Genomic DNA, 42,523 nt, shown 5'->3' on the forward strand with positions numbered 1-42,523 from the left:
TCGGTGGGCGTGATCCCGGGCGGCGGCGGTACGCAGCTGCTGCCGCGCCGGGTGGGTGCGGCGCGCGCGGCCGAGCTGGTCTTCACGGCGCGCCGGGTGGAGGCGGCCGAGGCGCGCGAGCTCGGGCTCGTCGACGTGCTCGCGGAGGACGCCCGTACGGCCGCGCTGGAGCTGGCCGGGCGGATGGCGGCGAACTCGCCGGTCGGCCTGCGCGCCTCGAAGCGCGCGCTGCGGCTCGGGCAGGGCCTGGACCTGAGGGCGGGCCTGGAGGTCGAGGACGCGGCGTGGCGCGCGGTGGCCTTCTCGGGTGACCGGGCGGAGGGCGTGGCGGCGTTCAACGAGAAGCGGAAGCCGCAGTGGCCGGGGGTCTGAGCCTCGACGCTGCTGAGAATCAGCTGAGAATATGCCGATTCCACCAGGATTGTTACGTTCCGTGATGCTCCACGCGTAAAAAGGGGCGAAACATCCCTAAACTGGACGAATGGGAGAGGACGTTCGGCTGCGGGCCGTAGTGGCGCTGGCGCAGGCGATGGCGGCGGCGCACACCCCGCGCGAGTTCTGGCGGGCCGCGGCGCTGGGCGCCCGCGACGGGCTCGGCGGGACGTTCGCCGCACTCTCGGTCTGGGAGCGCGACCTCGGTCGGCTCAAGGTCCTGGTGAACGCGGGCGAGCGGGCCGTGGGGGAGGAGGAGTTCCCCGACGCGGAGACGTACCCGGTGCACCAGTTCCCCGAGATCACCGAGTTCCTGCACGCGCAGTGGGCCGGTGGCGGTGAGCCCGACGCCTGGGTGGAGACCGCGGACGACCGCGTCCCGACCGGCCGCGTCGCCGGGCTGCGGAGGCGGGGGCGCGGCTGCTGCGTGGTCGCGCCCGTGGTGCTGCACGGCCGGGCCTGGGGCGAGCTGTACGTGGCCCGGCCGGCCGGGGCGCCGGTCTTCGACCGCGACGACGCGGACTTCGCGGCGGTGCTCGCGGCCGTGGTGGCGGCGGGCATCGCCCAGGCGGAGCGCCTGGAGGAGGTGCGGAAGCTGGCCTTCACCGACCCGCTGACCGGCCTCGCGAACCGCCGCGCGGTGGACACCCGGCTCGACGAGGCGATCGAGCGCTACCGGGTCGACGGCTCCGTGGTGAGTCTCGTGGTCTGCGACCTGAACGGCCTCAAGCGGGTCAACGACACCCACGGCCACGCGGTCGGCGACCGCCTGCTGGAACGGTTCGGCTCGGTGCTCTCGCGGTGCGGGGCGATGCTCCCGGGCGCCCTCGCGGCCCGCCTCGGCGGCGACGAGTTCTGCCTCCTCTCGGTCGGCCCGACGGCGGACGAGGTGGTGGCGGTCGCGGACGAACTCTGCGTACGGGCCGGGGAGCTGGAACTCGGCGAGGGCGTCGCGTGCGGGGTGGCGTCGACGGGCGACCCGATCGGCCCCCTCAAGTCCGCGCGCCGGCTCTTCCGCCTTGCGGACGCGGCCCAGTACCAGGCGAAGGCGGCTCGCTCGGCGAAGCCGGTGGTCGCGGGCCGCGACGGCGCGGTCATCCGCCTGGCCGACGCCCCACCCGGCGCCAGAGACCGCCGCCGCTTCCGCGACGCACCTCCGGTGTAGGGCGCGGCCTCGGCAGGGCTGCCGACGGAATGAGCGGGTCGTCGTCATCTAGTGACAGGTTGGTCTTCAGTCCGTAGGGTGCTGAATATGGATATGCACTCTGTCGTCCTCGGCACGTCCGGCACCACCTTCCAGGACGTCATCGACGTCGCCCGTCGTGGCGCGCGTGTCGAGTTGTCGCCCGAGGCCGTGCAGGCGCTCGCCGAGTCGCGTGCCGTCGTCGACGCGCTCGCCGCCAAGCCCGAGCCCGTGTACGGCGTCTCGACCGGGTTCGGGGCCCTCGCCACCCGGCACATCAGCCCCGAGCTGCGGGCGCAGCTCCAGCGCAACATCGTCCGCTCGCACGCCGCCGGCATGGGGCCGCGCGTCGAGCGGGAGGTCGTGCGGGCCCTGATGTTCCTGCGGCTCAAGACCGTCGCCTCCGGGCGCACCGGCGTGCGGCCCGAGGTCGCGCAGACCATGGCCGACATCCTCAACGCGGGCATCACGCCCGTGGTGCACGAGTACGGCTCGCTCGGGTGCTCCGGCGACCTCGCGCCGCTCTCGCACTGCGCCCTGACCCTGATGGGCGAGGGGGACGCGGAGGGGCCCGACGGGGTCGTGAAGCCCGCCGGTGAGCTGCTCGCCGCCGCGGGCATCCAGGCCGTCGAGCTGCGCGAGAAGGAAGGGCTCGCGCTGCTCAACGGGACCGACGGCATGCTCGGCATGCTGATCATGGCCCTCGCCGATCTCGACAACCTGTACAAGACGGCCGACGTCACCGCCGCGCTCTCCCTGGAGGCGCTGCTCGGCACCGAGAAGGTGCTCGAACCCGAGCTGCACGCCATCCGCCCCCACCCGGGCCAGGGCGCCTCCGCCGCCAACATGCTCGCCGTCCTCAAGGGCTCCGGCCTCACCGGCCACTTCCAGGAGGAGGAGGCCCCGCGCGTCCAGGACGCGTACTCCGTGCGCTGCGCCCCGCAGGTCGCCGGCGCCGGACGCGACACCATGGCGCACGCCCGTACCGTCGCCGAGCGCGAGCTCGCCTCCGCCGTCGACAACCCCGTGGTCCTCGCGGACGGGCAGGTGCGGTCCAACGGCAACTTCCACGGCGCCCCCGTCGCGTACGTCCTCGACTTCCTCGCGATCGCCGCCGCCGACCTCGGCTCCATCGCCGAGCGCCGCACCGACCGGCTGCTCGACAAGAACCGCAGCCACGGTCTGCCGCCGTTCCTCGCCGACGACGCCGGCGTCGACTCGGGCCTGATGATCGCCCAGTACACCCAGGCCGCCCTGGTCAGCGAGTTGAAGCGGCTGGCCGTACCGGCCTCCGCCGACTCCATCCCGTCCTCCGCGATGCAGGAGGACCACGTCTCCATGGGCTGGTCCGCCGCCCGCAAGCTGCGCACCGCGATCGGCAACCTGAACCGGGTCCTCGCCGTCGAGCTGTACGCCGCCACCCGGGGCATCGAGCTGCGCCGCGGTCTGACCCCCGCCCCCGCCTCGCAGGCCGCCATCGAGGCCCTGCGCGCCGCCGGGGTCGAGGGGCCGGGCCCCGACCGCTTCCTCGCCCCCGACCTGGAGGCCGCCGACGCCTTCGTGCGGGCGGGGAAGCTCGTCGCCGCCGTGGAGCCCGTCACCGGGCCGCTCGCGTAGCGGACGCGCCCGCACGGCGAAGGGCCGCCGCCCCGGGAACGGGGTGGCGGCCCTTTGTGTGCCTCAGGAAGCGTCTGCTGCAGGAAGCGTCTGCCCAGGCGCGTACGCGCCTCAGTGCGCGCGGCCCCCGCGTCTCATCGCCAGCGCCACGAAACCGGCGCCCACCGCGAGGAAGCCCGTCCCGCCGATCACGTACGGCGTCGTGTCCGGGCCGCCCGTCTCCGCCAGCCGCGGACCGTCGGCCGCGCTCTCCTGCCCGGTCGCGGCGGTGCCGCGGCCCTCGTCGGTCGCGTTCGCGGACGGGACGAACCAGAGAGCGAAGAGCAGCGCCCCGGCCGTCGTGGCGGTCAGCAGCGGACGTCGTGCGACGGACACAGAGATTCGATCCCCTTGCGGAAAAAGCGAATTGGCGGGTTCCGCTGATGCTATTGAACACAGCGGGTCGGATGAAAGTCGAGCGCCCCCGCGGCCTACGCTCCGTCGTATGAGCACTTCCGAGACATCACGTTATGTACGGCTTCGGGTGGAAGTCGTCCTGGAGATCACCGACTCCGAGGAGCTGACCGGCGCGGCCGTCGGCCGGATCGACACCGACGAGTTCATGCCGGAGGAGGAGCGGGTGCACGCCCGGTCCGCCGTACGCGAGGACAACGCCGAGGCGCTGGCCTATCTCATCGAGCCGTTCGACCTGGTCAGCGAGGTCCCCGGGATCGAGCTCGTGCAGGCCTCGTGGAGCAGCGAGGAGGTCGACCACGACCCCGACGCCCAGGAGTGGGACCTCGACGAGGAAGATGAGGTGGACGAGGACGAGGAAGACACGGAACGGGTCTGACGGGGGCGCCACAGCGCTTCCAAGCCCCGGTGCGGCCTTCCGTACCGGGGCTTCGGCCTGTGACCGGGGCTTCGCCCTCTACGGGAACCGAACGCTCCGCGCGTACGTGTTGATCAGTGGCGTTGCCCACAAACATGCCGCGTGCGGAACCGGGCAGGGTCTCATGGATGTTCAGACGAGTGTGGGCAGGGATTCGGCGACGATGGAGAAGCGTGTGATGACGGACAGCAAGCGCCGCAGGAGCCTGGCGGCGGCTGCCGCGGTGCTCAGCGGCGTATTGGTGCTCTCGGCGTGCAGCGACGGGGACAAGAGCGGCGCGGCCGACCCCTCCAAGTCGGAGCAGTCACAGGCTCAGGTCGACGAGGCCGCGGCGCAGAAGACGTCGAAGGCCCAGATATCCATCTCGCCGAAGAACGGCGCCACCAACGCCTCGATCAACAACGACGCCAAGGTCTCCGTCACCGACGGCACGCTGACCGAGGTCACGCTCACCACCGCCGAGGGCACCGCCGTCAAGGGCGAGATCGCCGCCGACGGCAAGAGCTGGCAGCCCACCGGCGCCCTCAAGCGCGCCACCGTCTACAAGCTCTCGGCGACCGCCAAGGACGCGGACGGCCTGGAGGCGCACGAGAACTCCTCCTTCACCACCGTCTCGCAGGCCAACAGCTTCATCGGCAACTTCACCCCCGAGGACGGCTCCACCGTCGGCGTGGGCATGCCGGTCTCGATCAACTTCAACAAGGCCATCACCGACAAGGCCGCCGTCCAGGGCGGCATCAAGGTGACCTCCAGCAGCGGCCAGGAGGTCGTCGGGCACTGGTTCAACTCCCAGCGCCTCGACTTCCGCCCCGACGACTACTGGACCGAGGGCTCGACCGTCACGCTGAAGCTGAACCTCGACGGCGTCGAGGGCGCCAAGGGCGTCTTCGGTGTCCAGCAGAAGACCGTCACCTTCAAGATCGGCCGCAACCAGGTCTCGACCGTCGACGTCGCCACCAAGACCATGACGGTCAAGCAGGACGGCAAGACGGTCAAGACCATCCCGATCTCCGCCGGCTCCCCGGAGAACCCGACCTACAACGGTCAGATGGTGATCTCCGAGAAGTTCAAGGAGACCCGGATGAACGGCGCCACCGTCGGCTTCACCGACGACGACGGCAAGGGCGAGTACGACATCAAGGACGTCCCGCACGCCATGCGCCTGTCCACCTCGGGCACGTTCATCCATGGCAACTACTGGGGTCCGGACTCGATCTTCGGCTCCGCCAACACCAGCCACGGCTGCGTGGGCCTGAACGACGTCAAGGGCGCCGGCGACCCGAACCAGATGGCCGCCTGGCTCTACGACAACTCCATCGTCGGCGACGTCGTCATCGTCAAGAACTCCAAGGACAAGACGATCGCCCCGGACAACGGCCTCAACGGCTGGAACATGAGCTGGTCGGCCTGGAAGGCCGGCTCGGCGGTCTGACCTCCGGGTACGTGAACGACGACGGCGGCCCCCTCCCTCGCGGAGGGGGCCGCCGCCGTTTCCGTCACCGTACGGCTGCCGTCACCGCACGGCGTCCTGCGACTCCACGCCCCACTGCGCGAGCAGCCGCAGCGCGTCCGCCGACGCGGTCCCCGGCTCCGCCTGGTACGTCACGAGCACCAGGTCCGGGTCCGCCCCCGCCACCTTCAGGCTCTCGTACCCCAGCGTCATCTCGCCCACCAGCGGATGGTGCAGCCGCTTGGTGCCGTGCCCCTTGTCCGCGACCGTGTGCGCCGCCCACAGGGTGCGGAACTCCTCGCTGCGCACCGACAGTTCGCCCACCAGCGCCAGCAGCGCCGGATCGTCCGGGTAGCAGCCCGCGTACAGCCGCAGCACGCTCACCACTTCGGTCGCCTTGCACTCCCAGTCCTGGTACAGGTCACGTGCGTTGGGCCCGAGGAAGACCAACCGGGCCATGTTGCGCTCGGCCGGCTCCATCGCCGCGAAGTCGCCGAGCAGCGCCCGCGCCATCCGGTTCCAGGCCAGGATGTCCAGCCTGCGCCCCACGAGGAACGCCGGGACGCCGTCCATCGAGTCGAGCAGGTGCTGCAGGCCGGGACGCACCTGCTGGGGGCGGGCGATCGCGGCCCGGTGCTGCTTCTTCTTGGCCGTCGGCTTCGCCAGGTGCGTCAGATGGGCGCGCTCGGAGTCGGTCAGGCGCAGCGCCCGCGCGATCGAGTCGAGCACCTCCATGGACACGTTGCGTCCGTTGCCCTGCTCGAGGCGGGTGTAGTACGCCACGGAGACCCCGGCCAGCTGCGCCAGCTCCTCCCGGCGCAGCCCCGGTACGCGGCGGTGCCGGCCGAAGTCCGGCAGGCCCACGTCCTCCGGCTTCAGCCGGGCCCGGCGCGAGCGCAGGAATTCGCTGAGTTCGGCACTGAGGTCCATGCTGCGATCCGTGCGGCCATCCATGCTGCGATCCATGCTGCGATCCATGCTGCGATCCATGCTGCGATCCATGCTGCGATCCATGCGTCCCGATTATCCCAGGCCGGACGCCCGTACGGCCGGCTGTTCCTGTCCCTGCCAGTGGTAGGCACGCTGGTCGTAGGCAGAGCAGAGGGCTGGGTAGGTGCCGCGCGTTTCGGCACGGTGGGTGCCATGACCACGAACGCCACGACCTCCACGACCCCCACGCACCCCACCACCGTCGCCGCCTACGCCGCCCCCGCCGCGCACGCGCCGCTGGAGCGCACCACGGTGCCCCGCCGCGCCGTCGGCGCGCACGACGTCCTCATCGAGATCAAGTACGCGGGCATCTGCCACTCCGACATCCACCAGGCCCGTGACGGCTGGGGCGAGGGCATCTTCCCGATGGTCCCCGGCCACGAGATCGCCGGCGTCGTCACCGAGGTCGGCTCCGAGGTCACCCGGCACAAGGTCGGCGACCGGGTCGGCGTCGGCTGCTTCGTCGACTCCTGCCGGGAGTGCGAGTACTGCCTCAAGGGCCTGGAGCAGTACTGCGTGCAGGGCATGACCGGCACGTACAACGCCCTCGGCAAGGACGGTGAGCCGACCTACGGCGGCTACTCCACCCACATCGTCGTCGACGAGCAGTACACCCTGCGCATTCCGGACGGCATCGCGCTCGACGAGGCCGCCCCGCTGCTCTGCGCCGGCATCACCCTCTACTCGCCGCTCGCGCACTGGCAGGCGGGACCCGGCAAGAAGGTCGCGATCGTCGGACTGGGCGGCCTCGGCCACATGGGCGTCAAGATCGCCCACGCGCTCGGCGCCGAGGTGACCGTGCTCAGCCAGTCCCTGAAGAAGCAGGAGGACGGCCTCAAGCTGGGCGCCGACCACTACTACGCCACCAGCGACCCGGCGACCTTCACCGAGCTGGCCGGCACCTTCGACCTGATCGTCTCCACGGTCTCCGCCGCGCTCGACTTCGGCGCCTACCTCGGGTTGCTCAAGACCGACGGCGCCCTGGTGAACGTCGGAGCCCCCGAGGAGCCGATCGCGCTCAACCTGTTCCAGCTGATGCTCGGCCGCAAGACGCTCGCCGGATCGGCGATCGGCGGCATCGCCGAGACCCAGGAGATGCTGGACTTCTGCGCCGAGCACGGCCTGGGCGCCGAGATCGAGCTGATCCGCGCCGACCAGATCAACGAGGCGTACGAGCGGGTGCTCGCGAGCGACGTGCGGTACCGCTTCGTGATCGACACGTCGACGATCTGAGGCCCACGCGTGGCCCGCGTCGCCGGGGCATGACCTGCGAGGTAATCGACCCCGCGGGCCGTGCCCCGGCACGCTTGCGTCATGACCGCATACGCCCTCGCGAACCTCAGCCCGCAGACCGCCCTCCACGAGGACGTGCTCCTGTACATGGAGCGCGTCAAGGCCACGCTCGACCCCTTCGGCGGCCGGTTCCTCGTCCACGGCGCCCCCGACCGGGAGGTCAGGGAGGGAACCTGGCCCCAGAGCCTCGTCCTCGTCTCCTTCCCGTCGATGGACCACGCCCGCCGCTGGTACGACTCCGCCGCCTACCAGGAGCTGATCCCGCTGCGCGCCCGGCACATCCCGGGTGACCTGATGCTGATCGACGGTGTCGGCGACGACGCGTACGACCCGGCGGGCATGGCCGCGCTCCTGCGGACCGCGCAGGGATCAGGCGGCGCGGCCTGACCGCAGTTCGAGCCGGGTGCCGCCGAAGCCCGCCCGGAACCGGTGGTCGTGCGAGACCGCGACCACCGCGCCCTCGAAGGCGGCCAGAGCCGCCTCCAGCTCCTCCACCAGGGAGAGCGCCACATGGTTCGTCGGCTCGTCCAGGACCAGCAGGTCGGCGGGCCGGGTCACCAGGCGGGCCAGCTCCAGGCGGCGCCGCTGGCCCACCGAGAGCCGCGCCACGGGCACGGTCAGGTCCTCCTCCCGGAAGAGCCCGAGCGCGAGCAGCTCCGCCGCGTGCTCCTCGGGAAGGCCGGGTCGGCCGGCCGCGTACGCCGTGAGCAGCGGTTTCGGTGACGGTACGGGGGCCGGCTCCTGGGCCAGGTAGCCGACCCGGGCGGAGTGGACGACCACCGTGCCGCTGTCGGGCCGCAGGTCCCCGGCGAGGATCCGGAGCAGGGTCGTCTTCCCGGCCCCGTTGGGCCCGGAGACCAGTAGCCGGTCGCCCGTTGAGACCCGCAGCCCGTCCAGGCGCAGCCGGTCGCCGACCGCGATGCCGGCCAGCTCGGCGAGGACCTGACGCTCCTGTTCGGCGGGTGTGGCCGTGGTGAACCCCGCCCGGAAGCGCAGGGGCTCGGGCGGGGGCGGCACCGGAGAGGTACGGAGCTGTTCGAGCCGGGTCCTGGCCGCCCGTACCTGCCCGGACAGCTTGTTCTCCGAGGAGCGCCGGTGCTTGCCGAAGCCCTGCCGGGGGTCCTTGCCGGTGCCCGCGAGCCGCTGCCCGGCCGCCGCCACCAGCTCTTCCGTACGGGCCAGCTCCTCTCGCCACTCCTCGTGCTCCTGGGCCCAGCGGCGGCGGGCCGCCGCCTTCGCCGCGCGGTAGCCGGACCAGCCGTCCCCGTACCGGCTCACCGAGCGCGTGTCCCGGTCGACCTCCAGGACGGTCGTCGCCATGCCCTCCAGGAACGCCCGGTCGTGGGTGACCGCCACCACCGTGCCCCGGTGGGTGCGCAGGCGCTCCTCCAGCCAGCCAGCGGCGGTCCGGTCGAGGTGGTTCGTCGGTTCGTCGAGCAGGAGCAGTTCGGCGCCCGAGGCGAGGACGCAGGCGAGGGCGAGCCGGGACTGCTCGCCGCCGGAGAGCGTGCCGACGGGGCGCTCGTACGGGACGTGGCCGAGGCCGAGGCCGTGCAGCGCGGCGGCGACCCGGGCGTCCGCCTCGTAGCCCCCGCGCTCCTCGAAGCGGGCGGCCAGCTCGCCGTACGCGGCGAGCTCCTCTGCGGTCGCCGAGCCGAGCGACTCCTCGGCGGCCCGCATCTCGCGTTCAAGGGCGCGGAGTTCGGCGAGCGCCGCGTCGACGGTGGCGCGCACGGTGTGGTCGGGCCCGACGCCGAAGGTCTCGGCGAGGGTCTGGGCGAGGTGGCCGACGCCACCGGGGAAGCGGACGGTCACTCGCCCGCTGTCGGGGGTCTCCGCCCCGGCGAGCAGCCGCAGCAGCGTGGACTTGCCGGAGCCGTTCTCCCCGATGACGGCGGCCCGTTCACCGGGGCGCACGGTGAACGCGATCTGTTCGAGGACGGAGCGGGTCCCGTAGGACAGGGAGACGTCATGGACGGTCAACTGGGCGCGGTCGCGCATGGGTTCTTTCCCTGGGTGTGGGGTTCGTTCGGGCCGGGTGAGGGGACACCGGGACCACCGCCGCCGCGCCCGAGGGGCGCCGGATCAGCGGGTCGGACCGTGTCCGCGGCCGGAATCAGAGAAAGAAGTAGTACGAACCCATGCGATCGAGTGTAACCAGCGGGGCCCGGCGTCGGCCTGTCCTTTTCGCCGCCACCGAGCCCGCCCGCCGGGTCAGCCCGCTACTCGGCCTTCGCGACGCCGATCGGGCAGGAGACGCCCGTACCGCCGATGCCGCAGTAGCCGGCCGGGTTCTTGTCCAGGTACTGCTGGTGGTAGCCCTCCGCCGGGTAGAAGGCGCGGCCCTCGGCCGGCAGGAGTTCCGTGGTGATCGTGCCGTAGCCGGAGCCCGTCAGGACCTTCTGGTACGCGGCGCGGGAGGCCTCGGCGGCCTCCGCCTGGGCGGGGGAGTGGGTGTAGAGCGCCGAGCGGTACTGGGTGCCGACGTCGTTGCCCTGGCGGAAGCCCTGGGTCGGGTCGTGGGACTCCCAGAAGAGCTTGAGCAGCCGCTCGTACGACACCTTCGCGGGGTCGAAGACGACCCGGACGACCTCGGTGTGGCCCGTGAGGCCCGAGCAGACCTCCTCGTAGACCGGGTTCTGCGTCAGGCCGCCCTGGTAGCCGACCAGGGTCGTCCAGACGCCCTCGGTCTGCCAGAACTTGCGCTCCGCGCCCCAGAAGCAGCCGAGCGCGAAGTCGGCGACCTCAAGGCCCTCGGGGTAGGGGCCGAGCAGCGCGTTGCCCAGGACCGTGTGGCGCTCGGGCACCGCGTACTCGGGCTCGGGGCGGCCCTTCAGCGCCTGCTCGGGCGTGGGAAGGACGGGGGTGCGTGACAGGAACATGCGGCATCTCCTCGACGGTGGGCAGTACGCACAACGCCCGGGGGCCGGGAGGGATTCCCCTCCCGGCCCCCGGGCCCGCATGGCGCTCAGTCCGTGCCGTGCACCTGGCGGACCGTGTAGTCCCGCACGTTCAGGTACCGGTCCTTCGGGTCGCCGGAGTACGTCCACGGCGCGTGGCCGATCCAGCCGTCGATCAGCCGGAACTGCTCCTCCGCCTCCTGGTAGCGGTCCTGCCAGTACAGGAACCACGCCAGCAGGTGCCGGACCCGTACCGTCCGCGGATCGTCGGGGGCCGCCGCGGCCACGTCGGCCAGGGCCGCGTCCACCGCCGCCACGATCTTCGGCTCCTTCAGCCAGACGTCCGGGTCGATGTCGTTCTCGTGCTGCTCCTGCTCGAAGTACGCGTACAGCGGGAGCATCGACAGCAGCTGGCCCGGCGCGCCCTTGGCGGCGGCGGCCAGGGCGAACGCCTCCGCCTGCTCGTGCGAGCCCCGCCACTTGGCGCACCAGTACTGCAGGGCGCCGGTGTACGGGCCCAGCGAGGTCGTGGTCCGCTTGGTGATCTCGGCCCACAGCTCCTCGTACCGCTCGTGCGAGTAGCCCAGGCCCATCGCCATCGGCTGCTCGATCATGTACGGGAGGGGGTCGGCGGGGTCGGCGAGGCGGGCCGCCTCGTGCGCGGCCTCCTGCGCCTTGGCCAGCAGCTGGTGGAAGACCCGGAACTGCTCCCGCGTGGTGTGGCTGGCCCGCTTGTCGCCGCGCACGTTCCACGCGACGAGCACCGAGGCGTCCGCGTGGACCTGCGCGGCGACCGGGTCACCGGGCCGGGCGGCCTGCCACTCGAGGAGCCAGGCGTCGTCCTCGGCGGCGAGCTCGGCGAGCGCCCTGATCCGCTCCCAGCGCTCGTCCCAGTTCTGCCCGGCGGCCTCGATCCAGGTGGCTCCGGCCGCCCAGTCGCCCGCACCGACGGCGGCCACGGCGGCGGTACGGTCCGCCGCGGGCGGCGCGGCCAGCTCGGTGTTCAGGGCGTCGCCCGGTACGAAGCCCCGCGCGACGACCGCCCGCGCGGCCTCGGCCTGGTCCACCTCGGTCTGCGCCTCCAGCTCGGCCACCTCGGCCTCGAGACGCTTGGCCTTGCGGATGTAGTAGACGCCGCGCAGCACGTACACGGCGACGAACAGCAGCAGTGCGCCGAGCACCGACAGGAAGATGATCACGAGGCAAGCACCAGCTTTCGCAGCGGTTCGGTGTCGGGCCGGTCGGCGACGGCCGCGTCGAGGGCCAGGGTGAGCTGGTCCTCGAAGCCGCCGTCGGGGTAGCGGAGGTAGGCGGAGTCGGACCAGGACAGCGCCCAGCGGGTGGTGCCGCGGGTCGTCAGCTCGACGGAGACCAACTGGCTGAGGACCCGGCGGACCACCGGGCGGGCGAACTCGCGGGCCGCCCGGCCGGTCGCCGCGGTCGCCTCCTCGGACTTCGGGAAGCGGTCGGCGAGCCGCCACAGCACGGCCGGGTCCGCCTCGACGGCGTCCAGCAGCGCGGGCAGCGCCTTCTCCGCGGAGCCGCCGGTCTCGGCGGCCACGGCCTGCCGGAGGGACTCGGCGCCCTCGTCGATCATGCGGGCCATGCTCCGGTGGACGAGCTCTTCCCAGTCCACCCGGGTCAGCGCCAGCGCCTCCGGGGTGAGCATGAGCGGTTCCAGCGCGGCGAACGCGCCGGTCGGGTCGGAGAGCAGCTCCAGGGAGGGGCGGTCGGCGTCCGGCCCCTGCCGGTCCGTGCCGTCCTCCGGCAGCGCCTCGATCCGGGCGACCCGGTCGGCGAGCGGCGGGTGGGAGTCGTACGGGTCCTGCTCGGTGGGCAGTTCCCGGCGCAGCTCGTCGAACTCGTCGGCGCGGGCCGGCAGCAGGTGCCGGAAGCCGCCGAAGACCTCGCCCTCGCGGGGCAGGAGACCGGAGCCGGTGCCGATGACGGCGTAGCAGCGCAGGTAGAAGTCGTAGGCGGGGCCGAGCGCGTTGAGCTCGCGCAGCGCGGAGGCGTAGGAGTCCCGGCCGGCGATCCGCGCGGCGGCGAGGTCCGCGGCCAGTTCCTGACGGCGGCCGATGGAGCGGGTGGCGCGGAGGTAGAACTTCGCGTAGGCGGTGTAGATCTTCGCCATCGCCTTGTACGTGACGCCGGCGCCGGTGGTGTCGATCTCCTTGGCCTTCTTGCCCTTGGTGACGCGCTTGGCGGAGGCCTTCTCCTGCTTGGCGCGCTCCTTGGACTCCTTGCTCGCCGCGCGCTCCTCGAAGTGCCCGATGGTGCGGGTCAGCTGGAGGTGGCCGCGGCGGATGAGCGGGGTGAGGCGGGTGTCGGCGTTGCTGTAGTGGCCGAGCTCGTGGCCGACCACGCCGCGCAGTTGGCGCTCGTCCAGGCCGGCCATGAGCGGCAGGCCGAGCAGCAGGACGCGCCTGCCGCCGCGCAGGCCGAGGAGCGTGGCCTCCTCGTAGACGGCGGCGTTGACCTCGTCGACGAGCACGATCTCGTCCGGGGCGCGGGTGCCGACCTGCTGGGCGAGTTCACGGACGGTCCGCCAGAGCCGGGGCTCCTGCGCCTCCGTGACGCGGATGCCGACGGGCGGCTCGGGGGCGGGCGTACGGAGCATGAACATGCCGCGCACGATCGGCACGGCGAGGACCACCGACACGACCAGGATCTTCGCGGCGAGGGCGCCGGCGGTGAACTCGAACGCGAGGTAGTCCAGCAGGCCGAGGACGCCGAGCAGGACGACGCCGAGCAGGTAGAACCCGGCGAGCAGGACGAGCGCGCGGAAGGCGCGCAGATATGGGCCCATCAGGTTGGGACCCCCCCCAGGGATATGACGGGTGGTGAGTCCGCACGGTGGTGCGGCGACGGATGAGTATGCAGGGTGGCCGAAAAGCGGTGGTCGGCGGGGGTCTCGGGTGCGCGAACGGCCCGCTTCCCCGGACCGGACCGGAGCGGTACCGGAGCGGGGAAGCGGGCCGTTCGAAAGGGCCCTTCGTAGGGGCGCGGCGTCGACGTCAGGGACGCGGCGTCAACGTCACGGAGGCGGCGTCACCCGTTCAGGAACACGGCGTCACCTGCTCAGGGACGGAGCGTCGCCGGGCTGCCGCCGTTCGCCTCGTAGCCGGCCACCGCCAGGTTCCGGTACACGGTGTACTCCGCCGCCGGGTCCCCGTTCAGCGTCCACGGCAGCGCGCCCACGTGACCGTCCACGTGCACCAGCTGGTTCATCGCCTCCGCCCAGCGCTCCGCACGCACCAGGAAGAGCACGAGCAGGTGCCTGACGTGCGCCAGCATCGGGTCGTCCGGGCGCGCCGAGTGGACCGCGTACAGCGCGCCCTCCATCGCCTTGCGCACCACCTCGGTACGGAAGAAGTCCTGGACGAGCACGACGTCGGGCAGGTGCTCGTAGACCGCGAACAGCGGCAGCGCGGCCAGCAGCGAGCCCTGCGGGGCGCGCGCGGCGGAGGCCGTCGCGAACCGGTCGGCGTCCTCGCGCGAGCCGTGCCACTTCTCGCACCAGTAGTGCAGCGCCGCCAGGTGCGCGCCCATGTGCTGCGGGGCCCGGTCGATGATCTTCGCCCAGACCTGGTCGAACTCCTCGTGGCTGTAGCCGAGCCCACGGGCGACGGCGAGCTGCGTGATGTACGGGACGGGGTCGCCGGGGGCGAGCAGCGCCGCCTCCTCGCTCGCCTTCTTCGCCTCTTCGAGGATGATGCGGAACTCGTCCGTGCCGGTCGAGGAGGAGCGCCAGGCCTGCTGCACCAGGAACTCCGCGTGCACCTCGGCGCCGCCCGGGTCCTTGGGGCTGTCCGTCCGCCAGGCACGCAGCCAGGCCCCGCCGACGCCGGGCTTCTGCTGGAGCTCCAGGGAGGCCGCGCCCGCGAAGGCCTGGACGCGCTGCCAGCGCAGCTCGCCCTCCTTCTCCGTACCGGCGAGCAGCTGCGAGGCCGCCCGCCACTCCTGGGTCGCCTGCACCACGTCGAGCACGTCGAGCAGGTCCCGGTCGGGCCCCGGCATCCGTACGTCCTGCTCCTCCTGGCGAAGGAAGCCGTACGCCTCCGGATCGGCGGCGTCCGGAGAGCCCGGCGCGACCTGACGGATGCCGACGCCGGACCTGCGGCGGCGCACGAACGAACTCACCACCACGACCAGCAGAGCGGCGAGCATCAGGAACCAGAGAATCTCCATGTGTCCATTGTCCAGGACACTCCCCGAGACGATGGGCGGCGGTCCCCGGCGCTCAGGACTACGCTCCTGACCCATGAGCGACGAGCACATCCACCAGAGCTTCGAGACCCGCGCGATCCACGCGGGCAACACCGCCGACCCGCTGACCGGCGCGGTCGTCCCGCCGATCTACCAGGTGTCCACGTACAAGCAGGACGGCGTGGGCGGGCTGCGCGGCGGTTACGAGTACAGCCGGAGCGCCAACCCCACGCGCACCGCGCTCGAGGAGAACCTCGCGGCCCTTGAGGGCGGCCGGCGCGGCCTGGCCTTCGCCTCCGGTCTCGCGGCCGAGGACTGCCTGCTGCGCACGCTGCTCGCGCCGGGCGACCACGTGGTGATCCCGAACGACGCCTACGGCGGCACCTTCCGGCTCTTCGCCAAGGTCGTCCAGCGCTGGGGCGTCGACTTCTCCGTCGCGGACACCTCGGACGTCGAGTCGGTGCGCGGCGCCGTCAACGACCGTACGAAGGTGATCTGGGTCGAGACGCCGTCGAACCCGCTGCTCGGCATCACGGACATCCCCGCGGTCGCGGCCGTGGCCCGGTCGGCCGGCGCGAAGCTGGTCGTCGACAACACCTTCGCCTCGCCCTACCTGCAGCAGCCGCTCTCGCTCGGCGCGGACGTGGTCGTGCACTCGCTGACCAAGTACATGGGCGGCCACTCGGACGTCGTGGGCGGCGCGCTCGTGACGGCCGACGAGACCCTCGGCGAGGAGCTGGCGTACCACCAGAACGCGATGGGCGCGGTCGCCGGGCCGTTCGACTCGTGGATCGTGCTGCGTGGCATCAAGACGCTCGCGGTCCGCATGGACCGGCACAGCGAGAACGCGGAGAAGATCGCGGAGATGCTGACCCAGCACCCGAAGGTCACCCAGGTCCTGTACCCGGGCCTCCCGGAGCACCCGGGCCACGAGATCGCGGCCAAGCAGATGAGGTCCTTCGGCGGGATGATCTCCTTCCGGGTCGCCGGGGGCGAGGAGGCGGCGGTCGAGGTCTGCAACCGCGCGAAGCTCTTCACCCTGGGCGAGTCCCTGGGCGGTGTCGAGTCGCTGATCGAGCACCCGGGCCGGATGACGCACGCCAGCGTGGCCGGCTCCGCCCTCGAAGTACCGGCGGACCTCGTCCGGCTCTCGGTGGGCATCGAGAACGTCGACGACCTGCTGGCGGACCTGCGCCAGGCGCTGGGCTAGGCCGTTCCGCGACCGGGTGCCCCGCTCGGGGCGCCCGGTCGGGCGGTTGCGGCGGGGCGCCCGGTCGGACGGCTCGGGGCGTGCGCCCTGTCAGGCGGCGACCTTCTCGGCACGCACGCTCAGGCGGCGACCTTCTCGTCGTCCAGCGATTCGCGGACCATCGCACGCAGCTCGGGGCTGTCGGTGTGTCCGTGCACCGAGATCGCGTGCTCGGTGGCGGCCCGGACGACTTCCTCTTCCTCACCGATGATGGTGAGCGTGCACCCCATCACGCTGGGTTCCTTGCGGCAGTCGGCGACTTTCCTGGTCATGACGGCCTCCTCGACTCGCCTGTTCCTTCCAGGCTAGGCCCGCCGTCACCACCCTTCGAGCGGTGGCGTCGTCTCGGCCGGACCCTGCCAGGGTTCGACGACCGACGCCCAGACCGCGAACACGAGGACGGCGGCGACGACCAGCGCCCACAGGGCCCGGCGGACCGCCCGGTCGCGGTGCAGCAGCCGGTTCCCGCGCTCGACGGCCCGGGCGGCCAGGTCGGCGGGGACCTGCGGGTGCCGGGCTTCCAGCATCCGCCGCACCTCGTCCTCCTTGTCCTCCCACCGGCTGCTCATGACGCCGGGTCCTCCCGCCTGCTCATGACGCCGGCCTCCCGCCGCTCCCCGGGCTCCCGGGCCCCGCGGATCCGCCGCGCCGCCGGTCGCGCAGCACGGCCACGGAGCGCGCGCAGACGGCCCGTACCCGGTCCTCGGGCAGGCCGAGCAGGGCCGCGGTCTGTTCCTCGGCCACGCCCTCGTAGAGCCGGAGCACCAGGACGAGGCGTTCCTGCGGGGTGAGCGTGGAGAGGACGCCGCCCCGGCCGCGGTGGTGGCGCCAGGCGGTGCGGGCGAAGCGGGCGGCGAGGTCTGCGCGGGTGCGGTCGTACGGGTCCTCGCCGCGCAGCCGGTCCCACTGGGCGTAGGTGTGGGCGAGGGAGGCGGTCAACAGCGCCTGGGCGTGCGGATTGCGGGCCCGGGTCTCGGCCGTGAGCAGTGTCGCGGCATGCAGCAGCCGCCCCGCCGCCCCCGCCACGAACGCCTCGAACTGCCGGGTGCGGATGTGGGGTTCGCCCGTCCGCGTGTCCTGCCGATCTCGCACGTCCTCATATGAGGACAGCGCGCGGCCCCGGTCAAGAGGTCGGTCGACAGGTGGGTCAGGAGGAAGCTCAGGAGGAGGTTCAGGAGGTGGTTCGGAGGTGGCTCGGCAGGCGGGTCGAGAGGTCGGTCAGGAGGTGGCGGCGGACTCCGTGCCGGTGGCGGGCGGCAGGCCCGACTGGCGGGCGGAGAGCGCCGTGTTGAAGCGGGTGAGCAGGGTGCAGAAGGATTCGCGCTCGGCGGCCGTCCAGCCCTCCGTCACCTGTGCCATCAGCTCGCGGCGCGAGGCGCGGACCTCCTCCAGGCGGGCCAGGCCGCGCGGGGAGAGCTGGAGCACGACCGCGCGTCCGTCCTCGGGGTGCGAGGTGCGCTTGACCAGGCCGGTGTCGACGAGCGGGGCGACCTGGCGGGTGACGGTGGACGAGTCGATGCCCATGCCGGCCGCGAGCGCCTTGACGCCCATCGGGCCTTCCTGGTCGAGCCGGTTCAGGAGCAGGTAGGCGGCACGGTCCATGGAGTTGCGGAGCTGCCCGGTGCCGCCCAGACGGGTCTGTTCGGCCCGGCGGGCGAAGACGGCCACCTGGTGCTGGAGGGCATCGAGGAGACCGGGGTCAAGCTCAGTCGTCATGTCCTGAGATGTGGGCATGGCTGTGGGGGCTCTCTCGTGCGGTGGTCGGTTGGTGGGGGACAGAGTACGCGGACCCACGGGGGTGCGTACCTGCGCTGCGCAAACCGGTCGGGACGACCTTTTCCCGGGCGGCCACGAGGCCCGTGAGCTGCGAGACTTGCTGTCATGAGCTTCCGTAGGTCAGACCCCTTGCACTCGCTGATCCTCGACGATGTCCGCGGGGCGCAGAAGATGTTGTCCGGGGTGGCCAGGATGACCGCGATGGAGGGCAGCCGGTACCTGTCGTCCCTGGTGGGGGCGCCGGTCCACCTCAAGTGCGAGAACCTCCAGCGCACCGGTTCGTTCAAGCTGCGCGGCGCGTACGTGCGGATCGCCGGGCTCCGGCCCGAGCAGCGGGCGGCCGGGGTGGTCGCCGCGTCGGCGGGGAACCACGCGCAGGGCGTCGCGCTCGCCTCCGCGCTCCTCGGGGTGCGCTCGACGGTCTTCATGCCGGTCGGCGCCCCGCTGCCGAAGGTGGCGGCGACCCGGGAGTACGGCGCCGAGGTGCGGCTGCACGGCCATGTCGTGGACGAGACGCTGGCGGCGGCGGAGGAGTACGCGGCGGAGACCGGCGCGGTCCTCATCCACCCCTTCGACCACCCGGACATCATCGCGGGGCAGGGCACGGTCGGTCTGGAGATCCTGGAGCAGTGCCCGGAGGTCCGCACGATCCTCGTCGGCGTCGGCGGGGGCGGGCTGGTCGCGGGGATCGGTCTCGCGGTGAAGTCCGTACGCCCCGATGTGAAGGTGATCGGCGTGCAGGCGGCGGGCGCGGCCGCGTATCCGCCGTCGCTGGCGGCGGGGCATCCGGTCGCGATCGAGTCGCCGGTGACGATGGCGGACGGCATCAAGGTGGGCCGGCCCGGGGACGTGCCGTTCGCGATCGTCCGGGAGTACGTGGACGGGATCCGCACGGTCTCCGAGGACGCACTCTCCTCGGCGCTGCTGCTCTGTCTGGAGCGGGCGAAGCTGGTCGTGGAGCCGGCCGGGGCGAGCACGGTGGCGGCGCTGCTGAGCGACCCGAAGGCGTTCCAGGGCCCGGTGGTCGCGGTCCTGTCGGGCGGGAACGTGGATCCGGTGCTGATGCAGCGGGTCCTGCGGCACGGGATGGCGGCCGGCGGCCGGTATCTGAGCCTGCGGTTGAGGGTGACGGACCGTCCGGGGGTGCTGGCGACGCTGCTCGCGGTGCTGACGGTGGTGGACGCGAACGTGCTCGACGTGAGCCACGTACGGACCGATCCGCGCCTCGGTCTGACGGAGGCGGAGGTGGAGCTGCACCTGGAGACGAAGGGCCCGGAGCACTGCCGGGAGGTGGAGGCGGCACTGCGGGACGCGGGGTACGAGGTGCTCGCATAGCGGCGGGCGGAATTCGTCCGGCCACGAGGTCTTGTGGTATCGCGATGTATCGCGTTAGCGTGTGCGGTGGGTCACACATCCACTGGGCGGCAACCGCCGTTCAAACCTAAACTTGGGTGGAAAACGCCCAAATCCCTGGGAGAACCCACATGCCAGGCGCGATCTACGCCGAGGGTCTGGTGAAGACCTTCGGCGACGTACGAGCTCTGGACGGCGTGGACCTCGACGTACCCGAGGGCACGGTCCTGGGCCTGCTCGGCCCGAACGGCGCGGGGAAGACGACCGCGGTGCGCGTGCTGACGACGCTACTGCAACCGGACAGCGGAAAGGCCCTCGTCGCCGGAATCGACGTCCTCAAGCACCCCAACGAAGTCCGGCGCTCGATCGGCCTGTCCGGCCAGTTCGCCGCCGTCGACGAGTACCTGACGGGGCGCGAGAACCTCCAGATGGTCGGGCAGCTCTACCAGCTGAACGCCAAGCGGGCGAAGGCCAGGGCGGCCGAACTGCTCGAACGCTTCAACCTCGCCGACGCGGCCGACCGCACCGCCAAGACGTACTCCGGCGGCATGCGCCGCCGCCTCGACCTCGCCGCCGCACTCGTGGTCTCGCCGCCCGTGATGTTCATGGACGAGCCGACGACCGGCCTCGACCCACGAAACCGGCAGGCGCTCTGGGAGGTCATCCAGGAGCTCGTCGCGGGCGGTACGACCCTGCTCCTGACCACGCAGTACCTGGAAGAGGCCGACCACCTGGCCCACGACATCTGCGTCATCGACCACGGCAAGGTCATCGCCCGCGGCACCTCGGACGAGCTCAAGGCCCAGACGGGCGGCGAGCGGGTCGAGGTCGTCGTCCACGAGCCGGAGATGATCTCCCCGGCCCGTGACGTCCTCGCGCGCTACGGCGTGGCCGGCATCGGCCACGGCGAGGTCTCCGTCGAGAACCACACGCGCAAGCTCACGGTCCCGGTCGCCGGCGGCGCCAAGCTGCTCGCCGAGGTCATCCGCGACCTGGACACCGTCGGCGTCGAGATCGACGACATCGGTCTGCGCCGACCCACCCTCGACGACGTCTTCATCTCGCTGACCGGCCACGCGGCCGAGCGGGAGGAAGAGGAGAACGGCGGAGCGCCGCAGGACGCCAAGGGCCGGGGCCACGGCCGGAAGGAGGCGGCGAAGTGACCGCAGTGACCGACGCCGTCGCGGCCCCGAAGCCGCGCGGCGGTATCGCCCAGTCCATCGGCGACTCGCTGGTCGTCGCCAAGCGCAACCTGATCCGGATGTCCCGCATCCCCGAGATGATCATCTTCGGGCTCATCCAGCCGATCATGTTCGTGGTGCTGTTCAGCTACGTCTTCGGCGGTTCCATGACCATCGGAGGCACGAACTCCCCGGCGGTCTACCGCGAGTTCCTGATGGCGGGCATCTTCGCCCAGACCGTCACCTTCGCCACGGCCGGCGCGGGCGCGGGCATCGCCGACGACATGCACAAGGGCCTCATCGACCGCTTCCGCTCCCTGCCGATGGCCCGCGGCGCGGTCCTCACCGGCCGCACCCTGGCCGACCTGGTGCAGACCGCCCTCACTGTCGTCGTCCTCGCCATCGTCGCCCTCCTTGTCGGCTGGCGCATCCACGAGGGCGTCCCGAAGGCGCTGGGCGCGTTCGCCCTGCTGCTCCTCCTCGGCTACGCCTTCTCCTGGATCGGCGCCCTGATCGGCCTCTCGGTCCGAACCCCGGAGGCGGCGACCTCGGGCGGCCTGATCTGGCTCTTCCCCGTCACGTTCATCTCGATCGCGTTCGTCGACTCCAGCCAGATGGCGTCCTGGCTGCAGCCCATCGCCGAATGGAACCCGTTCAGCGCGACCGTCCAGGCCTGCCGCGTCCTCTTCGGCAACCCCGGCGTCTCGACCTCGGACGCCTGGCCGATGCAGCACCCGGTGTGGGCCTCGATCCTCTGGTCGGTGCTGATCATCGTGGTGTTCCGGACGCTGTCGGTACGGAAGTACCGCTCGGCGACGGCCTGATGGCCTGAAGGTCTGAAGGTCTGAATCAGGGCGCGTAGCCCGACACGATCTGGCCGTCGAAGGTGGTGACGAAGAGCGCCCCTCCGGCGGCCAGAACGCTGTTGGCGCCCTGGCCGACGGAGCCGCCCTCCGTCGTCTCGAAACTGACGGAGTTGCCTCGGTCGTCCGACGCCCCAGGGGCGGACGGCGGCATCGACTTGACCTCCGTCCCACTTGTCGCCAGGAGCCGGTCACCGGCGAACGACAGCAACTCCGCGTTCCCGTTCTTGATGCCGCTCCAACGCTCCTTCCCGGTCGCCAGGTCGTACAGATGGAAGGTCACCCGGTCGTTGACCGCCACCACCCCCTGCGCATTCACCGCGAAGCCGCCCCAGCCCTGGATGCCGCGGGCGAAGGTCCGCACGTGCTTCAGCGTCGACCCGTCGAAGACGGCGATCCCGCCGCCGTCCCCGGCCTGGCAGAGCACGGACTCCTTGTGGACGACCAGGGAGTAGCACCCCTTCGCGCCCGCGGCCCGCGCGGTCTCCTCGCTGGTACGGGCGTCCAGCGCGACTGGCATCCCACCAGCGGGCACGTACACCCGCCCGCCCGCGGCGACCGGCCCCTCCGGGATCGACGTCAGCGGAGTGCGCCACAGCTCCTTGCCGCCCTCACCCAGCTTCACCGCCGTGACCAGGCCGGACGTCTCGTCCGCCAGATTCAGGTACGAGGTGTAGAGCACCCCGTCCAAGGCGTCGGTGCCCTTCACCGCCCAGTCGCCCTCGGGCACGGGAGTCCGGCGCAGCTCCTCGCCGTCCTTCAGGCCGTACTCGGTCATGCCGTCAGGCCCCGTGACGTACACCCGGTCCCCGAAGACCGCCGGATGCTGTGCCGGCGGGCGCGGCAGCTCGCCGCTGCCCGGCCGCGACCACAGCTTCGAGCCGTCGGCCGCCTTGAGCGCGACGACCGCGCCACCCTCACCGGAGCAGACCAGGACCTCGGGGGAGAGGGCACACGGCCCCACGGCGTGGTCCGCCTTCACCGACCACGGCGACCAGCCGGCCGGCCGGGCGGTGCGGTCCGCGCCGTCCTTGCCGTAGTCGTTGAGGTGGCCCTCGCCGCCGTAGGGCTGGATGACATGGTCGAGCGTGCGGGGCTTGTTCCCGCCCGTGGGCGTGGAGGTCGCGGTGGAGGTCGGTGCCGCAGTCGATCCGCCCGATCCGCCCGAAGCGCCCTCCTGGTCTTGGCCGTTGAGCAGCACCACACCCACCGTCGCCACTAAGGCCACCGCTACCGCACCCGCCGTGACAGCCGCCCACGGCCGACGCCGCCTCGCTCCGACCGGCGCCGTGTCGGGACGGGCCGTCATCGCCGTCGGGGAGTACGGCACCTGGGGGCCGATCGTCGGCAGGTCGGCCACGCCCGCACCGGACGCCGCCGCCTCGCCGATCCGCCGCGCCGAGTCCCCGTACTCTGCGAGCAGCGAAAGGACACCGCCCGGCCACGGGAACGCCGTCGGCACCTCCGCGCCGAGCAGCTCCACCAGCTCGGCCGCCGAAGGCCGCTCCGCCGGGTCGAGCCGCAGACAGCGCTCCACCACCGGCAGCAACTCCTCCGGTACGCCGGAGAGTTCGGCATCCGCCCGGCTGATCCGGAAGATGACCGACGCCATCTCCTCGTCGTGGAACGGACCGCGCCCGCTCGCTGCGAACGCGAGCACCGCGCCCAGACAGAACACGTCCGACGCGGGCACGACCGCCCGGCTCCCGACCAGATGCTCCGGCGACATGAACCCCGGCGAGCCCACCACGAGCCCCGTCGACGTGAGCGCCGTCGCCTCGAAGGCCTGCGCGATACCGAAGTCGATCAGCTTCGGCCCCGAGGCGCCCAGCAGGACGTTCGCCGGCTTCAGGTCCCGGTGCAGCACGGACGCCCCATGCACCGCGTCGAGCGCCCGTGCGAGCGCCGCACCCAGTGCCCGTACCGCCGCGACGGGCAGCGCCCCGGACCGTACGACGGCCTCGGCGAGCGAGGGCCCGGGCACGTACTCGGTCGCCAGCCAGGGCGAGGCGCAGTCCGCGTCGGCGTCGAGGAGCACGGCCGCGTACGGACTGCTCACCGCTCGCGCCGCCGTGATCTCCCGCCGGAACCGGGTCCGGAAGTCCCCGTCGACCTCCAGGTCCTCCCGTACGGTCTTCACGGCGACCATCCGGTACGGATCCGCCGTCGGCGCGTCCGCCCGGCACGCCAGATGGACCTCGCCCATGCCGCCCGCCCCGAGCCGGGCGAGCAGCCGGTAGGGACCGACGAGGCGCGGCGGCTGCCCGGCGGGCAGTGCTTCCAGCACCGAACACGTCCTTTCAGTACGTCACTTGGGAAGTGCGACGGAGGAGACCACGCCCTTGTCGAAGACGACGTGGGCGACCCCGCCGATGGGCAGGACCTGGGGCGGCCGGACCTGCTTGGAGATGGTGTGGCCCCAGTCGAGGTCGAAATCGTTCTCCGGGACGCGCGGACCGGGTGCCCCCGGCAGCGCCGTGGTCCGCAGCTCGCCCGGCGCGCCGTCCTTACCGAGACGCACGGTGTAGAGCGCGTCGAAGTCGGCGTAGACGACCTGGTCGCCGGCGATCAGCGGGGTGGACCAGGCCTGCTGCAGGCCCTCGGGGGCGGCCTTCGCCTCGTACGTCCCGAGCGTCTTGCCGTCCCGCAGGTCGTGCACCTTCAGACCGCCGTCGAAAACCACGACGGAGGTGGGGGTGACCACGTCCGGGCGGAGCTTCTCGGCGGGAGCGGCCAGGCTCCCCTTGGATTCGAGCGTGGCGGCGTCGAGGACGTGCAACCTGCCGTTCTGTCGAGTCGGGGCGTCGGCGCAGTACGCGCTCGCCCCCACGACCATCATCGACCAGCAGTTCTCGGCGTCATTGTCGACCTGGCCGCGCGTCTCGCCGGTCTTCGCGTCGTACGCGACGAGCCCGCCGTCGCTGAGCGCGTACACCAGTCCCCGCGCGAAGGCCACAGGCTGGAACGGCTTCTCCTCGACCCTGGAGAGGGCCGCGTTCGTGAGGGCCTTGGTCCACAGTTCCGAGCCGTCGGCGAGGGAGTACGCGGTCATGCCGGCGCCCTGCCCTCCGGTCGTGCGCGGCGAGGCGAAGACGACGCCGTCGCCGACGACCGGCCGGGTGGCGTCGTCCGTGCCGCCCAGGACGTCCTTCTCCCAGCGGACCTTCCCGGTCTGGGCGTCACGCACCTGGAGCTTGCGGGCTGCGGAGAGGACGACCGCGTCGCCGTGGACGGTCGGCCGGGTCGCGCTGTCGGCGATGAACAGTCCGCCGCTGGGACTGATCGTGCTCCGGCCGTCCTTCCCGCCACCGAGATCGGCGGACCACAGCGTCTTCCCGGTGGCCGTGTCCAAGGCCTCGTACCCGCCCGTGGTCATCCGGCAGACGAGCGCCGTCGTGCCAGCCGCGCAGCCCAGCGCGGGGCTGGAGAGCTTCGCCGTCCACGGCTTCCACCCCTTCGGCCGCTGCGCCGCGTTCTGCGGCACGATCCCGGAGGAGTCCGCCAGGCCCTTGAAGTCCACGCCGGGGATGACGGGCCCGGCGGGCGGAGCCGCCGTCGGCGGCGTCGGCTTCTTCTCGTTCTCGGGCCACAGCAGATACGTCCCGACCCCGCCGCCCACGAGCGCCAGCGCGACCACCGCCGCGATCAGCGCCCGCCGCCGCTTGCGGGGCGGCACGGGCAAGGGGGTCGCCGGCGCCACCGCCCCCATCGTCGGCAACTGGTCCATGCCCGGCACCGAAGCCGGAACGGCGGCCGGCGCCGCCGGTACCTCCACCAGCGGACCGCCCGACGCGACCAGCTGCGCGAGCTCCCGCCCGTACTCGCCGATGTGCTCCCGTACGCTCTCCGGCCACGCCGGCCGTCGCTCGCCGCCCAGCAGGGCCACGAGGTCGGCCGGGGTCGGCCGGTCCGCCGGGGCGGGGCGCAGGCAGGCGCCGATCACGTCCCGGAGCTCCTCCGGCACGCGGCTCAGGTCCGCCTCCGCCTGGGAGACGCGGTACAGGACGGCCGCCAGCGGGCCGTCGCCGAAGGGGTCCTCGCCGGTCGCCGCGTAGCAGAGCAGCGAGCCCAGGCAGAAGACGTCCGAGGCCCCCGTGACATGGCGCGCGCCCGCCACGTGCTCGGGCGACATGAAGGCGGGGGTGCCGACCATCATCCCGGTCGCGGTCATCGTCGTGGCGCCCGAGCTGCGGGCGATGCCGAAGTCGATCAGGCGCGGGCCGTCCACGGACAGCATGACGTTGCCGGGCTTGAGGTCGCGGTGCAGGACCCCGGCGGCGTGCAGGTCGACGAGCGCGCGGGCGATCCCGGCGCCCAGCTCCCGTACCGTCGCCACCGGCAGCGCGCCACCCCGCCGCACGGCCTGCGACAGGCTCGGGCCCGGGACGTACGCGGTGGCCAGCCAGGGCACCTCGGCGTCCGCGTCCCCGCCCTCCGGGGCGGCGGCGTACGCGCTGCTGACGAGCCCCGCGACCCGGATCTCGCGGCGGAAGCGGTCCCGGAAGGCGGGCTCGCTCGCGACGTCCCGCCGCACGGTCTTCACGGCGACGAACGTGCCGTCCTCGTCCCCGCGCCCCAGGAACACCTCGCCCATGCCGCCGGCTCCGAGCCGTGCCAGCAACTCGTACGGTCCGATCCGGCGTGGCGCGCCCTCGCGCAGCGGTCCCAGCACGTCTGTTCTCCCCCGTGTGACGCGACGTCAGCCCGCATCATTACATGTGCATGCAGAGCGAAGGGCCGGACCCCCGCGGGGTCCGGCCCTTGATCCAGAATGTGGGATCAGCCGTCGATACAGCCGTCGATACAGCCGTCGATACAGACGTCGATCAGCCGTGGCTCAGCCGGTGTACGGCTTGGCGCTGAGGATCTTCACCGCGGCCTTCTTGCCGTTCGGCAGCTCGTACTCGGCGTCCTCGCCGGCCTTCTTGCCGTTGACGCCCACGCCGAGCGGCGACTGCGGCGAGTACGTCTCGATGTCGCTGCTCGCGTACTCGCGGGAGGCCAGCAGGAAGGTCATCGTGTCGTCCTCGTCGCCGTCGAAGGCGATCGTGACGACCATGCCCGGCGCGACCACGCCCTCCTCGGAGGGAGACTCGCCGACCTGGGCGTGCTCCAGGAGCTGGGTCAGCTGGCGGACCCGGAGCTCCTGCTTGCCCTGCTCCTCCTTGGCCGCGTGGTACCCGCCGTTCTCGCGCAGGTCGCCCTCCTCGCGCGCCGCGGCGATCTTGGCGGCGATCTCGGTTCGCGCGGGACCAGACAGGTACTCCAGCTCGGCCTTGAGCTGGTTGTACGCCTCCTGGGTGAGCCAGGTGACGTTGTCGCTGGTCTGGGTCACAGGTGCTCCTCGTAGGTACTGGGAATACAAAGCATCGCCCTACCCGGAAGGATCGTCCTCCCTGGGTGGGCGAAACCACGAGCCTAACAATTAGTGGCGAAAAGGGGGAGGACAAAAACCATTAAGATGGCGTCACCCCTGGTCAGCGCGTAAACCGGGGTTCGGCGCGCCACCCGGTCCCTACCCACGGCTACCTCGCGCTACACCCGATGAGCTCGGCGCTGGTCGCCCGCGCGGTCGTACGGACGGTCACGAGGCTGTCGATCCGACTGCCCGCCTCGTCGACGCGGACGTCCTTCCTGCCGACCTCGGCCCCGTCCTCGGAGCGCGAGCGCAGCGTGCAGACGCCCTTGGCGTCGGCGTCCTTGCGCACCTCCAGGTGCACCTGCACCTCGGTGTCGCTCACCACGTCGAATTTGATCATTTCCGCGCTGATCTTGCTGTCGACCACGTAATACCAGCCGAACCAGCCCATCAGCCCGAGGAACAGCACGCCGAGCACGGCGCCGGCGATCCTGAGCTTGCGGTCGGCGCGCGCGTCCGCGGAACGCCCGTAGCGCCCCTCGGGCAGCTGCTCTCGCACCGCGCTCATGATCGTTCCTCTCGCCGCGGGGGTGGGAATTTTCCGCCCCCCGGTTCCGTCACTATAGAGACCCCCCTCCATGCCACATCACAGAGGATCGAGCCTTGACTGAGCAGCTGCGACTGATGGCCGTTCACGCCCACCCCGACGACGAGTCGAGCAAGGGCGCGGCGACGATGGCCAAGTACGTGTCCGAGGGGGTGGACGTGCTCGTGGTCACGTGCACGGGCGGCGAGCGCGGCTCCATCCTCAACCCCAAGCTCCAGGGTGACGCCTACATCGAGGCGAACATCCACGAGGTCCGCCGCAAGGAGATGGACGAGGCCCGCGAGATCCTCGGCGTCCAGCAGGAGTGGCTGGGCTTCGTCGACTCCGGCCTGCCGGAGGGCGACCCGCTGCCCCCGCTCCCCGAGGGCTGTTTCGCCCTGGAGGACGTCGACACGGCGGCCGGGGCCCTGGTCCGCAAGATCCGTTCCTTCCGTCCGCAGGTCGTCACGACCTACGACGAGAACGGCGGGTACCCGCACCCCGACCACATCATGACCCACAAGATCACGATGGTGGCCTTCGACGGCGCGGCCGACACCGAGAAGTACCCGGAGGCCGAGTTCGGCCCGGCGTACCAGCCGCAGAAGGTGTACTACAACCAGGGCTTCAACAAGCCGCGCACGATGGCCCTGCACCAGGCGCTGCTCGACCGGGGCATGGAGTCCCCGTACGGCGACTGGCTGAAGCGCTGGGACGAGTTCGAGCGCACGGAGCGGATCCTCACCACGCACGTGCCGTGCGCGGAGTTCTTCGAGATCCGCGACAAGGCCCTGATCGCGCACCGTACGCAGATCGACCCGGACGGTGGCTGGTTCCGGGTGCCGATGGAGATCCAGAAGGAGGTCTGGCCGACGGAGGAGTACGAGCTCAGCAAGTCGCTGGTGCCGACCTCCCTCCCCGAGGACGACCTCTTCGCGGGCATCCGCGACAATGCCTGACATGAGCGCACACCTGGCACTGACCCAGCTTGTCCCCTTCGCCGCCGAAGAGCTGGACAAGAACAAGGTGACCCCCGGCGTCCTCGGCTTCGTCGTCTTCGCCGTGATGGCCCTCGCCGTCTGGATGCTGATGAAGTCGATGAACCGCCACATGGGCAAGGTCTCCTTCGAGGAGGCCCCGGACCCGAAGGCGGCCCCCGCCACGGGCAAGGCCACCGCCCAGGAGTAGGCCCCCGGCCTTCCGGTGCGGGCTCCCCGAGCGGGAGCCCGCACCTCGGCGAACCCTCGCCGGGTCGCGTCCGGAGATCCGGCCTGGCCCGCGACGCCCTGCCGGGCGGACGGCCATACCTTCCGGACCCTCCCTAGCCCACCGCCACCGGCACCCCCATCACCTCGCGCGCGTGCCGGTTGGGGACCATGCCCAGTTGCCAGGCCTGCCAGCCCGCCTCCAGCTGCACGCCCCGCTCCAGGACCACCGCGTACGCCTCCGCGCAGTCCTCGACCTTGCCGTCCCGGGTCGCGTGCCGGTCCTGGATCAGCACCGCGAGCTCCTCCTGAGCCACCGCCGTGCCCACCTCCACCCCGCCCGGCGAGGCGTACGGCAGCAGCGTGCAGCGCAGGAAGCGGGCCCAGTCGGCGCCCCGCCGGTCCCCGTACGACAGGAACAGCCGCTCCGCCTCCCCGCACAGCTCCAGGGCCTGCGCGGTCTTGCCGTTCCCGGCGTCCACGATCGCCAGCTCCAGGCACGTCCACCCCTCGCCGTGGGCCACGCCGATGCGGTGGAAGTCCGCCCGCGCGTCCACCAGGAGCTGCCGGGCGAAGCCGGAGTTCCGCAGGTTGCCGGTCTGGGCCGCCCGCTGGTCGCGCGTGACCCGCCCCGAGTGGTGCCGGGCGCACGCGAGCCCGTACACGTCCCGCATCCGGGAGAACATCGTGCGCGCCCGCTCCAGCTCCCGTACCGCCTGGTTCAGGTCCCCGCGCTCCTCCAGGGCGTGCCCCAGGTAGTACAGCGTCCAGGCCTCGCCCCGGGCGTCCTCCTGCTCGCGGTGGCGGGCCAGCGCCTGCCGCAGCCCGTCGACCGCGGGCGCCACCTCGCCCTCGACGAGCCGGGCCCGGGCCAGCTGGGTCAGCGCCCACGCCTCGCCGCGCCCGTCACGGGTCCGCCCGTACAGATCCAGCGCCCTGCCCAGCTCGGCGTCGGCCCGCTCCACGTCGCCCATCCGCAGACAGACCTGGCCCAGCTGGAAGTGGGCCCACGCCTCGCCGTGCAGGGACTCGTTCTCCCGGTGCAGCTCCAGGGCGCCGCGCAGCAGCGTCAGCGCCTCCGCCAGGTTCGCCCGGTCCCGCTCGACCGCCGCCAGCGCGTGCATCGTCCAGCCCCGGTCGGCCGCGAGCGAGGCCGGCTCCTGGAGCACCAGCGCCTCCCGCAGCTTCGCCGAGGCCTCCGCGAGATTGCCCTGGTGGTGCAGCGTGATCCCGAGCGAGCAGAGCGCGAGCGCCGCCCCCGCGTCCTGGGCCGCCTCCTGGTAGAGCGAGACCACCGACGTCAGCGTGGTGCGCGCCTTGTCGAGCTCGCCGAGCTGCCGGGCGGCGATCCCGGTCCGCCACTGCACCGAACGCGACAGCAGTCCCTGCCCGACCGCGTCCGTCAGCTCGTTGATCTCGCCGAGCCGGTACAGGTCGCCGCGCAGCAGGCAGTAGTCGCAGAGCGCGCCGAGCAGGTTGAGCACGGCCTGCTGGTCGACGCCCTCGGCGTGCCGCAGCGCGGCGGTGATGAAGCTCGACTCGTCGTCCAGCCAGCGCAGCGCCGCGTCCAGCGAACCGAAGCCGTGCCCGTCGAAGCGGTTCGCGCGGGTCGACATCTTGCCGTCGACCATCCGGATCACCGCGTCCGCGAGCTCCGCGTAGCTCCGGATCAGCCGCTCCTGCGCCGCAGCGGTCGACGCCGCGTCCTCCTCGTCCGCCAGCCGGGCCGCCGCGAACCCGCGCACCGCGTCGTGCAGCCGGTACCGCTGCCCGCGCACATGGTCCAGGAGCCCCGCCCTGGCCAGCTCCGCGAGCAGCCGCGCACCCTCCTGCCCGCTCGCGCCGAGCAGCGCCCCGGCCGCGGCCGCGCCCAGCGAGGCCCGCCCGGCGAGCGCGAGCCGTCGCAACAGCCGCCGCCCGTCCTCGTCCAGGTCGGTGAAGTACCGTACGGACAGCGACAGTTCGACGGGATCCCCGCTCACGCGGTCTTCCAGCAGCCGCGCCAGCTCGCCCATCGACCGCCGGCCCAGAGAGGAACCGGCGACCCGCAACGCCAGCGGCAGCCCGCCGCACAGCTTCCGCACCTCCGCCAGGGCCTCGGCGTCGTACGGCCCCGGATCCGGCGCCTGGGCCGCCTCCCGCAGCAGCTCCTCCGCGCCCGCCGCGTCGAGCGCCGCCACCGGCAGCGCGTGCACCGTCGCCGGCACGTCCGCCCCCAGGTCCAGCGGCTCCCGGCAGGTGACCAGGACCAGACTGTCCGAGCGCTCCGGCAGCAGCACCCGGACCTGCTCCGCCTCCACCGCGTCGTCCAGGATCACCGTCACCGGCAGCCCGGTCACATGCTGGTGGTACAGCTCGCCCAGCCTGCGCACCTGTTGCTCCGCCGACGACCGCTCGCGGAACAGCAGCTGCTCGCGCGGCGCACCGAGCCGGTTCAGCAGGTGCAGCAGCGCCTCGCGGGTCGACAGCGGCTTCTCGCCGCGCGTCCCGCCCCGCAGGTCCACCACGCACGCCCCGCGGAACTGGTCCCGCAGCGCGTGCGCCGCCCGTACCGCCAGCGTCGTACGGCCCGCGCCCTGCTCCCCGTGCAGCATCACCACCGTCGGCCGCGTCCGGGTCGAGGCCCGGCCGGCCTGCACCCACTGCGTGATCTGCGCCAGCTCGGCCCGCCGCCCCGTGAACGGGCCGCCCGGGTCCGGCAGATGGCCGAAGGACTGCTCCAGGACGGTACGCCGCCGTGCCGCCGCGCTGCGGTCTCCACCCCGCAGCTGGGACACCACCTTCTGGGCCGGCTGCTGGGCCGTCGCGACGAGCACCCGCTGCTGGTCGAGGAACGGCCGCACCCCCCGTACGTCGAGCGCCGTCAGCCACTGCAACCGCAGCTGCTCGGCTCCGCCCGGCTGGCCGAGCGCGCCCGCTCTTCGGTGGGCGGCCGGCCAGTGCCCGGCGGTCACCTTCAGGACGGTCGCCGCCGCGCCCGCCACCGCGACCACGGCCCCGGCGCCCAGCGCCGTCCCGGTCGCCGTGCCGAGCGCCAGGTCCGCGCCGCAGGCGGCGACCGCCGCGACGGCGGTGACCAGCGCGGGTGTTCCCATCGCCGCTCTGCTGAATCGATCCCCCAGGGACCGCTGCCCGGCCTCCGTCTCCTCCAGGGCCCGCAGATAGGCCGCGTACTCCTCGCCCGCACTCGCCGCCATGGTGTCCAGCGCGGCCCGGCCGCGCGCCAGCAGGGCCGTGGCGTCGGAGCGGCCCCCGGAGCGCCGCACCTCCTCCTCCACGGCGCGTGCCAACAGCCGCTCGGCGTCGGCCCGGTGGCTGTCCCGCATGTGCGTCCCCCTCCGAGAGCTTCCGCTTCCGGCCCAAGTGTCCTGCGTGACGCGCGTCGGCGCGAGGGAGCGGGCCGCCCCGGGTACCGAACGCGTGGCCCTCGACACGGCGTCCGATGGCGTTCATCAGCCGAATACCGCGTCCGAGTGACCCCCCGGAACCAATCCATTTTCGCGCAGTTGATCAGCGTGCTTCGGCTAACGGAGCGTTCCAGGGCCCTCGAGCTCAAGAAGGAAGACTCGTGATCAAGAAGGTTCTCGCTACGGCGGCAGTTGCGGCTTCGGTCGTCGGTGTGACGGCGACCGCCGCGGCCGCGGCCGGCAACGACGGCGGCAGCGCCAACATCATCGGCAACACGTCGAAGCAGTCGATCGGTTCGAACTCGACCGGCGGCTACATGAGCCCGAACTTCGGTCTCGTCAACGGCGGCGTCCTGCACTGCTTCGACATCCAGAAGATCCAGGCGCAGGTCCCGGTCGGCGTCATCGCCGTCCCGGTCGCCGTCCAGGACGTCCTCGGCAACCCGATGTCGAACCAGACCTGCAACCAGAACGCGGTGCAGCAGAACGGCGACAACGCCCTGTCGCACATCCTGGGCGAGGTCCTCTCCCAGAACGGGAACGTCGGCGGCTGAGTCCGACCGCTCCGTTGAGGCGGCCCCGTTCCTCGCATTCGACCTGCGAGGAACGGGGCCGCTTCGCGTCTCCTATCACTGCCCCGTTTCGCGCGCCACCACCCGCGGCGTACGAACGGTCCCTCGGCACGTGCGCGAGGACGGGAACATGCCGAACAGACCGGCCCCTGGCCGGGACTGGTGCTACCGCTCCGTACGACGCAGGAAATGCCAGCCCAGTACGGCCAGGGCGAGCGTCTGCCCGAGAGAAGCGAGCATGAGCAGGGGCTGAACGACGGGAGAGCACCAGAACGCGGTCGTGCAGACCAGGGGCAGGACCAGGTATGTGAACAGGTCCACCGCGGTCTGAAGCCGCTTGCGCACGGTCCGGCCCGCAACATTGCGGTGGTAGATCTCCCAGCCGAACACGGCGCCGTGGGCGGAGGTGAGTTCCCCCAGGCGCGGTCCCAGACGGTCGCGGACGTAGCAGCCGATCGCCGAGATCTTCTCGTCGTTGACCAGGTAGGTCCAGCCCAGGATCAGACAGATCGCGGGGACGGAAAGCAGCAGTCGGGACTGTCCGCTCTGGGCGGTGATCGCCACGACCCCAGTGGCTGCGGCGAGCGTGAAGTAGAGCAGGTTGTCGCGGAACCCTATGCGGGTCTTCTGCTCCTCCTTGAGGCGCTCGTACTCGGCTAACAGGATCTTGCCCTCGGTGATGTCATCCGTGGAGGTCACAGGCACCCCTATGCTCGAGTTCAGGATCAGCCGGCGATCTGGAAGGGCGCCAGGCTGTCGGGGCCGTGCCGTTCGATCCAGCTCTTCCCGTCCGCCGCTATCCCCTCCAGGAGGCGGAAGGTGTGGGTGGAACCGGCCGCACTGAGGTTGATCTCGGCGATTTCCTGGGAGTTCTCGGTCGGCGCCAGTTGATGGGCGTCGGCGTCCTTGACGCGGATCTTCCTGGCCGGTCCGTTGGTGAGGAAGAGCTCCAGGTCGTAACCGACGTCGAGGTTCTCCGTCACCTGCACGGAGGTCAGCGCGTCGAACCGGTAGTTGCTCCGCTGCTCGTTGCTGCGCGTTCCGTCGGAGAAGTTGAACTCGGAGCTGATCTCGCGGATGCCGTCCTGGGTGAACAGGAACAGGCGGAACACGTAGTGCGAGTACCGCCATGGGCCGCCTCGGACCCGGCCACGTTTGTAGGCAGGGCCCGGGGCCACCAGGATGGTGTGGGTGATCAGGTCGCGCCAGGTGAGCCGGTGGTGCTGGAGTGCCTCATCGACGAATGACGTCTTGTCGCAGGTGAGCCAGGTCTCCATCTCGCGTTCGCTGGGGCGCAACTCATCCAGGAGCGACTGCCAGCGCTGGTGTGCGATCTGCCGTGCGGTCAGCTGTTCGCGGTACTCCCGAGTCTCCCGGGCCAGCCGGCGCTCTTCTCGCTGGACCTCCAGCCACAGGGAAGCGGCTGCGTTCCCGGACCAGGCCGCGCCGAGCAGGGTCAGCAAAGCCCACAGCGTCTGTGGCTGGGCAGCGCCCGATACCGCCGTGCCGAACGTGGCCAGAGTCGCGACGCCGAGAACGGCGAGGGCCGCCACGGCCAGGGCCTTGGTCCTGCCAGGAGTCTGGTCCTGGCGGTGCTGATCGAACAGGGTGCCGTTGTTGTGTCGATTTCGGGCGTCCTCGGCGAGGTACCGGATCAGCCAGTCGACCCGCTCCACACCGATTCGGCTCTCCCTGTAGAGGTCCGCGATCTCGGCGGCCAGGCTGCTGCGGACATGAACGGTGTGGTCGAGCCAGGCGTCCGAGGTGAACCCGTGGGGCCTGCGAACGCTGAAATAGTGATCGAACGAATGACGGACGCGCTTGGTGAACCCGTCCTCGGTGGATGCGGGATCTCGGGGAAGAGGGACGCGGGCCCCGGCCGTGAGGCCTGGGCTGGGCTCCCGGCCCCACCACCGGACGCCGAAGCGGGCTGCGGTCAGGCCCGCGCCGAGTGCCACTGGTAACTCGATGATCGCCCAGGCCGGATCCGTGATCAGTGCCAGGGCCCCGAGGAGCGCACTGCTGATGACGAACAGGACCGCCCGGAGGGGGAAGGCCGCCTTGGCGGCGGCAGCGGTGCTCGGGCGGGGCTGAACGGCCCGCGCGCCGATGGGGGTGGGCGCGAAGTAGGCCCAGACTCGCCGGGCCCGGTCATTGTCGAAGCGCTCTGCCCGGGCACGTCCGAGGGTCTCCGCCCACAGGTCGTCCTTCAGCCCTCCGGTGAGTATGACGTCGAGGTGGCGGAGGATCGCGTCGTGCTGGCGGAGCGGCAGGTCCTGCAGTTGCTTCAGCACGGGGCCGGTCTCGCTGCCGGTGGTGCTGAGTACCGCCAACAGGTCGAAGGTGACGCGCAGGGCTTCCTTCCACTCGTCCTCGGCGTAGGTCCGCACGAGCCTGGAGGCGTAGCGCAGCCGTTCGACCTCTTCGGTCGTCAGGTCGTGGTGGGAGCGTCCGCTGAGCATGGCGAGCACCCAGTGGAAACGAACCTCCGTGCCGTCGTACCCGTGGGCGATCGCATCAGTGATCATTTCGCGGGCTCGGCTGGGGACACCGTCCTCCAGGAGCTGTAAGCCGACTCGGTACTTCTCTTGCGGCGAGGCGTCCGGGTGGACGAAGTAGATGGTGGAGTCGTGTACGGTCTCGGCCTGGATTCCGATGGTGGAGTTGTACGCGGCCGAGCTGTACCGGGCGCTGTCGTCGGGGCTCATACCAGGTCACCCGCCGCCGCAACCACGGGAGCCAACGCGGACACCAGCTCAGGGCACTCTGCAACCAGTCCGCGCAGCCTCCTGAGCGTCATGACCGTCCGCTTCGACGATTCCGGGGTGCGCCCCTCGGCTGACTGGAGGGCGGAGTCCAGGTCGGTCAGGGCCTCCTGGTAGCTGTCCTCGTCAAGGGCGCCCTCGGCGAGGTGCCACCTCAGCTGATCGCGGAAGCCGTTCAGTTCCGCGATCAGGTCCGTCGGGCCGGATGCCTTCGGGGCCGCGTTCATGTGGACGCTGCTGCCCGTGACCGACCCAGCCATGATGCCGACGGTGCTGTTGTGGGCGATGTTGCTGACGCGCCGGTCGAACCGGTCCGCCGAACGGGTTCTGTCGTCCTGCGGCATTGTGGTCTCCTCTTGCTCGCCCACTAACTCCACCGCCAACCGGAGGGCGAACGCCGCCGCGTTCGCCGCGGCCCGCGGCTGCCAGTTGCGGTCCTCCGAACTGTTCTTCGTGCCGTCCGCCCGGTCGCTGATCCCGCGGACGATGGCCACCGGCGCTCCGCTGAGATGGCCGGCCTGGGCCACACCGGCCGCCTCCATCTCGATGGCGAGCGCGTCGTTGTAGTGCTGTCGGATCCACTTCGCCTCGGCGGAGATCCTCGAGTTCTGGACGATCTCGCCTGCGGCGATCGCCCCGAAACGTACCTGCGGTCCGTCCTCGTGACCGGGTGTGGGGTCTGCCCAGTCGTTCAACCGGGCCACGTGGGAGGCGAGCTGGCTGATGCCGTGCGGCGCTTCCCACACCCGGGGACGGGCCTTGAGCCCGTCGTCCTCGCTGGTCCCGCCGTGATAGGCGTACACATGTGACGCCATCACCACGTCACCCAGTCCGGTGGCGTCCCACAGGGCGCCGGCGACCCCGACGAACAGCACGGCCACCGGCGAGAACTCCTGGATCGCCCGTTCCGCGATCACCGCGGCGGAATGGTTCCCCTTGTTCGTCAGGCCGAGCGCGACGCGGCAGGATGTCCCCCGCGCGGTTCCCACCTCGAACCGTGTACCGCGCTCATGGCGATGCACCTGAAGATCCGCCAGCCTCTGGCGCACAGACTGGAATTCGAGATTGAGGGCGGTGAGAATCACCACCGGGCCGTTCGGCATCTACTCCTCTTCCCCTCTCGTGTTCTCTTCCGTCGCGGATGGCGCGGGTCGGATCAGCGGTGGGAACAGCACGGTTCTCGGGCCGGCCCGGTACAGCCGGGCGGGCCGTCCTCCCGTGGTCCTGCGGTCCGTGCCGGCGGGGACGATGAATCCCTTCGCGGCTTGGACCTTCCGGTAGAAATTGCGGGTGTCGAGTGCGGTGCCCCAGACGGCCTCGTACACCTGCTGCAGCTCTGCGATGGTGAAGCTCTCCCCGCAGAACGCGGTGGCCAGCGCCGAGAATTCGATCTTGGTGCGTGCGCGTTCGATCCCGTCCGCGGCGATTCGACGGTGGTCGAAGGCGAGGGTCACCTCGCCGGCCAGGACGGCTTCTGCGGGAACCCATGCGGCATCGGTGGCATCCGTCCCCGCGACCGGGTCGGGCAGCCCCGGTGTGATGGCCAGGTGAGCGACGGAGACGACGCGGCCCCGCGGGTCGCGGCCCGAGCTTCCGTACACGGCCAGCTGTTCAAGGTGTACCCAACCGGAGGCCAGGGCCGTTTCCTCGCTCAGTTCGCGGTGAGCGGCATCCAGGATCTCCTCACCGTCGTGACTCAGGAATCCTCCGGGCAGCGCGAGCATGCCCCGGAAGGGGGCTTCGCCCCGCTCGACCAGGAGGACGTGCAGACGACTGTCGCGCAGCGTCAGGATCACGAGATCGACCGTCAGTAGGACAGAAGGTGGTGACCATGCGTCATCTTGCATGTCCTGCAAGGTACTTCAGTTACTGTCACTTGCACAAGAAGTGGGATATCGGGATCGGCAACCGCTTGACCTCATGGTCGTGTGCGCATGGATGGTCAGCTGGTGGTCGAGGACGTCAGCTCGCGCATGCCTGCAATGTCGCGGTTCCTCAGTCCGCGGCTGGCGTGATCCACCGTCAAGGTGACCTCGATCAGCTCCTGGGCGGGCAGGGCTGACAGCTCGCTCACGAGCCGGCATGGGCGTCCGGAGGCGGTACATCCGGCCCGCCGGCGAGGAGATTTCCGATCGGCCCGTCGGCAACGACTCTCCGGACACAACCGGTCAGCTGGCGAAAGAGGGGAGGCTTACCGCCCTCACACGACCCCAAGATCGACCGTGACGGAGAAAGGCACGGTGGCCTTCACCGTGCCGGTGAACATCTCGCCGTCCCGGTACGTCTTGGTGGCGGGGTCGAGGACGTACGTATAGACGATCGGGACACCGGTGGCTGCCTGTTCGACCCGCCAGTAGAAGGGGATGCCGGCCTTGGCGTACTGGTCCACCTTCACGATCCGGTCAGTTGTCTCCGAACCGGGCGACACGACCTCGACGACCAGGAGCACGTGCTCGGGTCGGGTGGGCGTGAGGTCGATGGTTTCCGTCCGGTAGACGATGACGTCCGGACGGCGGTTGGTGAGCGGAACGTCCTGCAGGCGGACATCGAAGTCCGTGTCTGCATTCCAGTCCGGGCCCGCAGCGGCGTCCAGGGCATTGGCGAGGATGCGGGCCAGCCGGTTGTGCCGCTTCGAGGCGCTCGGGCTCACGACGACCATCCCGTCCACGATCTCGATGCCGGCGCACTGCTCCTCGGACCAGGAGTCGTACTGCTCCGCGCTGATCTGCGCGTGCATCCACGCGGGCGCCACCATCTCGGCGGTCATGGGGTACCTCCTTCGAGGAGCCTCGGCAGGTCCGGCGCTGCTGCGCTCAGCCTACTGTTCCGAGGTGGCGGGCCGCCCGGGCTGGGAACGTCGGGAAGGGTTCGAGGCCGACCCGGAGGACAGGGCGCTGCCCACGCGATGGCCCGCGGGTGCAATTCGGCCGGGCGGGCCGGGCTCGTGAGGGTTTCGTCGGTCGCGCGAGGTGCTGTGAGAGGCTGGGCCGTATGAACCGGTTGGCTGGTATGACCTCGCCTTATCTGCTTCAGCACGCTGACAACCCGGTCGACTGGTGGCCGTGGGGACCCGAGGCGTTCGAGGAAGCCAAGCGGCGCGATGTGCCCGTGCTGCTGTCAGTCGGTTACTCCGCGTGCCACTGGTGCCAATGTACTTAGACAACCAGGTAGTCCTGACCTGGGGTGTTGCCAGGGGGTAGTCGCGTGAGTACGTACGATGAGGAACTGAACACAAGCATCGACGCTTGGGTGGAGGCCGAACTCGCCGCCTCGCCCGAGTGGGGGCCCGAGAGGTACGCCAGCATCCGCCAGCGTTTGGAGGACAGCGCGCCCGCTGCCGCCGCTGGGGAGCAGGAGCGCGGAGCCGCGGACTGCGGCCCATGAGGAAGTGGCGGGGGGGGGGGGGGGGGGGGGCGCGGCCGGCCGGGCCCCGGGGGGGGGGGGGGGGGGCCCCCCCCCCCCCCCCCCCACGGCACTTGTGTCCACGGCCGCCGCCGGTGCAGGACGAGCCGGTAGCTGGCACTGAGGGTGACCAGTCGGCTGCTCGGTCAGCTCGGGCTTGCGGTCGGTAGTGCGAGCTTGACCAGGACCGGGGTGGGATTCTGCGTGTTGCCGGAGGCGTCGGCCAGTAGCCAGCCCTCAACCCGAGTGGCGCTGGTGCGCTCCACGGTGAGGTCGGTGGCCCGGTTCGCAGTGAAGGTCAGGAGTTCAGTCCAGGCCGGCGCCTTCCCGAGGTCGAGGTACTGGAGGCTTCCGTCGAGGGAGCTGCGGATGCTGGCCACGAGGATGGTGTGCTCGTCCGGACTGGCAGCCGCGCGAGGGTTGGGAACGGCGGAGACGATCCAGTTCTCCTCGTCGGCGGACGGGTTCTTGCTGACGTCGACAGGGGTGCTGTGCCCGCTGCCGCTGAGGAAGTGCCGCTCGTCGGTGAGGTGGACGGCCCGCATGCCGTTGGGGAACGGGACGTCGTGGCGGGTCTCGTCGCCGGGCCGTTCGCCGATGCGGCTGATGGTGATCGAGCCGCTGGCTAGTCCCCCGACCTGGTTGTAGACCCACAGGGTGCCGTCCCGCCCGGCTTCCAGGGTCGCGTAGCCGCCGAAGCCGCCGGCCACGAGCTGAAGGTCGCGGGTCTTGGGGTGCCAGCGTACGAGCGCGCCGCGGCACAGCACGGTCACCGAGCCGTCGATGTTGTGGACGGCCCGGTCTTCGGTGCCGGGCAGAGCCAGGGCCCACTTGGTCTTGCCGGTCGTGGTGTGGAGTTCGACGACGCCGGCGTTGGTCGTGATCAGGAGCCGGTTGGCGGGAGCGGCACTGATTCCGCTCGGGTACTGATCGGACTCCCAGACTCCGGTGAACTCCACGCTGGCGTCCACACCTTCGGCACTGGTCTTGATGATCGGCCAAGGCGGCGGGGCGGCGGCTACCCGCGTAAGCGCGGGAACGTCCGGTTCGGCGTGCCGGGGGACGACGATGTCGGCCAGGGGGACCAGCCGGTTACCGGAAGCGGCTGTCTCGCCGTAGAGCCGGTCCAGCAGCTCCTCTGGGTCGAGCAGCCCGCAAAGGGCGGCCTCGATGTGGGAGAGGTCCATCAGGAGCAGTTCGTTGTGGCGGTTGATCCACTCCAGTGCGTTCGAGTTGAACCCGCTGGCGGACAGGACGATGGCGCGGGTACCCGGCGGCCGGGTGGAGAGCCGCTCAGAGAGCTTGGTCAGAGGGTCCGCGCTCAAGGGGTCGGCTTCCCACTTGGCTTCAAGGATGTAGTTGTGGCCGATCGTGAAGAAGACGTCCGTCTCGTCCCGGCCGCCTACCCCGATCACGCTGGGCCGGGCATTGTGTCCCCACGCCTTGAGGACGTCGGCGATAAGTGTGTTGAACGCCTGCCCCCGCTTCTGGGGTGTCAGGCCGGAGTCATCGCGCAGACCCTTATAGGTGGCGAGGAGGGCACGAAGGCGCAGGGTGAGGTTCAAGTCCACCGCGTCATCCTTGCGGACCGAACGAGGATCACGGAAGGCACTAGTCGTACCTATAGGCGGCGACTCAGCGGGTGGGCCGGCACGGAGCGGTCCACAGCGCGGAGGCAACCCTGAAGCTCCCGTTGTCAGCAAGGTACTTGAGACGTACCCCACCCCAAGGGAGCTTCGGCGTATCCAGGCACACCCCAGCTGACTTGCGACGCCACAAGATCACCCAGACCTTGCGTCAGTCCTGGGGGGATGCCTGGGGGGCCTCCGGTTGCGGGCAGGCCGGAGTGAAGGAAGCTGGAAGTGCAGGCGAGGTTCGAGTCCCCTCTAGTCGTTGCGCCCCGAAGGTCTCCATGACCGCGTTGTAATTTCCTAGGTCCGATCTGGAGAGCCGCGTCACGTGCTGGCATTCAAAGAGGGCGTAAATCCCCGCGGATGCCAAGGCGCAGGGCCGGATAGTCCAACAGACCCACTTCGTTGAACGAGGCAGGTGGTTGTGATGACTGGATATGAAGCGCGAGACCGCCTCTACACGGCGAGCGAGCTGCTCGAAGGTTTCCTACCCGACGACGAGCTTGGATTTACGAAGACTCACGACTTTTCCGTCTTCCGCAGGTTCTACATGGACGGATTCACTGCGCCGCTATCGATCGAGATTCGCCAGCAGCAGGCTGCGCATGACGCGGCAATTTCAGGTGCCCTCGCGGACCATCTAACGACGGCACGACCACTCGTAGGAGTGATGGGCGGCCACAAGCTAACCCGAACGGAATCAGCGTACCTTCTGGTGGTCGACCTTGCGCGATACCTCACTAGGGAGAATTTCCTCATCGCCACCGGCGGTGGGCCTGGTGCAATGGAGGCCGCACATCTGGGGGCGATGTTCGCCTATGCCGATGATTTCCGCTTGAATGAGGCATTGAATGAGATTCAAAAAGTCCCAATTCTCCCACATTTGATCGGCCGTCTGTTCGATGATGCTGGCTCCATCCTTCCCGACCGAAGGGAGCATCTAAGAGAGGCGCACCTCTGGCTTCAGGCCGCATTGCGGGCCAAGGAGCTGTGCCCGGCACCGTATGGTGAGAGCCTAGCCATCCCTACGTGGAAATACGGGCAGGAGCCCACCACGCCATTCGCCACCGCGTACGCCAAGTACTTCCAGAACAGCATCCGGGAAGAAGCGCTGGTGGCCAAGTCGAAGACGGGAATTATTTACGCAAGGGGCGGGGGCGGAACTCTCCGTGAGATCTTCCAAGACGTCGAGGAAAACTATTACGAGGAAGAAGCGTCCGCCTTTACGCCAATGATCTTCTTTGATCCTGAAGGATATTGGCAGAACGACGCTGCCGTAGACCCGGAGACCGGGAACGTGAGCCGCCAAGGCATCAAGCTAGACGGTGTGCTGCGTGAGATATTCAAGCTCGCACGAGCCCGTCGGCGGGACACCGAGCAGTGTTGGTCGAAGATCCGGTTCACGGTCGACTTCGAGGAGATCGTGGGACTGTTGGAAAGCCACCGAGGTCCCGCCCAGGAGAGGCGCGCGCTAATGCTGCAAGGTCATGCCGGCGACCTTCCAGCTACCCCGTGACGTCGCGCGCCTCCTCCGCAACCACCGAAGCCGTGCGCTTCCATCTGCTGCACCGCGGTCTCCCGGGGCAGCACCGGAACATCCTGACCTTCGAGGTTGATCAGGTAGCGGCCAGGGTCTTCGGCCAGGGGTGCGATGAGGGTGTCTGCGGGGCCGAGATCAAGCGGCCCGACCACGACTTCGGGGCGCGGCGTGATGACGTTCAGTGCCCACCGCCCGCGGAAGGCGGAGACCTCGGCACTGTAGAGCGCCGGGAGGCCGACGTGGTCGGGGTGGGCTTCGGGTACGGGGACTCCTCTGGCACGTTCTGCACCTTCTCGCCGACCGTAACGCACGGGTACGACAGCGCCTTGCCGGTGTGCTGGCCGGGCGCGGTGGTCACCAGAGGCTGAGCGGACGGCCTTCCGCGATCACCGCTTCGACCCGTGCGGCGATCTCCGCTTCGGACTTGCCGCAGACCAGGCCGGCGCGGATGGCGGCGCCGATTGCGCGGGAGCGTCCGGCGGGGCCGCGGAGGTCCGCGAGGGGGCTACCCGGGTCGCGCCGTCGAGCCACCCACTCCGCCCGGTTCTCCGCCGCTGTGCCCAGCCGAAGGTGCGCCGGCTGTTGGCAGGAGTGGAAGCCCCTATGTTTCGTCAAGCCGCAGAAGGGAGTTGTCTCGCGGCCAGGGGCTGAATGTGTCGGTAGAGCTCGCGGGCGACGTACCGCTTGAG

The 42,523-nt window shown here is 71.0% G+C and carries 39 protein-coding genes and 1 pseudogene (1 of these 40 cut by a window edge); 17 read left to right on the top strand and 23 right to left on the bottom strand.

Going from position 1 to position 42,523, the window contains the following annotated elements; all coding sequences use genetic code 11:
* The 3 genes from ACF09C_RS33395 to hutH form a co-directional block, all read left to right on the top strand.
* Nucleotides 1-372, top strand: the 3' portion of a protein-coding gene (locus tag ACF09C_RS33395) for an enoyl-CoA hydratase-related protein (RefSeq protein WP_362413778.1). 417 nt of this gene lie to the left of the window's left edge; 372 of the gene's 789 nt are visible here — the last part of the coding sequence; the start codon falls outside the window, past its left edge; its stop codon occupies nt 370-372.
* A gap of 109 nt (nt 373-481) precedes the next feature.
* Entirely contained in the window at nt 482-1,597 is a 1,116-nt protein-coding gene (locus ACF09C_RS33400) for a diguanylate cyclase domain-containing protein (protein ID WP_392096924.1), read from the top strand.
* Nucleotides 1,598-1,690: 93 nt separating this feature from the next.
* The gene (gene hutH, locus ACF09C_RS33405) at nt 1,691-3,232 is read left to right on the top strand and encodes a histidine ammonia-lyase (RefSeq protein ID WP_392096996.1); all 1,542 of its coding nucleotides are present in this window, start codon (nt 1,691-1,693) and stop codon (nt 3,230-3,232) included.
* A gap of 111 nt (nt 3,233-3,343) precedes the next feature.
* On the opposite strand, the gene ACF09C_RS33410 is transcribed toward hutH, so the two are convergent.
* A complete protein-coding gene (locus ACF09C_RS33410) occupies nt 3,344-3,607 on the bottom strand; it encodes an LAETG motif-containing sortase-dependent surface protein (RefSeq protein ID WP_362413788.1) in 264 nt (87 codons plus the stop codon).
* A gap of 109 nt (nt 3,608-3,716) precedes the next feature.
* Between ACF09C_RS33410 and ACF09C_RS33415 the strand changes: the two genes are divergently transcribed.
* Together ACF09C_RS33415 and ACF09C_RS33420 are read left to right on the top strand one after the other, a co-directional pair.
* Nucleotides 3,717-4,064: a hypothetical protein gene (locus ACF09C_RS33415; RefSeq protein ID WP_392096925.1), complete on the top strand. Its 348-nt coding sequence runs from the start codon at nt 3,717-3,719 to the stop codon at nt 4,062-4,064.
* Between the two features lie 202 nt (nt 4,065-4,266).
* On the top strand, nt 4,267-5,535 hold the full coding sequence (locus ACF09C_RS33420) for an Ig-like domain-containing protein (protein WP_392096926.1): 1,269 nt from the start codon (nt 4,267-4,269) through the stop codon (nt 5,533-5,535).
* Nucleotides 5,536-5,616: 81 nt separating this feature from the next.
* On the opposite strand, the gene ACF09C_RS33425 is transcribed toward ACF09C_RS33420, so the two are convergent.
* Nucleotides 5,617-6,483, bottom strand: a complete 867-nt coding sequence (locus ACF09C_RS33425) for a helix-turn-helix domain-containing protein (protein WP_392096928.1) — start codon at nt 6,481-6,483, stop codon at nt 5,617-5,619.
* Nucleotides 6,484-6,696: 213 nt separating this feature from the next.
* Between ACF09C_RS33425 and ACF09C_RS33430 the strand changes: the two genes are divergently transcribed.
* Nucleotides 6,697-7,776 carry an NAD(P)-dependent alcohol dehydrogenase gene (locus tag ACF09C_RS33430; protein ID WP_392096930.1) on the top strand — a complete coding sequence of 360 codons (1,080 nt, stop codon included), beginning with the start codon at nt 6,697-6,699 and terminating at the stop codon, nt 7,774-7,776.
* 81 nt (nt 7,777-7,857) lie between these two features.
* Entirely contained in the window at nt 7,858-8,223 is a 366-nt protein-coding gene (locus ACF09C_RS33435; protein ID WP_392096931.1) for a DUF1330 domain-containing protein, read from the top strand.
* Here ACF09C_RS33435 and abc-f read toward each other — a convergent pair.
* The 5 genes from abc-f to ACF09C_RS33460 form a co-directional block, all read right to left on the bottom strand.
* The gene (abc-f, locus tag ACF09C_RS33440) at nt 8,206-9,837 is read right to left on the bottom strand and encodes a ribosomal protection-like ABC-F family protein (protein WP_392096933.1); all 1,632 of its coding nucleotides are present in this window, start codon (nt 9,835-9,837) and stop codon (nt 8,206-8,208) included. The genes ACF09C_RS33435 and abc-f overlap by 18 nt on opposite strands.
* Nucleotides 9,838-10,058: 221 nt before the next feature.
* Nucleotides 10,059-10,718 (bottom strand): peptide-methionine (S)-S-oxide reductase MsrA, encoded by a 660-nt coding sequence (gene msrA / locus ACF09C_RS33445; RefSeq protein ID WP_392096934.1) that lies wholly within the window; start codon nt 10,716-10,718, stop codon nt 10,059-10,061.
* An 86-nt stretch (nt 10,719-10,804) separates the two neighbouring features.
* On the bottom strand, nt 10,805-11,935 hold the full coding sequence (locus ACF09C_RS33450) for a hypothetical protein (RefSeq protein ID WP_392096935.1): 1,131 nt from the start codon (nt 11,933-11,935) through the stop codon (nt 10,805-10,807).
* Nucleotides 11,932-13,545 carry a M48 family metallopeptidase gene (locus ACF09C_RS33455; RefSeq protein ID WP_392096937.1) on the bottom strand — a complete coding sequence of 538 codons (1,614 nt, stop codon included), beginning with the start codon at nt 13,543-13,545 and terminating at the stop codon, nt 11,932-11,934. The genes ACF09C_RS33450 and ACF09C_RS33455 overlap by 4 nt, the downstream gene beginning before the upstream one ends.
* 272 nt (nt 13,546-13,817) lie before the next feature.
* Complete coding sequence (locus tag ACF09C_RS33460; RefSeq protein ID WP_392096938.1) at nt 13,818-14,927, bottom strand: hypothetical protein; 1,110 nt, start codon at nt 14,925-14,927, stop codon at nt 13,818-13,820.
* Between the two features lie 73 nt (nt 14,928-15,000).
* Here ACF09C_RS33460 and ACF09C_RS33465 point away from each other — a divergent pair, with 73 nt between their 5' ends.
* Nucleotides 15,001-16,155, top strand: coding sequence for a cystathionine gamma-synthase (locus ACF09C_RS33465; RefSeq protein WP_392096939.1), 1,155 nt, complete (start codon nt 15,001-15,003; stop codon nt 16,153-16,155).
* Between the two features lie 119 nt (nt 16,156-16,274).
* Here the strand turns inward: ACF09C_RS33465 and ACF09C_RS33470 are convergent, their stop codons facing one another.
* The 4 genes from ACF09C_RS33470 to ACF09C_RS33485 form a co-directional block, all read right to left on the bottom strand.
* Entirely contained in the window at nt 16,275-16,466 is a 192-nt protein-coding gene (locus tag ACF09C_RS33470; RefSeq protein WP_362413815.1) for a DUF1059 domain-containing protein, read from the bottom strand.
* A gap of 45 nt (nt 16,467-16,511) precedes the next feature.
* Complete coding sequence (locus ACF09C_RS33475) at nt 16,512-16,763, bottom strand: hypothetical protein (protein ID WP_392096941.1); 252 nt, start codon at nt 16,761-16,763, stop codon at nt 16,512-16,514.
* Between the two features lie 22 nt (nt 16,764-16,785).
* Nucleotides 16,786-17,286 (bottom strand): sigma factor-like helix-turn-helix DNA-binding protein, encoded by a 501-nt coding sequence (locus tag ACF09C_RS33480; RefSeq protein WP_392096942.1) that lies wholly within the window; start codon nt 17,284-17,286, stop codon nt 16,786-16,788.
* A gap of 126 nt (nt 17,287-17,412) precedes the next feature.
* Complete coding sequence (locus ACF09C_RS33485; RefSeq protein ID WP_362413821.1) at nt 17,413-17,928, bottom strand: MarR family transcriptional regulator; 516 nt, start codon at nt 17,926-17,928, stop codon at nt 17,413-17,415.
* Nucleotides 17,929-18,075: 147 nt separating this feature from the next.
* On the opposite strand from ACF09C_RS33485, the gene ilvA reads away from it, so the two are divergent.
* From ilvA to ACF09C_RS33500, 3 genes are all read left to right on the top strand, one after another.
* On the top strand, nt 18,076-19,305 hold the full coding sequence (gene ilvA, locus ACF09C_RS33490) for a threonine ammonia-lyase (RefSeq protein WP_392096943.1): 1,230 nt from the start codon (nt 18,076-18,078) through the stop codon (nt 19,303-19,305).
* A 149-nt stretch (nt 19,306-19,454) separates the two neighbouring features.
* Nucleotides 19,455-20,486, top strand: coding sequence for an ATP-binding cassette domain-containing protein (locus ACF09C_RS33495; RefSeq protein WP_392096944.1), 1,032 nt, complete (start codon nt 19,455-19,457; stop codon nt 20,484-20,486).
* Nucleotides 20,483-21,328, top strand: coding sequence for an ABC transporter permease (locus ACF09C_RS33500; protein WP_392096945.1), 846 nt, complete (start codon nt 20,483-20,485; stop codon nt 21,326-21,328). Before ACF09C_RS33495 ends, ACF09C_RS33500 begins: the two co-directional genes overlap by 4 nt.
* 25 nt (nt 21,329-21,353) lie before the next feature.
* On the opposite strand, the gene ACF09C_RS33505 is transcribed toward ACF09C_RS33500, so the two are convergent.
* The 4 genes from ACF09C_RS33505 to ACF09C_RS33520 form a co-directional block, all read right to left on the bottom strand.
* Nucleotides 21,354-23,654: a protein kinase gene (locus ACF09C_RS33505; RefSeq protein WP_392096947.1), complete on the bottom strand. Its 2,301-nt coding sequence runs from the start codon at nt 23,652-23,654 to the stop codon at nt 21,354-21,356.
* 21 nt (nt 23,655-23,675) lie between these two features.
* Entirely contained in the window at nt 23,676-26,039 is a 2,364-nt protein-coding gene (locus ACF09C_RS33510; RefSeq protein WP_392096949.1) for a PQQ-binding-like beta-propeller repeat protein, read from the bottom strand.
* A 165-nt stretch (nt 26,040-26,204) separates the two neighbouring features.
* Complete coding sequence (gene greA, locus ACF09C_RS33515; RefSeq protein WP_392096950.1) at nt 26,205-26,702, bottom strand: transcription elongation factor GreA; 498 nt, start codon at nt 26,700-26,702, stop codon at nt 26,205-26,207.
* A 190-nt stretch (nt 26,703-26,892) separates the two neighbouring features.
* The gene (locus tag ACF09C_RS33520) at nt 26,893-27,294 is read right to left on the bottom strand and encodes a DUF4307 domain-containing protein (RefSeq protein WP_392096952.1); all 402 of its coding nucleotides are present in this window, start codon (nt 27,292-27,294) and stop codon (nt 26,893-26,895) included.
* 95 nt (nt 27,295-27,389) lie between these two features.
* On the opposite strand from ACF09C_RS33520, the gene mca reads away from it, so the two are divergent.
* The gene (gene mca, locus ACF09C_RS33525; RefSeq protein ID WP_392096953.1) at nt 27,390-28,271 is read left to right on the top strand and encodes a mycothiol conjugate amidase Mca; all 882 of its coding nucleotides are present in this window, start codon (nt 27,390-27,392) and stop codon (nt 28,269-28,271) included.
* Complete coding sequence (locus ACF09C_RS33530; RefSeq protein WP_392096955.1) at nt 28,264-28,500, top strand: hypothetical protein; 237 nt, start codon at nt 28,264-28,266, stop codon at nt 28,498-28,500. The genes mca and ACF09C_RS33530 overlap by 8 nt, the downstream gene beginning before the upstream one ends.
* A 133-nt stretch (nt 28,501-28,633) precedes the next feature.
* Here ACF09C_RS33530 and ACF09C_RS33535 read toward each other — a convergent pair whose 3' ends face one another.
* Complete coding sequence (locus ACF09C_RS33535) at nt 28,634-31,843, bottom strand: tetratricopeptide repeat protein (protein ID WP_392096956.1); 3,210 nt, start codon at nt 31,841-31,843, stop codon at nt 28,634-28,636.
* A gap of 242 nt (nt 31,844-32,085) precedes the next feature.
* On the opposite strand from ACF09C_RS33535, the gene ACF09C_RS33540 reads away from it, so the two are divergent.
* Nucleotides 32,086-32,478, top strand: coding sequence for a rodlin (locus ACF09C_RS33540; protein WP_392096957.1), 393 nt, complete (start codon nt 32,086-32,088; stop codon nt 32,476-32,478).
* 183 nt (nt 32,479-32,661) lie between these two features.
* On the opposite strand, the gene ACF09C_RS33545 is transcribed toward ACF09C_RS33540, so the two are convergent.
* From ACF09C_RS33545 to ACF09C_RS33570, 6 genes are all read right to left on the bottom strand, one after another.
* The gene (locus tag ACF09C_RS33545) at nt 32,662-33,195 is read right to left on the bottom strand and encodes a hypothetical protein (protein ID WP_392096959.1); all 534 of its coding nucleotides are present in this window, start codon (nt 33,193-33,195) and stop codon (nt 32,662-32,664) included.
* Between the two features lie 26 nt (nt 33,196-33,221).
* Nucleotides 33,222-35,204, bottom strand: coding sequence for a hypothetical protein (locus ACF09C_RS33550; RefSeq protein ID WP_392096961.1), 1,983 nt, complete (start codon nt 35,202-35,204; stop codon nt 33,222-33,224).
* Nucleotides 35,201-36,364, bottom strand: a complete 1,164-nt coding sequence (locus ACF09C_RS33555) for a purine phosphorylase (RefSeq protein WP_392096962.1) — start codon at nt 36,362-36,364, stop codon at nt 35,201-35,203. Before ACF09C_RS33555 ends, ACF09C_RS33550 begins: the two co-directional genes overlap by 4 nt.
* Nucleotides 36,365-37,108, bottom strand: coding sequence for an NUDIX domain-containing protein (locus tag ACF09C_RS33560; protein ID WP_392096998.1), 744 nt, complete (start codon nt 37,106-37,108; stop codon nt 36,365-36,367).
* A 95-nt stretch (nt 37,109-37,203) separates the two neighbouring features.
* Nucleotides 37,204-37,335, bottom strand: a complete 132-nt coding sequence (locus ACF09C_RS33565) for a hypothetical protein (protein WP_392096964.1) — start codon at nt 37,333-37,335, stop codon at nt 37,204-37,206.
* 126 nt (nt 37,336-37,461) lie between these two features.
* Nucleotides 37,462-38,028, bottom strand: coding sequence for a Uma2 family endonuclease (locus ACF09C_RS33570; protein WP_392096965.1), 567 nt, complete (start codon nt 38,026-38,028; stop codon nt 37,462-37,464).
* A gap of 224 nt (nt 38,029-38,252) precedes the next feature.
* On the opposite strand from ACF09C_RS33570, the pseudogene ACF09C_RS33575 reads away from it, so the two are divergent.
* Nucleotides 38,253-38,408: pseudogene (locus ACF09C_RS33575) on the top strand (DUF255 domain-containing protein); the annotation flags it as partial.
* A 401-nt stretch (nt 38,409-38,809) separates the two neighbouring features.
* On the opposite strand, the gene ACF09C_RS33580 reads toward ACF09C_RS33575, so the two are convergent.
* Nucleotides 38,810-40,234 (bottom strand): restriction endonuclease, encoded by a 1,425-nt coding sequence (locus ACF09C_RS33580; RefSeq protein ID WP_392096966.1) that lies wholly within the window; start codon nt 40,232-40,234, stop codon nt 38,810-38,812.
* Between the two features lie 487 nt (nt 40,235-40,721).
* On the opposite strand from ACF09C_RS33580, the gene ACF09C_RS33585 reads away from it, so the two are divergent.
* Both ACF09C_RS33585 and ACF09C_RS33590 read left to right on the top strand, forming a co-directional pair.
* Nucleotides 40,722-41,810 carry a hypothetical protein gene (locus tag ACF09C_RS33585; RefSeq protein WP_392096968.1) on the top strand — a complete coding sequence of 363 codons (1,089 nt, stop codon included), beginning with the start codon at nt 40,722-40,724 and terminating at the stop codon, nt 41,808-41,810.
* Complete coding sequence (locus ACF09C_RS33590; protein WP_392096969.1) at nt 41,807-42,202, top strand: hypothetical protein; 396 nt, start codon at nt 41,807-41,809, stop codon at nt 42,200-42,202. Before ACF09C_RS33585 ends, ACF09C_RS33590 begins: the two co-directional genes overlap by 4 nt.
* Nucleotides 42,203-42,523 lie beyond the last annotated feature (321 nt).

This window comes from Streptomyces sp. NPDC014870, from assembly GCF_043081505.1.
GTDB lineage: Bacteria > Actinomycetota > Actinomycetes > Streptomycetales > Streptomycetaceae > Streptomyces.

Coding starts and splice junctions, on each gene's coding strand:
- ACF09C_RS33555 (WP_392096962.1), bottom strand. CDS start 36,364: ATGCCGAACGGCCCGGTGGTGATTCTCACCGCCCTCAATCTCGAATTC.
- ACF09C_RS33485 (WP_362413821.1), bottom strand. CDS start 17,928: ATGCCCACATCTCAGGACATGACGACTGAGCTTGACCCCGGTCTCCTC.
- ACF09C_RS33460 (WP_392096938.1), bottom strand. CDS start 14,927: ATGGAGATTCTCTGGTTCCTGATGCTCGCCGCTCTGCTGGTCGTGGTG.
- msrA (WP_392096934.1), bottom strand. CDS start 10,718: ATGTTCCTGTCACGCACCCCCGTCCTTCCCACGCCCGAGCAGGCGCTG.
- ACF09C_RS33470 (WP_362413815.1), bottom strand. CDS start 16,466: ATGACCAGGAAAGTCGCCGACTGCCGCAAGGAACCCAGCGTGATGGGG.
- ilvA (WP_392096943.1), top strand. CDS start 18,076: ATGAGCTTCCGTAGGTCAGACCCCTTGCACTCGCTGATCCTCGACGAT.
- ACF09C_RS33495 (WP_392096944.1), top strand. CDS start 19,455: ATGCCAGGCGCGATCTACGCCGAGGGTCTGGTGAAGACCTTCGGCGAC.
- ACF09C_RS33425 (WP_392096928.1), bottom strand. CDS start 6,483: ATGGACCTCAGTGCCGAACTCAGCGAATTCCTGCGCTCGCGCCGGGCC.
- ACF09C_RS33465 (WP_392096939.1), top strand. CDS start 15,001: ATGAGCGACGAGCACATCCACCAGAGCTTCGAGACCCGCGCGATCCAC.
- abc-f (WP_392096933.1), bottom strand. CDS start 9,837: ATGCGCGACCGCGCCCAGTTGACCGTCCATGACGTCTCCCTGTCCTAC.
- ACF09C_RS33535 (WP_392096956.1), bottom strand. CDS start 31,843: ATGCGGGACAGCCACCGGGCCGACGCCGAGCGGCTGTTGGCACGCGCC.
- ACF09C_RS33585 (WP_392096968.1), top strand. CDS start 40,722: ATGACTGGATATGAAGCGCGAGACCGCCTCTACACGGCGAGCGAGCTG.
- ACF09C_RS33455 (WP_392096937.1), bottom strand. CDS start 13,545: ATGGGCCCATATCTGCGCGCCTTCCGCGCGCTCGTCCTGCTCGCCGGG.
- ACF09C_RS33420 (WP_392096926.1), top strand. CDS start 4,267: ATGGAGAAGCGTGTGATGACGGACAGCAAGCGCCGCAGGAGCCTGGCG.
- ACF09C_RS33415 (WP_392096925.1), top strand. CDS start 3,717: ATGAGCACTTCCGAGACATCACGTTATGTACGGCTTCGGGTGGAAGTC.
- ACF09C_RS33570 (WP_392096965.1), bottom strand. CDS start 38,028: ATGACCGCCGAGATGGTGGCGCCCGCGTGGATGCACGCGCAGATCAGC.
- ACF09C_RS33475 (WP_392096941.1), bottom strand. CDS start 16,763: ATGAGCAGCCGGTGGGAGGACAAGGAGGACGAGGTGCGGCGGATGCTG.
- hutH (WP_392096996.1), top strand. CDS start 1,691: ATGCACTCTGTCGTCCTCGGCACGTCCGGCACCACCTTCCAGGACGTC.
- ACF09C_RS33520 (WP_392096952.1), bottom strand. CDS start 27,294: ATGAGCGCGGTGCGAGAGCAGCTGCCCGAGGGGCGCTACGGGCGTTCC.
- ACF09C_RS33550 (WP_392096961.1), bottom strand. CDS start 35,204: ATGAGCCCCGACGACAGCGCCCGGTACAGCTCGGCCGCGTACAACTCC.
- ACF09C_RS33435 (WP_392096931.1), top strand. CDS start 7,858: ATGACCGCATACGCCCTCGCGAACCTCAGCCCGCAGACCGCCCTCCAC.
- ACF09C_RS33560 (WP_392096998.1), bottom strand. CDS start 37,108: ATGCAAGATGACGCATGGTCACCACCTTCTGTCCTACTGACGGTCGAT.
- ACF09C_RS33430 (WP_392096930.1), top strand. CDS start 6,697: ATGACCACGAACGCCACGACCTCCACGACCCCCACGCACCCCACCACC.
- ACF09C_RS33400 (WP_392096924.1), top strand. CDS start 482: ATGGGAGAGGACGTTCGGCTGCGGGCCGTAGTGGCGCTGGCGCAGGCG.
- ACF09C_RS33530 (WP_392096955.1), top strand. CDS start 28,264: ATGCCTGACATGAGCGCACACCTGGCACTGACCCAGCTTGTCCCCTTC.